This window comes from Mesorhizobium sp. P160187 (genome assembly GCF_057766425.1).
Genome location: NZ_JBYMDX010000003.1, coordinates 2,228,626 through 2,284,561 on the forward strand (window position 1 = coordinate 2,228,626; position 55,936 = coordinate 2,284,561).

The 55,936-nt window shown below is 64.3% G+C and carries 52 protein-coding genes and 1 tRNA gene (2 of these 53 running past the window's edge); 33 read left to right on the forward strand and 20 right to left on the reverse strand.

Annotation, left to right across the window (positions count from 1 at the left end; genetic code table 11):
* The 5 genes from AC3CCE_RS14310 to speB form a co-directional block, all read right to left on the reverse strand.
* Positions 1 to 449 carry the 5' end (the start) of an ABC transporter substrate-binding protein gene (locus AC3CCE_RS14310; protein ID WP_023671275.1) on the reverse strand. Its footprint begins 640 nt before the window's first position, so the window shows 449 of its 1,089 coding nt (coding positions 1–449); the start codon lies at positions 447 to 449; its stop codon lies off the left edge, out of view.
* 68 nt (positions 450 to 517) lie between these two features.
* Entirely contained in the window at positions 518 to 1,165 is a 648-nt protein-coding gene (locus AC3CCE_RS14315; protein WP_352626423.1) for an amino acid ABC transporter permease, read from the reverse strand.
* Entirely contained in the window at positions 1,162 to 1,818 is a 657-nt protein-coding gene (locus AC3CCE_RS14320) for an amino acid ABC transporter permease (RefSeq protein ID WP_023683571.1), read from the reverse strand. Before AC3CCE_RS14320 ends, AC3CCE_RS14315 begins: the two co-directional genes overlap by 4 nt.
* 6 nt (positions 1,819 to 1,824) lie before the next feature.
* Positions 1,825 to 2,619 (reverse strand): transporter substrate-binding domain-containing protein, encoded by a 795-nt coding sequence (locus tag AC3CCE_RS14325; RefSeq protein WP_023703697.1) that lies wholly within the window; start codon positions 2,617 to 2,619, stop codon positions 1,825 to 1,827.
* Positions 2,620 to 2,702: 83 nt separating this feature from the next.
* Positions 2,703 to 3,764, reverse strand: a complete 1,062-nt coding sequence (speB, locus tag AC3CCE_RS14330) for an agmatinase (protein ID WP_352626421.1) — start codon at positions 3,762 to 3,764, stop codon at positions 2,703 to 2,705.
* Positions 3,765 to 3,976: 212 nt separating this feature from the next.
* Here speB and gcvA point away from each other — a divergent pair, with 212 nt between their 5' ends.
* The 8 genes from gcvA (at position 3,977) to AC3CCE_RS14370 (ending at position 12,966) form a co-directional block, all read left to right on the forward strand.
* Positions 3,977 to 4,945, forward strand: coding sequence for a transcriptional regulator GcvA (gcvA, locus tag AC3CCE_RS14335; protein WP_023671280.1), 969 nt, complete (start codon positions 3,977 to 3,979; stop codon positions 4,943 to 4,945).
* A gap of 169 nt (positions 4,946 to 5,114) precedes the next feature.
* On the forward strand, positions 5,115 to 6,419 hold the full coding sequence (gene pncB, locus AC3CCE_RS14340; protein ID WP_352626419.1) for a nicotinate phosphoribosyltransferase: 1,305 nt from the start codon (positions 5,115 to 5,117) through the stop codon (positions 6,417 to 6,419).
* Positions 6,420 to 6,610: 191 nt separating this feature from the next.
* Positions 6,611 to 8,053: a hypothetical protein gene (locus AC3CCE_RS14345; RefSeq protein WP_352626417.1), complete on the forward strand. Its 1,443-nt coding sequence runs from the start codon at positions 6,611 to 6,613 to the stop codon at positions 8,051 to 8,053.
* 152 nt (positions 8,054 to 8,205) lie between these two features.
* On the forward strand, positions 8,206 to 9,510 hold the full coding sequence (locus AC3CCE_RS14350) for an ABC transporter substrate-binding protein (RefSeq protein WP_023671283.1): 1,305 nt from the start codon (positions 8,206 to 8,208) through the stop codon (positions 9,508 to 9,510).
* Between the two features lie 159 nt (positions 9,511 to 9,669).
* The gene (locus AC3CCE_RS14355) at positions 9,670 to 10,551 is read left to right on the forward strand and encodes a branched-chain amino acid ABC transporter permease (protein WP_023671284.1); all 882 of its coding nucleotides are present in this window, start codon (positions 9,670 to 9,672) and stop codon (positions 10,549 to 10,551) included.
* Positions 10,548 to 11,510, forward strand: coding sequence for a branched-chain amino acid ABC transporter permease (locus AC3CCE_RS14360; RefSeq protein ID WP_023689192.1), 963 nt, complete (start codon positions 10,548 to 10,550; stop codon positions 11,508 to 11,510). Before AC3CCE_RS14355 ends, AC3CCE_RS14360 begins: the two co-directional genes overlap by 4 nt.
* Entirely contained in the window at positions 11,507 to 12,232 is a 726-nt protein-coding gene (locus tag AC3CCE_RS14365; RefSeq protein WP_352626414.1) for an ABC transporter ATP-binding protein, read from the forward strand. Before AC3CCE_RS14360 ends, AC3CCE_RS14365 begins: the two co-directional genes overlap by 4 nt.
* Positions 12,229 to 12,966, forward strand: coding sequence for an ABC transporter ATP-binding protein (locus tag AC3CCE_RS14370; protein WP_023683562.1), 738 nt, complete (start codon positions 12,229 to 12,231; stop codon positions 12,964 to 12,966). The genes AC3CCE_RS14365 and AC3CCE_RS14370 overlap by 4 nt, the downstream gene beginning before the upstream one ends.
* Here AC3CCE_RS14370 and AC3CCE_RS14375 read toward each other — a convergent pair whose 3' ends face one another.
* Complete coding sequence (locus AC3CCE_RS14375) at positions 12,967 to 14,334, reverse strand: sodium:proton antiporter (protein WP_352626412.1); 1,368 nt, start codon at positions 14,332 to 14,334, stop codon at positions 12,967 to 12,969.
* An 85-nt stretch (positions 14,335 to 14,419) separates the two neighbouring features.
* On the reverse strand, positions 14,420 to 15,034 hold the full coding sequence (gene pncA / locus AC3CCE_RS14380) for a bifunctional nicotinamidase/pyrazinamidase (protein ID WP_023683560.1): 615 nt from the start codon (positions 15,032 to 15,034) through the stop codon (positions 14,420 to 14,422).
* Between the two features lie 283 nt (positions 15,035 to 15,317).
* Between pncA and AC3CCE_RS14385 the strand changes: the two genes are divergently transcribed.
* The 6 genes from AC3CCE_RS14385 to AC3CCE_RS14410 are packed head-to-tail and all read left to right on the forward strand — an operon-like array spanning position 15,318 to position 22,613.
* Positions 15,318 to 16,181: an FAD binding domain-containing protein gene (locus AC3CCE_RS14385; RefSeq protein ID WP_352626409.1), complete on the forward strand. Its 864-nt coding sequence runs from the start codon at positions 15,318 to 15,320 to the stop codon at positions 16,179 to 16,181.
* 11 nt (positions 16,182 to 16,192) lie between these two features.
* On the forward strand, positions 16,193 to 19,156 hold the full coding sequence (locus AC3CCE_RS14390; protein ID WP_488377164.1) for a molybdopterin-dependent oxidoreductase: 2,964 nt from the start codon (positions 16,193 to 16,195) through the stop codon (positions 19,154 to 19,156).
* Positions 19,153 to 20,694, forward strand: a complete 1,542-nt coding sequence (locus tag AC3CCE_RS14395; RefSeq protein ID WP_023711350.1) for a hypothetical protein — start codon at positions 19,153 to 19,155, stop codon at positions 20,692 to 20,694. Before AC3CCE_RS14390 ends, AC3CCE_RS14395 begins: the two co-directional genes overlap by 4 nt.
* Positions 20,694 to 21,578 (forward strand): UPF0280 family protein, encoded by an 885-nt coding sequence (locus AC3CCE_RS14400; RefSeq protein ID WP_352626405.1) that lies wholly within the window; start codon positions 20,694 to 20,696, stop codon positions 21,576 to 21,578. The genes AC3CCE_RS14395 and AC3CCE_RS14400 overlap by 1 nt, the downstream gene beginning before the upstream one ends.
* Entirely contained in the window at positions 21,571 to 22,155 is a 585-nt protein-coding gene (locus tag AC3CCE_RS14405; protein WP_352626403.1) for an amino acid synthesis family protein, read from the forward strand. The genes AC3CCE_RS14400 and AC3CCE_RS14405 overlap by 8 nt, the downstream gene beginning before the upstream one ends.
* Positions 22,152 to 22,613: a MarR family winged helix-turn-helix transcriptional regulator gene (locus AC3CCE_RS14410; protein ID WP_023700432.1), complete on the forward strand. Its 462-nt coding sequence runs from the start codon at positions 22,152 to 22,154 to the stop codon at positions 22,611 to 22,613. The genes AC3CCE_RS14405 and AC3CCE_RS14410 overlap by 4 nt, the downstream gene beginning before the upstream one ends.
* A 4-nt stretch (positions 22,614 to 22,617) precedes the next feature.
* Here the strand turns inward: AC3CCE_RS14410 and AC3CCE_RS14415 are convergent, their stop codons facing one another.
* Positions 22,618 to 23,733 (reverse strand): aminomethyl transferase family protein, encoded by a 1,116-nt coding sequence (locus AC3CCE_RS14415; RefSeq protein WP_352626401.1) that lies wholly within the window; start codon positions 23,731 to 23,733, stop codon positions 22,618 to 22,620.
* Positions 23,734 to 23,803: 70 nt separating this feature from the next.
* On the reverse strand, positions 23,804 to 24,574 hold the full coding sequence (locus AC3CCE_RS14420; protein ID WP_023700430.1) for an ABC transporter substrate-binding protein: 771 nt from the start codon (positions 24,572 to 24,574) through the stop codon (positions 23,804 to 23,806).
* 254 nt (positions 24,575 to 24,828) lie between these two features.
* Between AC3CCE_RS14420 and AC3CCE_RS14425 the strand changes: the two genes are divergently transcribed.
* Positions 24,829 to 25,719: an SGNH/GDSL hydrolase family protein gene (locus AC3CCE_RS14425; RefSeq protein WP_023689203.1), complete on the forward strand. Its 891-nt coding sequence runs from the start codon at positions 24,829 to 24,831 to the stop codon at positions 25,717 to 25,719.
* Between the two features lie 22 nt (positions 25,720 to 25,741).
* Here AC3CCE_RS14425 and AC3CCE_RS14430 read toward each other — a convergent pair whose 3' ends face one another.
* Entirely contained in the window at positions 25,742 to 27,424 is a 1,683-nt protein-coding gene (locus AC3CCE_RS14430; RefSeq protein ID WP_023700429.1) for a hydantoinase B/oxoprolinase family protein, read from the reverse strand.
* Position 27,425: 1 nt separating this feature from the next.
* Positions 27,426 to 29,510: a hydantoinase/oxoprolinase family protein gene (locus AC3CCE_RS14435; RefSeq protein WP_352626398.1), complete on the reverse strand. Its 2,085-nt coding sequence runs from the start codon at positions 29,508 to 29,510 to the stop codon at positions 27,426 to 27,428.
* A gap of 219 nt (positions 29,511 to 29,729) precedes the next feature.
* On the opposite strand from AC3CCE_RS14435, the gene AC3CCE_RS14440 reads away from it, so the two are divergent.
* The 5 genes from AC3CCE_RS14440 (at position 29,730) to AC3CCE_RS14460 (ending at position 36,440) form a co-directional block, all read left to right on the forward strand.
* A complete protein-coding gene (locus AC3CCE_RS14440) occupies positions 29,730 to 30,557 on the forward strand; it encodes a ferredoxin--NADP reductase (RefSeq protein WP_023700427.1) in 828 nt (275 codons plus the stop codon).
* A 218-nt stretch (positions 30,558 to 30,775) separates the two neighbouring features.
* Entirely contained in the window at positions 30,776 to 31,825 is a 1,050-nt protein-coding gene (gene deoC, locus AC3CCE_RS14445) for a deoxyribose-phosphate aldolase (protein ID WP_023703681.1), read from the forward strand.
* Between the two features lie 226 nt (positions 31,826 to 32,051).
* A complete protein-coding gene (locus tag AC3CCE_RS14450) occupies positions 32,052 to 34,424 on the forward strand; it encodes an aldehyde dehydrogenase family protein (RefSeq protein ID WP_023742296.1) in 2,373 nt (790 codons plus the stop codon).
* 292 nt (positions 34,425 to 34,716) lie between these two features.
* Complete coding sequence (locus AC3CCE_RS14455; RefSeq protein WP_023693125.1) at positions 34,717 to 35,448, forward strand: SDR family oxidoreductase; 732 nt, start codon at positions 34,717 to 34,719, stop codon at positions 35,446 to 35,448.
* Positions 35,449 to 35,594: 146 nt separating this feature from the next.
* Positions 35,595 to 36,440: a fumarylacetoacetate hydrolase family protein gene (locus AC3CCE_RS14460; protein WP_023693126.1), complete on the forward strand. Its 846-nt coding sequence runs from the start codon at positions 35,595 to 35,597 to the stop codon at positions 36,438 to 36,440.
* An 81-nt stretch (positions 36,441 to 36,521) separates the two neighbouring features.
* Here the strand turns inward: AC3CCE_RS14460 and AC3CCE_RS14465 are convergent, their stop codons facing one another.
* Positions 36,522 to 37,541 (reverse strand): LLM class flavin-dependent oxidoreductase, encoded by a 1,020-nt coding sequence (locus tag AC3CCE_RS14465; RefSeq protein ID WP_023683546.1) that lies wholly within the window; start codon positions 37,539 to 37,541, stop codon positions 36,522 to 36,524.
* Positions 37,542 to 37,623: 82 nt separating this feature from the next.
* Positions 37,624 to 37,821, reverse strand: a complete 198-nt coding sequence (locus AC3CCE_RS14470; protein WP_155929689.1) for a hypothetical protein — start codon at positions 37,819 to 37,821, stop codon at positions 37,624 to 37,626.
* Between the two features lie 60 nt (positions 37,822 to 37,881).
* Here AC3CCE_RS14470 and msuE point away from each other — a divergent pair, with 60 nt between their 5' ends.
* The 5 genes from msuE to AC3CCE_RS14495 are packed head-to-tail and all read left to right on the forward strand — an operon-like array spanning position 37,882 to position 42,578.
* Positions 37,882 to 38,439, forward strand: a complete 558-nt coding sequence (msuE, locus tag AC3CCE_RS14475; RefSeq protein WP_023671307.1) for an FMN reductase — start codon at positions 37,882 to 37,884, stop codon at positions 38,437 to 38,439.
* Positions 38,440 to 38,497: 58 nt separating this feature from the next.
* Positions 38,498 to 39,874, forward strand: a complete 1,377-nt coding sequence (locus AC3CCE_RS14480) for an LLM class flavin-dependent oxidoreductase (protein WP_023806228.1) — start codon at positions 38,498 to 38,500, stop codon at positions 39,872 to 39,874.
* 25 nt (positions 39,875 to 39,899) lie between these two features.
* Positions 39,900 to 40,748 carry an ABC transporter permease gene (locus AC3CCE_RS14485; protein ID WP_023806227.1) on the forward strand — a complete coding sequence of 283 codons (849 nt, stop codon included), beginning with the start codon at positions 39,900 to 39,902 and terminating at the stop codon, positions 40,746 to 40,748.
* Positions 40,749 to 40,790: 42 nt separating this feature from the next.
* Entirely contained in the window at positions 40,791 to 41,789 is a 999-nt protein-coding gene (locus AC3CCE_RS14490) for an ABC transporter substrate-binding protein (RefSeq protein WP_352626394.1), read from the forward strand.
* 24 nt (positions 41,790 to 41,813) lie between these two features.
* Complete coding sequence (locus AC3CCE_RS14495) at positions 41,814 to 42,578, forward strand: ABC transporter ATP-binding protein (protein WP_352626392.1); 765 nt, start codon at positions 41,814 to 41,816, stop codon at positions 42,576 to 42,578.
* Positions 42,579 to 42,620: 42 nt separating this feature from the next.
* Here AC3CCE_RS14495 and AC3CCE_RS14500 read toward each other — a convergent pair whose 3' ends face one another.
* The 3 genes from AC3CCE_RS14500 to AC3CCE_RS14510 form a co-directional block, all read right to left on the reverse strand.
* Complete coding sequence (locus AC3CCE_RS14500) at positions 42,621 to 42,956, reverse strand: hypothetical protein (RefSeq protein WP_245260320.1); 336 nt, start codon at positions 42,954 to 42,956, stop codon at positions 42,621 to 42,623.
* Positions 42,957 to 43,112: 156 nt separating this feature from the next.
* Positions 43,113 to 43,188, reverse strand: a tRNA-Ala gene (locus AC3CCE_RS14505).
* A gap of 173 nt (positions 43,189 to 43,361) precedes the next feature.
* Positions 43,362 to 43,754, reverse strand: a complete 393-nt coding sequence (locus tag AC3CCE_RS14510) for a TIGR02300 family protein (protein WP_023683538.1) — start codon at positions 43,752 to 43,754, stop codon at positions 43,362 to 43,364.
* 206 nt (positions 43,755 to 43,960) lie between these two features.
* Between AC3CCE_RS14510 and aroA the strand changes: the two genes are divergently transcribed.
* The 4 genes from aroA (at position 43,961) to AC3CCE_RS14530 (ending at position 49,177) form a co-directional block, all read left to right on the forward strand.
* A complete protein-coding gene (gene aroA / locus AC3CCE_RS14515; protein ID WP_352626389.1) occupies positions 43,961 to 45,319 on the forward strand; it encodes a 3-phosphoshikimate 1-carboxyvinyltransferase in 1,359 nt (452 codons plus the stop codon).
* Positions 45,320 to 45,559: 240 nt separating this feature from the next.
* Positions 45,560 to 46,204: a (d)CMP kinase gene (cmk, locus tag AC3CCE_RS14520; RefSeq protein WP_352626387.1), complete on the forward strand. Its 645-nt coding sequence runs from the start codon at positions 45,560 to 45,562 to the stop codon at positions 46,202 to 46,204.
* A 205-nt stretch (positions 46,205 to 46,409) separates the two neighbouring features.
* Positions 46,410 to 48,107 carry a 30S ribosomal protein S1 gene (rpsA, locus tag AC3CCE_RS14525; RefSeq protein WP_023703671.1) on the forward strand — a complete coding sequence of 566 codons (1,698 nt, stop codon included), beginning with the start codon at positions 46,410 to 46,412 and terminating at the stop codon, positions 48,105 to 48,107.
* Positions 48,108 to 48,355: 248 nt separating this feature from the next.
* Complete coding sequence (locus AC3CCE_RS14530; protein ID WP_352626385.1) at positions 48,356 to 49,177, forward strand: MOSC domain-containing protein; 822 nt, start codon at positions 48,356 to 48,358, stop codon at positions 49,175 to 49,177.
* A 135-nt stretch (positions 49,178 to 49,312) separates the two neighbouring features.
* Here the strand turns inward: AC3CCE_RS14530 and AC3CCE_RS14535 are convergent, their stop codons facing one another.
* From AC3CCE_RS14535 to AC3CCE_RS14550, 4 genes are all read right to left on the reverse strand, one after another.
* Positions 49,313 to 50,020: an SDR family NAD(P)-dependent oxidoreductase gene (locus tag AC3CCE_RS14535; protein WP_352535866.1), complete on the reverse strand. Its 708-nt coding sequence runs from the start codon at positions 50,018 to 50,020 to the stop codon at positions 49,313 to 49,315.
* A gap of 186 nt (positions 50,021 to 50,206) precedes the next feature.
* Complete coding sequence (locus tag AC3CCE_RS14540; RefSeq protein WP_023739671.1) at positions 50,207 to 51,787, reverse strand: 5-guanidino-2-oxopentanoate decarboxylase; 1,581 nt, start codon at positions 51,785 to 51,787, stop codon at positions 50,207 to 50,209.
* Entirely contained in the window at positions 51,784 to 52,452 is a 669-nt protein-coding gene (locus AC3CCE_RS14545) for a TetR family transcriptional regulator C-terminal domain-containing protein (protein WP_352626383.1), read from the reverse strand. The genes AC3CCE_RS14540 and AC3CCE_RS14545 overlap by 4 nt, the downstream gene beginning before the upstream one ends.
* Positions 52,422 to 53,294, reverse strand: a complete 873-nt coding sequence (locus tag AC3CCE_RS14550; RefSeq protein WP_352626382.1) for a dimethylarginine dimethylaminohydrolase family protein — start codon at positions 53,292 to 53,294, stop codon at positions 52,422 to 52,424. Before AC3CCE_RS14550 ends, AC3CCE_RS14545 begins: the two co-directional genes overlap by 31 nt.
* On the opposite strand from AC3CCE_RS14550, the gene AC3CCE_RS14555 reads away from it, so the two are divergent.
* From AC3CCE_RS14555 to AC3CCE_RS14570, 4 genes are all read left to right on the forward strand, one after another.
* On the forward strand, positions 53,221 to 53,376 hold the full coding sequence (locus AC3CCE_RS14555; protein WP_196813766.1) for a hypothetical protein: 156 nt from the start codon (positions 53,221 to 53,223) through the stop codon (positions 53,374 to 53,376). The two genes, AC3CCE_RS14550 and AC3CCE_RS14555, sit on opposite strands and share 74 nt — an antisense overlap.
* Before the next feature lie 144 nt (positions 53,377 to 53,520).
* Entirely contained in the window at positions 53,521 to 54,336 is an 816-nt protein-coding gene (locus AC3CCE_RS14560) for an ABC transporter ATP-binding protein (protein ID WP_023736885.1), read from the forward strand.
* A 54-nt stretch (positions 54,337 to 54,390) separates the two neighbouring features.
* Complete coding sequence (locus tag AC3CCE_RS14565) at positions 54,391 to 55,191, forward strand: transporter substrate-binding domain-containing protein (RefSeq protein WP_023671323.1); 801 nt, start codon at positions 54,391 to 54,393, stop codon at positions 55,189 to 55,191.
* A gap of 208 nt (positions 55,192 to 55,399) precedes the next feature.
* Positions 55,400 to 55,936, forward strand: the 5' portion of a protein-coding gene (locus AC3CCE_RS14570; RefSeq protein WP_031253443.1) for an ABC transporter permease. It continues 129 nt past the right edge of the window; the window shows 537 of its 666 coding nt (coding positions 1–537); it begins with the start codon at positions 55,400 to 55,402; the stop codon falls past the right edge of the window.

Below are 55,936 nucleotides of genomic sequence, written 5' to 3' on the forward strand. Positions count from 1 at the left end.
GTGATCCACCAGGCGACGGCGCCGATGCCGGCGACCCGGCCATCCGGATATTTGTTGACGAAGCGCGGCAAGAGGTCGTTGTAGTGCTTGAACTTCGACGTATCGAGCGGCGTCCATAATTCGGTCGACTGGCCCTTCAGCGTCGAGGTCTGCGACATCATCGAAAGGTCGGCCGGCGCCTGGCCTGCCTTGGACGCCTGTTCGAGCTGCACCAGCCAGGCTTCGCCGGTCGGCTCGGCGACCGATTCCACTGCAATGCCGGTGGCCTTGGTGAAATCTGGGAAGACGTGCTCGTCAAAGGATTTCTTGAAATAGCCGCCATAGACGCCGACCTTCAGCGACTTGTCCTGCGCGCGCAGGATCGACGGCATGGCGAGCACGCCGGCTGTAGCGAGGCCCGCACCAAGCACGCCGCGCCGTGTCAGGGATTTTCCGATCAGTCTGTTCATCTGGTTTCTCCTCAGTTGATGCCGTTCTATTCCGGCAGGTTCCCTTCACGCACTGTCGCCGCCTGGCGTCAGTGGGCCGCCGCTCGTTGTTCGAGCGTACGGGCGTATTGCGTCAGTGGAAAGCACATGACGAAGAAGATCAGCGCCACCAGCCCGTAGACCTTGAACGGTTCGAAGGTGGCGTTGTTGATGGCGTTGGAGGTTCTGACCAGCTCCTCGAAGCCGATGATCGAGGTCAGCGCCGTCGATTTGATCAACTGCACCAGGAAGCCGACGATCGGCGCCCTAGTGATCGAGAACGCCTGCGGCAGGATGATCAGCCTGAGCTCCTGCAGACGGTGCAGGCCTAGGCTGGCGCCGGCGTCCCACTGCCCGCGCGGCAGCGCATCGACGCCGCTGCGCCAGATCTCGGCCAGATAGGCGCTGGCGAAGAAGGTCAGGCCGAGCACCGCTGCCGTCCATGGTTCGATGCGCAGGCCGAGCACCGGCAGGCCGAAGAACATCAGGAACAGCTGCATCAACAGCGGCGTTCCCTGGAACAGGGCGATGTAGCCGGAAGCGATGCGCCGGCTCCATTTATTCTCTGCGATGCGGAAGAACAGCACGATCAGCCCTACCACCGCCCCGCCGACAAAGGCCGCCAGCGACAACAGCACCGTCCAGCGGGCGGCGAGCAGCAGATTGCGAACGATGTCCCAGAAGGTGAATTCGATCATGTGACACCTGCCCCCAACACGCGGCGCCCGCCTGTGACCAGCAGCCGGCGCAAGGCCATGGACAGGACGAGGTAGACCAGGGTCACGACGAAATAGGTTTCGAAGGACCGGAAGGTGCGGGCTTGCAGCATGTCGGCCTCATAGGTCAGCTCGCGCACGGCGATCTGCGACACCACGGCCGATTCCAGCATCATGATGACGATCTGGCTGGTCAGCGCCGGGTAGATCACCTTGAGCGCCTGCGGCAGCACGATCTTCACAAACACCTGGCGTGGCCGAAGCCCGAGTGCCAAGGCGGCTTCCGTCTGTCCGCCGGGCACGGCATCGAGGCCGGCGCCGACGATTTCAATCGTGTAGGCCGCCATGTTGAGCGTCATTGCCAGCATGGCGGCCAGGATCGGATCGAGCCTTATGCCGAGGCTGGGCAGGCCGAAGAAGATGAAGAACAGCTGCACCAGGAACGGCGTGTTGCGCATCACCTCGACATAGACCGCGATGGCGCGCTTCACGAATACCGGGCCGTTGCGCCGGCCGGCAGCGCCCAGGATGCTGAGCAGCGTGCCAACGAGCGTGGTCACGACGATCAACAGGATCGTCGTGGCCGCGCCGCGCGCGATGTCGCCCACAGCACCTGGGAGCCAGGCAAAGGCCACGAGAACTCAATCCTTGAGGTTGTCGGGATTGAGCGGCGTCTTCAGCCAGGCCTTCGAGCTCTCGTCGAGCTTGCCGTCGGCCAGCATCTTGGCAACCGCGTCGTTGACCGCCGTCTTCAGCCGGTCCTCTTTCTTGTTGAGGCCGATATGCGAAGGCGAGGTCAAGAGCTGGAACTTCTGCTCCGGCTTCAGCGCGTCCTGCTTGGCCAGCACCTGGGCGCCGACATCATTGCCGACCACCATCAGCTGGGTCTGGCCGGAGATGAAGGCCTGGATGACGGAATTGTAGTTGTCGAAGCGCTTGATGTCGGCCGATGCCGGCGCCGCTTCGGTCAGCGACGTATCCTCCAGCGTGCCGCGATTGACGGCGATCGACTTGTCGGCGAGATCTTCCTTGCCTTTGATCGAAAGCGCTGCCGGACCGATGACGGCGATGTAATAGGGCGCATAGGCGGCGGCGAAATCGATGACCTCCTCGCGCTCCTTGGAATAGCCGACGCTCATCAGGATATCGACGCGCTTGTCGGTGAGATACGGGATGCGGTTCTGGCCGGTGACGCTGACCAGATTGAGCTTCACCTTAAGTGAATCGGCGATCGCCTGCGCGACGTCGACGTCGTAACCCTTGATGCTCATATCGGCGCTGGCCGAGGAGAAGGGCGGAAAGTCGGAGAAGATGCCGACATTGATGGCGCCGGCCTTGGTGATGTCGTCGACGGCGTCGGCATTGGCCTGGGAGGCGAACCCGAGGCCGGCGAGCATCAGCGCAGCGGCGATGGTTGATTTCATATGGATTGTCATTGGTATTCCCCTTCTGGAAGCTTGTTTGTTTTGGAAACGGCCGCCGGCTCCAGCGCGGCGGCCGCCTTTGCATGTGAAATCCGTCAGGCCCCCTTGCCGGTGATCGCCGGGCTGAACACCATCAGGCTCAGGATCTCGAACAGGACCTGGGCGCCGACATGGGCGGTGTTGGTGGTCGCGTCATATTGCGGCGCCACCTCGACGACATCGCCGCCGACAATGTTGAGACCTTTCAAGCCGCGCAGCAGTTCGAGCATCTCGCGCGTCGTCAGGCCGCCTATTTCCGGCGTGCCGGTACCCGGCGCGAAGGCCGGATCGACACTGTCGACGTCGAAGGAAATGTAGGTCGGGCCGTCGCCGACTATTCTGCGCGCCTTCTCGATGATGGCCGGGATGCCGAGACCCGTCACCTCTTCGGCATGCACGACCGTCATGCCGGATTCATAGGTGAACTCCCACAGATACTCCGCCGAGCCGCGGATGCCGATCTGGATGGTGCGGGTGGGGTCGAGCACGCCGTCCAGCACCGCGTTGCGGAACGGTCCGCCATGATGGAACTTGGTCATGTCGAACAGCCCGCTTGTGTCGCAATGAGCGTCGATATGGATCATGCCGACCGGCGCCTTTTTGCCGACCGCCTTCAGGATCGGATGGCTGATCGAGTGGTCGCCTCCGACCGAGAGCGGCAGCACGCCGGCATCGACGATCTGGTTGGTGCGGCGCTCGATATCTTCGTGGCTGACCTCCAGCCGGTAGCGGCTGCGGAACGGCGTATCGCCGATGTCGGCGACGCGCAGCTCATGCGTCGGCGCGCATTCCAGCACATGATTGTAAGGGCCGATGCGCTCGATGGCGCGCAGCGCCCTTGGCCCGAAGCGCGAGCCGGGCCGGTTGGTGACGCCGAGATCCATCGGCACGCCGATGATCGCCACCTGCAAATCGCCGAAATCCGGATTGTCGGCAGCGATTTCACGGTAGGGCGCGGCGAGGAAGGTGGGGATGCCGGCATAGGGCGCCAGCCTTGTGCCGCTCTTGGAGAAGATCTTGTCCGCGACCTTGCGGAACTTCGGGTCGAACATCTCGCCGCCATGGCTCTCGCCATACTTGCGGCGCAAGGCTTCCAGCTTGCCTCTGTCATAACCCATGTCGGTCTCCTCCTGCGGGCTGATGCATGCGGCCGTGGCGACATCTGCGAACTGACCATCATCCGGCCGGGTCGCTGTCCCGCTGGCTGCCTGTAGATTTCACGTCATTGATGCTGTTGACCTGCCAAAGTGTCCGGCAGCCGCATTGAAAAATCAATTGATATTGTTACGGTGCTGATTGTGAGAAAATCTCACAGAGTATCCGGTTGCTCATGGCCAAGCGTCTGCCCCCCTTGAATCCCTTGCGCGCCTTCGAGGCGACGGCGCGGCATGCCTCGCTGACCAAGGCGGCGAGTGAGCTCAACGTCACCCACGGCGCAATCAGCCACCAGATCAAGGCGCTCGAGCAATCACTCGGCGTAAAACTGTTCGAACGCACCGGACAGCGGGTAAAGCTCACCCCGCACGGCGCCGAATTGCTGCCGGCGGTCTCGACCGCCTTCGACGGCATCGCCGCCGCCACCCAGCGCATGACCAGGCCAGCCAGCGCCGGTACGCTGTCGGTCTCCTGCGTGCCGGCGCTGCTGCTTCTGTGGATGACGCCGCGGCTCGGCAGCTTCATGGCGCAATATCCTGATATCAGGTTGACGCTGATCCCGTCCAACGACCCCAAGGACATCCGCGCCCCACAGGTCGATGTCTGCGTGCTCTATGGCGACGGCAGCTGGACCGATTGCTGGATGCGCAAATGGTCGGGCCTCGAACTGTTCCCGGTGGTCAGCCCGACGCTGATCAACAACCGGCCGCTCCGCATCTGCCGGGATCTTGCTGGCCATGTCATCCTGCATGGCGATGATGGCCGCGAATGGCACACCTGGCTGGCCGCCGCCGATGGGCTCGACCTCGAACGTGGCCGCCGCCACCATCTCGGCGACGCCCGTACGGCGATCGAAGCCGCGGTGCACGGACATGGCGTGGCTCTCGGCGATTCCGTCACCGCCAGCATGCTGCTCGCCAGGGGCCTGCTGGTGGCGCCGTTCAGCCTGTCGGTGCCGGCGGTCGATGATTTCTACGTCGTCTGCCGCAACGAGATGCGTTCGGCGCCTATCGTGCAATTGTTCGTCGACTGGCTGTTTGCCGAAAAGGAACAGGCCGACAGCCGGGCCGACGCGCCGGTGGCCGGCCGCATCGGCAGCCGCAGGAAGCGTCCGGCGCTGCGGGTGGTGGGCGCCAAGAGTTGAGGCTGGACCTGAGCGGCTGCTTTTTGTCGGGCCAGCCCGGAAAGCGGGAGGCGCTTTCAAAAATTCAATGCTAATAAGCTCTTGCCCGGCAATTCCAGGAAAACTGTGCGGCGGTTTCCCGTCCGGAATTGCGTAAGAAAGACGTGAGCAGCGAAGGCGACGGCAGGACATGGCAAGAACCGATATAGCGCGGCGCGTCTACAACCACACCTGGAAGCTGGACCCGATCGTCCGCAGCCTGCTCGACACCGATTTCTACAAGCTTCTGATGCTGCAGATGATCTGGGGCATGTACCCCAAGGTCGACGCCACCTTTTCGCTGATCAACCGCACCACCTCGGTGCGGCTTGCCGACGACATCGACGAAGGCGAATTGCGCGACCAGCTCGACCATGCCCGCACGCTGCGCTTCTCCAAAAAGGAGATGATCTGGCTTGGCGGTAACAATTTCTATGGCCGCAAGCAGATCTTCGAGCCGGAATTCCTCGCCTGGCTGGAAGGTTTTCGGCTGCCCGACTACGAGCTGTCCAAGCGCGACGGTCAGTACGAGCTCTCCTTCAGCGGTCCCTGGATGTACACTACGCTGTGGGAAATCCCGGCGCTGGCGATCATCAATGAGCTTCGTTCCCGCGCCGCCATGCGCGCCTTCGGTCCCTTCGCGCTTGACGTGCTCTATGCACGCGCCAAGGGGAAGATGTGGGCCAAGACCGAACGCTTGAAGGCGCTGCCCGGCATCCGCATCTCCGATTTCGGCACCCGCCGCCGCCATTCCTTCCTGTGGCAGCGCTGGTGCGTCGAGGCGCTCAAAGAAGGTATTGGCGAAGCCTTCACCGGCACCTCCAACGTGCTGCTGGCCATGGACAACGACCTCGAAGCGCTCGGCACCAACGCGCATGAACTGCCGATGGTTTTTGCCGCCCTTGCCAAGCCGGAAAAGGAATTGAAGGAATCGCCCTACAAGGTGCTGCAGGACTGGCAGCGTTATTATGGCGGCAACCTGCTGATCGTGCTGCCCGACGCTTTCGGCACCGCATCCTTCCTGCGCGACGCCCCGGACTGGGTCGCCGACTGGACCGGCTTCCGCCCCGACAGCGCGCCGCCGATCGAAGGCGGCGAAAAAATCATCGACTGGTGGCGCGAGAAGGGCAAGGACCCCAGGCAGAAGCTGCTGATCTTCTCCGACGGTCTCGAGGTCGAAACCATCGAGGAGACCTACAGGCACTTCAAGGGCAAGGTGCGCATGTCCTTCGGCTGGGGCACCAACCTCACCAACGATTTCGAAGGCTGCGCGCCGACCGAAACCAACAGCCTGGATGCGATATCGCTGGTCTGCAAGGTAACGGAGGCCAATGGCCGGCCGGCGGTGAAGCTGTCGGACAATCCGGCGAAAGCGACGGGCGACAAGAAGGAGATCGAGCGCTATCTCCGGATTTTTGGCGCGAAGGACCGCGTGGAGCAGCTGGTCAAGGTTTGAGGGTCGGCGGGTGCCTTGCTGGACGAAATGGAAATCGCGATAGCGTGAGTTCCCGCCCACCCCCCTCTGTCCTGCCAGACATCTCCCCCGCAAGGGGGGAGATTGGCAGCGTCGAGTACCGCGCCTCTTTCTTTACCCTTGAAAGTTGGCGAAAGCCCCGGCGACATCCAATCTCCCCCCTTGCGGGGGAGATGGCCGGCAGGCCAGAGGGGGGTGTGAAGGATCGCGTCAGGCTGACATATGTCGCCTGCTCCACCACCCTCACACTCCTCCCCACCCCCGCCCTCGCGCACGCCTCCGACCGCGGTCACGTCCTCCTCCTGCCGACCGGCTACTACATCGCCGGCGGCGCGCTTGCCGTCGCGGTAAGCTTCCTCGTTCTCGCCCTGCTGCCACCCGCAACCCTCCACCGCTTCTGGCGCCGCCGCCTGCCGCTCTTCCCATTCGCCGACACCCCTCGCACAATCATCAGCCTCATCTCCTTTGCCGGCTTCGCAAACCTCATCGCCGCCGGCCTGTTCGGCAGCCGCGATCCGCTCTCCAATCCGCTGCCGCTAACCATCTGGACGCTGCTCTGGGTCGGCCTTGCCATCGCGCAAGGCCTGTTCGGCGATCTCTGGTCGTGGCTGAACCCATGGTATGGCCCGTGGCGGATCGTAAGCCGCCTGTTCAAGCTTCGTGGCGGTGAGGGACAGGAATCGCGTTTGCCTTCATGGCTCGGCTGCTGGCCGGCCGTTATCCTGTTCTTCGCCTTCGCCTGGTTCGAGCTGATCGACCCGGCGCCCGACGATCCGGCGCGGCTGGCCTATGCCGCCGGCCTCTACTGGTTGCTTACCATCATCGCCATGCTCGCCTTCGGCTACCGCGATTGGAGCCGGCGCGGCGAATTCCTGACGATCTTTTTCGCCATGGTGGCTCGTTTCGCCATCGTCGAGCGCGATGAACACGGCCGCCTCGCTCTCTGCTGGCCCGGCGCAAAACTGCTCGGCGCAGCGCCCCTGCCGGCAAGCGGTATCGCCTTCCTGCTGCTCAGCCTGTCATCGGTGTCCTTCGACGGCCTGTCGAAAACCTTCTTCTGGCTCGGCCTGTTCGGCAGCAACCCGCTGGAATATCCCGGCCGCACCGCGCTCATCGGCATAAGCAGCTTTGGCCTCGTGCTGACCTTCGTCTTGCTCGCGGCGGCATTCCTGCTGGCCGTCATACTCGGCCAGCGCCTTGCCGGCAGCCGACATTCCCACGGCGAGGCCGCCGGGCTGCTGGTCTGGTCGATCGTACCGATCGCGCTCGCCTATCATGTCGCGCACTATCTGACGGCGCTGCTGGTCGACGGCCAGTATGCGATCGCCGCTTTGTCCGACCCGTTCGCGCTGGGATGGAACCTGTTCGGCGCCGCCGACATGCAGATCGAGGCCGGCATCATCGCCGGGGCCGACTCCGCCTGGTGGCTGTGGAACCTGCAGGCCGGCATCATCATCGCCGGGCACATGCTGGCGGTGCTCGTTGCCCATGGACTGGCCTGGCGACTGCACCAGGCGCCATCGCGCGCCGCCCTCAGCCAGTTGCCGCTCACCATGGTGATGATTGCCTACACGATCTTCGGCCTGTGGTTGCTTGCCACGCCGACGGCCGGATGAGACAAGCTGATCCACATGCCTTTGCGGAAAGCCCGCTTGCAAGCTCTGTGCTTTGGTGATTTAGTTTGTACACATGCAATTTCTGCCCCTCCTGCAAGGGAGTGGCCTTGCCTCGTTACAGACAGTCAAAACTCAAAAACAGGGGAACTGCCGTGACTGACAAGAATGGGTTTTTCGATCTCTCCAAATCCACCCTTAGCCGCCGCACCGCGCTGAAAGGTCTCGCCGCCGGCGCCGGGCTGACGCTCGCGCCCGGCTTCGTCCGCTACAGCCAGGCGCAGAGTTCGGCGCCAATCAAGATCGGCTTCCAGTCGCACCGCACCGGCATCGGCGCCGCCTATGGCCGCTGGTATGAAAAGACCAGTGCCGCCGCGGTCAAGGCGATCAACGACGCCGGCGGCATCAATGGCCGACCTGTCGAACTGGTGATCGAGGATGACGGCACCGATCCCGGCCGTGGCGCCGAGGTGGTCGGCAAGTTCGCCACCCAGCACAAGACCGACATCGTCTTCGGCACGCTGTTCTCGCATGTGGTGATCGGCTCGGCGCCGGCCGCCGGCGAAAACAAGATCCCGTATTTCGTCGTCAGCGAAGGCCACCACGTCGCTTCGACCAAGCTCAACCGCTACGTCTTCCAGCCTGGCATCACCGATGTGAAGAGCCAGATCCAGTCGATGGCGCCATGGATCGCGGCCAATGCCGGCAAGAAGGTGACGCAGATCTTCCCCGATTTCGCCTTCGGCTACGACCATCGCGACTACCTGCCGCCGGCGCTGAAGGCGCAAGGCGCCGAGGTCATCGCCCAGATCGCCATCCCGCCGACAGAGTCATCTTTCACGAAATACTTCCCGCAGATCCCGGCCGAGACCGAAGTCATCTACCACGTGATGGTCGGCCCGGCCGTGCTCACCTTCGTCAAGGAACTCGGCGAGTTCTACGGCTCCAACCGGCCGCAACTGTTCGGCTTCATCGATTCGCTCGAAGCCACCGACATCAACAGCCCCGGCCTCGAATTTTTGGACGGCAGCCATTTCTGGGAAGGTTCGCCGCGCTATGCGCAGGCCAATGACTCGGCCGCCCAGAAAGCCTACCGCGCCGCTGTCGGCATCGACGACAATGGGGCTGCCGTCGGCGACCCCAAGGACGTCTCCACCGCCGCCCACATGTTCGGCTGCTGGGAGACGCTCTATGTCGTTAAGAAGGCGATGGAAGATGCCGGCTACAAGGGCCCGGAAGACCGCGCCAAGCTGGTCGAGGCGACCGAGGCTCTGACCGAATTCGCCGAAGGCCCGGAGCATCCGCAAGGCCCCAAGACCTTCAACGGCAAGATCCACCAGTGTTTTGGCATCCAGAACATCTCCAAGGTCGAAGGCGGCAAGATGAAGGTCGTCCACAAGACCAAGATCGAGGACGGGCTTTACGAGGCCGAAGGGGATTATACGACGCAGGCGCTGTGAGGCGCCTTACCCTCCCCCTTGTGGGGAGGGTCGGCACGCAAGCTTCGCACTTTTGCGAAGCTTGCGAGACGGGGTGGGGGTCGCGACGGCCCGTGCCCAACCCCCACCCGACCGCTGCGCGGTCACCCTCCCCACAAGGGGAGGGTAAGGGCGCCCTGAATGCATTTCGGACCCCACCTCCTCCTCGCCGCCCTCGAAGGCCTTGTCACCTCAGCCGTGTTGGCGCTGACGGCGCTTGGGCTGTCGCTGGTGTTCGGCGTCATGCGCGTCGTCAACGTCGCCCATGGCGAGTTCTTCATGCTGGGCGCGGTGCTGGCCTGGGCGATCTCGACGGCGATACCCGGCCATCCCACGCTCGGCTTCCTGGCGGCGCTGGTGATTGCGCCGCTGATTGTCGGCGCCATTGCGCTGGTAGCCGAGCGGCTTGTGCTGCGGCGGCTCAATTACAATCCGGAAGCCACCATCGTCGCCACGATCGGCATGCTCTACATCATCCAGCAGCTGGCGTTGAGCTTCTATGGCCCGGAAGCCCGCCCGGTGGAGCCGCCCTTCAGCTACCGCATCCTTTTGCCCTGGTTCGGCTATTCCGGCTACAAGCTGTCGATCATTGCCGCTTCGGCCCTTCTGCTCATCGCCACCTGGCTGGTGCTGACGCGCACCAAGATCGGCCTCATCATGCGCGCCACCCAATATGACAGCGAGACGGCGCAGGCCTTCGGCATTCCGGTCGACCGCGTCTATGCCGGCGTCTTCGGGCTCGGCGCCATGCTGGCGGCCATCGCCGCCGTGCTGATCGTGCCGATCAGTCAGGCGCACTACCTGATGGGGCAGGACCCGCTGCTGTTGTCCTTCATCGTCGTCATCATCGGCGGCCTCGGCTCGCTGCGCGGCACCGTCGTCGCCGCCGTGCTGATCGGCCTGTCCGACGGCATCATCTCGGTGTTCTTTTCGCCGACTTTGGCCAAGATCATCGCCACGCTGCTGGTGGCCATGGTGCTGGTATTCCGGCCGCAGGGCCTGTTCGGGCAGGCGTCGCGATGAGCGAAGCTTCGCCGGCAAAAGCCTATGCATTGCATCTCGGCGTCATCGCGCTGCTGTTTGCGCTGAGCTTCGTCCTGCCCGACTACCATCATGGCCTGCTGGCCCGCATCATGGTGCTGGCGGTGTTCGCCATGGGCTACAACATGCTGTTCGGCTATGTCGGCCTGCTCAGCCTCGGCCACGCCATGTTCTTCGCCGCCGGGCTCTATGGCGCTGGTCTCGCGGTCATCCATCTCGGCTGGAGCGTGCCTTTGGCTTTCCTCGCCGGCATCGCCTGCGGCGCGCTGCTGGCACTGGTGATCGGCCTGCTGGCGCTGCGCACCACCGGCGTCGCCTTCATGATCGTCACCATGATGTTCGCGCAGGTGTTTTACCTCGTCATCCTCTATTTCGCCGCCTGGACCGGCGGCGACCAGGGTCTGGTCGTGCCGCAGCCGGCGCGGGTTCTGGCCTTCGGCGCGACATCGCTCGACCTAACCAACCCGACCGTGCGCTACATGAGCGCGCTGGCGCTGTTCTCGGTCGTGCTGCTGATCACCCTCGCCATCGTCCGCTCCCGCTATGGCCGCGTGCTGGTCGCGGTGCGCGAGAACGAGGAGCGCACGAAAATGCTGGGCTACGACACCTTCTCCAACAAGCTCATTGCGGTCGTCGTCTCCGGCACCATCTGCGCCGCCTCGGGTGCGGCCTATGCGCTGCTGTTCGGCTATGTCGGCTCGAGCTTTGCCTCGGTGCAGTATTCCATCCTGCCGCTGCTCTGGGTGCTGCTCGGCGGCGCCGCCACGACGCTGGGCGCGCTGCTCGGCACGGTGTTCATGTACTATGTCATCGACACCGCCAGCGGTTACACCTCCGCCTATCTCCTGATCGTCGGTATTGCGCTCATCCTTCTGGTGCTGTTTTTCCCCAAAGGCATTCTGGGCACCATCCGCCAGCGCTGGCTCGGGTGGCTGCCATGATGCCGTTGCTGACCACCAAAGGCCTGGCGCTCAGTTTCGGCGGCCTGCGCGCCGTCGACGGTGTCGATTTTCAGCTGATGCCGGGCGAGATCCGCGCCGTCATCGGTCCCAATGGCGCTGGCAAAACCACCTTCGTCAGCCTGGTCAGCGGCCGCATTCAGCCATCGTCCGGCATGATCGTCTTCGACGGCGCCGACATCACCAGCCAGCCGGCCTATCTCAGGGTGCGCCGGGGCATCGCCTACACCTTCCAGATCACCAGCGTCTTCGCCAACCTCTCTGCCTACGATAATGTCGCGCTGCCGGTGCAGCGCACGCTGACCGATGCCCGCTCGAAAGGTGCGGTGCGCACCGGCGTCATGGCCGCGCTGGAACGCACCGGACTGGCCGGCCGCGCCCATATGCCGGCCGGCCAGCTTTCCTACGGCCATCAGCGCCTGCTGGAAGTGGCAATGGGCCTGGCGCTGAAGCCGCGGCTTTTGATCCTCGACGAGCCTACGCAAGGGCTGGCCGACAGCGAGATCGACAATTTCATCGAACTGGTGCGCGAGATCGCCAAGAGCGCCACCGTGCTTTTGATCGAGCACAACATGCCTGTCGTCATGCAGCTGGCCGACCGCATCACGGTCTTCAACGCCGGCAGGATCCTGGCCGAAGGCACGCCCGAACAGGTTCGCGCCAACACACAGGTGCAGGAAGCCTATCTGGGGACGGCGCCATGAGCGAAGCCCCCAAGACTGAAGCCCACGAGACTGAAGCGCTGACTATCTCCAGGCTCGACTGCTTCTATGGCGAGGTTCAGGTGCTCTATGGGCTCGACCTAGTGCTCAACAAGGGCGAGGTGCTGTGCCTGTTCGGTCGCAACGGCGCCGGCAAGACGACGACGCTGAAAGCGATCATGGGGCTGGTTCGGTCGAGCGCCGGTTCGATCCGGCTCGCCGGCAAGGAGTTGACCGGCCTGGCGGCGCATGAGGTGCCCAAGGCCGGCGTCGCCTATGTGCCCCAGGGCAGGCGGCTGTTCGCCGAGATGACGGTGGCGGAAAACATCGAGATCGGCCTGATGGCGCGCGGCAAGGGAAGAGCGACGCGCGAGAGCGTGCTCGACCTCTTCCCGCTGCTGCGCCAGCGGCTGCGGCAGCGCTCCGGCACTTTGTCCGGTGGCGAACAGCAGATGCTGGCCATGGCCCGCGCGCTTTGTCTGGAGCCGCAGGTGCTGTTGCTAGACGAGCCGACCGAAGGGCTGATGCCGTCGATGATCGCCAAGATCCGCGAGACGGTGGTGAAGCTGCGTGAGCTAGGTGTCTCCACCATTCTGGTCGAACAGCGCGTCGACGCCGTGCTGTCGGTCGCCGACCGCGTCTGCTTCATCGAAAACGGCCGCAACCGCGAGACCGTCGATGTCGAGCAATTGCGCGCCGACCCATCGGCAGTCAGGCGCTATGTCGGCGTCGGCTGATCAGCCGAAAAACAGGAACCCGGCGATCAAAAAGGTCGGGATCAGCACCAGCCCTGACCATGCCATGTAGCCGAAGAAGCCCGGCATCTTCACACCGCGGTGTCGGGCGATGGCGTAGACCATGAAGTTGGGTGCATTGCCGATATAGGTGTTGGCCCCCATGAACACCGCGCCGGCCGAGATCGCGGCCAGCGTCGAGGCCGCCTCCGTCATCAGGTGCCGCGCGTCGCCGCCTGCGAGTTCGAAGAACACCAGATAGGTCGGCGCATTGTCGAGGAAGGACGACAGCCCGCCGGTCAGCCAGAAATAGGCGAGATCATTGGGCTGCCCGGTGGGTGACGTCACCAGCGCGACCAGCGGCGCCAGCGCGCCGTCAGGGCCGGCGCGAAGGATGGCAATGACCGGCACGATGCAGATGAAGATGCCAGCAAACAGTTTCGCCACCTCCGCGATCGGGCCCCAGGTGAAGCCGTTGGCCTCGCGATGGCTCTTGAGTGACACGACAAGCGACAGTCCGGCGAGCCCCAGGATAATGGCGTCGCGCGCCAGGTTCTGCAGTTCGAGGCTCACGCCCAGCACTGAAAAGCTCACGCCTGGCTTCCACGCTGCCGACAGCAGGATCGCGGCAATGACGCCGGCCAGCAGCGGCAGATTGGCCAGGCCGCGAAGGCGCACCTTCGTATCCGGCGTCGGATCCTTGATCTTCGGCGCGCCGCCTTCACGGCGATGCAGCATGATGTCGATGGCCAGGAAGACAAGCAGCACCAGGCCGCCGGTAAACAGCGTCTCGCGCCAGAGGTTCGCCGACGTCCAGAAGAAGTCGACGCCGCGCAGGAAGCCGACGAACAATGGCGGGTCGCCCAAGGGCGTCAACGAGCCGCCGATGTTAGACACCAGGAAGATGAAGAAGATGACGACATGGGCGTTGAACTGCCGGTTGTCGTTGGCGCGCAGCATCGGCCGGATCAGGATCATCGAGGCGCCGGTGGTGCCGATCACCGAGGCTAGCATCGCCCCGACGAGCAGCAGCCCGGCATTGACCAGCGGCGTGCCATGGATGTTGCCGGCGACAAGGATGCCGCCCGAAATGGTGTAGAGCGCGAACAGCAGGATAATGAACGACATGTATTCGGTGAGCAGCGTGTGCAGCACGGCTTCACCGGCTACCGGAACGCCGAATGCAACCATCAGCGGGATGACAGCCAGCGCTGCCCAGCCGGCGGCGATCTTGCCGTAATGATGCTCCCAGACATGGTGGAACAGCAGCGGTCCGGTGGCGATCGAGAGCAGCAGGCCGGCGAAAGGCAGCGCCCACCACAGCGACATGGCAGCATCGGGCAGGCCGCGGGCCTCGGCCGCGAAGGCCATTTGCGGAGACACAGCGGAAGCGAGTACACCTGCCGCGAAAGCCTTCCCCAACTGTGTGCAGCCCCCTCGATGCGTCACGATCCAGTCACTCCGAGATCGGGTCTTCGAGCTTCACCCCGGCATCGCGCATCCTCTTCAGCATCGCCTCGACCGAACCGTTTAGATCGATGCCGCGGCACGCGTCGAGCCGCACCGTCGTCTTGAAGCCTTGCTTGACCGCGTCGAGGGCCGAAAAGGCAACGCAGAAGTCGGTCGCCAGGCCAACCAGGGTCACACTGTCGATGCTGCGCTCCTTGAGGTAGCCGGCGAGCCCTGTCGGCGTCTTGTGGTCGTTCTCGAAGAAGGCGGAGTAGCTGTCGATATCGGGGCGAAATCCCTTGCGGATCACCAGCTCGGCCTTGGTCCAGGCGAGCCCCGAGTGAAAATCCGAGCCGAGGCTGCCCTGGATGCAATGGTCCGGCCACAGCGTCTGCGGCCCATAGGGCATCTCGATCGCGCTGAAGGGCTGCGCCCCCGGGTGGCTGGAGGCAAAGCTCGAATGTCCGGCCGGGTGCCAGTCCTGTGTCAGCACGACATGCTCGGCATGCCGGATCAGATCGTTGACCAGCGGCACGATTTCGTCGCCGCCGGCAACCGCCAGTGCGCCGCCGGGGCAGAAGTCGTTTTGCAGGTCAATGACAACAAGCGCTTCGTCGGCCATGGCGCCTCTCCTCTTCTACGTCTCGAACGGGGGATCGAGTGAAATACGCCGCTGATGCGACCGGATGCAGAAACTTGACCGGATGGCCGCCTGCGTCAACCTCTGCAAGCGTAACAAATGCATGGCGGCCGGGTTCCCTTAAACTCCGGCTTTGACAATTTCCGCCAGCTTGATATCATTTGCATACGAATGAATTTGGCCTGATCAGACACTGGCGGGGTTCGGGAAAACCCCACCTTCTGAAGGCCCCAATGGGAAGGCCGATTTTTTTGGAAGGCAAAGCGTGATCCGTTACGCGAAACCCACCACGCTCGACGAGGCGCTCGCTCTGCTGGGCGAGGGCGCCTGGCGCGTGCTTGCCGGCGGCACCGATTTCTATCCGGCGCAGGGCGCCAAACCGTTCCGCGACAATGTTCTCGATATTAACGGCCTGGCCTCGCTGCGCGGCATTGCCGAGACCGAAACCCATTGGGTTTTGGGCGCCCGCACCACCTGGACCGACCTTGTCCGCCATCCATTGCCGGCGGCTTTCGATGCGCTGAAGCAGGCCGCGCGCGAAGTGGGCTCGCTGCAGATCCAGAATGTCGCCTCGATCGCCGGCAATCTCTGCAATGCTTCGCCTGCTGCCGATGGCGTGCCTAGCCTGCTGGTGCTGGACGCCGAGGTCGAGCTGCGCTCTGCAGCCGCGACGCGTCATCTGCCGCTGCAGGAGTTCATTCTCGGCAACCGCCGCACCGCGCTGCTACCGGGCGAGCTGGTTGCCGCCATCCGGGTGCCGAAGCCCAGGGCCACCGGCACGTCGGCCTTCGTCAAGCTCGGTGCGCGGCGCTACCTCGTCATCTCCATCGCCATGGTGGCGGCGCGCCTCGTTGCCGAGAATGGCATGGTCATGGAAGCCGCTGTCGCGGTCGGGTCCTGCTCGGCCGTCGCCAGGCGGCTCGCCGCTGTCGAAGCGGTGCTGGTGGGCAAGCCTGTCGGCCCGGCACTCGCCGATGCGCTCCTGTCCGCGCCGATGGCCGAGCTCTCGCCGATTGCCGACGTGCGCGGCAGCGCCGAATACCGGCTCGACGCAGCGCGCGAGCTTGTCGCCCGCGCCGTGCTGAGGGCTTGCGGGCTGACGAACGACAACAGCATGGTGGCGGCATGAGCCACTCCGAGATGATTGAAGCCCTGCCCGACCTCGTGCCGGGCCTCGGCATCGAGCGCGCCGAGATCGCCTTCGCCGTCAATGGCGCCGCCGTCTCGGTCAATGTGCCGCCGCTGCGCCGGCTGTCGCAGGTTTTGCGCGACGAATTGCAGCTGACCGGCACCAAGGTTGGCTGCGATGCCGGCGATTGCGGCGCCTGCACGGTGCTGGTCGACGGCGACGCCGTCTGCGCCTGCCTGATGCCGGCGGCCTCCGCAGCCGGGACGTCCGTAACGACCGTCGAAGGCCTCGCCAATGGCCGGCTCTCGGCTCTGCAGGCGTCCTTCCTGGCGCATGGCGCCGCGCAATGCGGCATCTGCACGCCGGCGCTGCTGGTCGCGGCAACGGCGCTGCTGGATGGCACGCCGAATCCGACCGAGACCGAGGTGCAGGATGCGCTGGGCGGCATCCTCTGCCGTTGCACCGGCTACAGAAAGATCATCGCGGCAGTGATGGATGCGGGACGGTTCGAGACGTCGACCGACGGCGCTGCCCCTCATCCGCCTGCCGGCACCCTCACCCCGTATAGTGACGGGGAGAAGGGAAGTGCTCCAGCGCCGACGCTCCCCGCTCCCCGTTCTTCACGGGGAGAGGGTAAGGGTGAGGGGCAGCGCCAACGTCATTCGTTGGAATTCAACTTTGAACGTAGAATGCCAACCACAGGGAATGCTGTAGGCGCCTCCCCGGTCCGGCTCGACGGCGTGCCAAAAGTCACCGGCGCTGAAAAATTCGGCGGCGATGCCTTTCCCGCCGATGCGCTGGCTGTGCTGGTGGTCCGCTCGCCGCATTATCATGCCGGCTTCGCCTTCGGCGACCTGGAGGGCTGGGTGAAGTCGCATCCCGGCATCGCCGGCGTCTTCACCGCCGCCGACATCCCGGGAAAAAACTGTTTCGGCGTCATCGGTCCGTTTGCCGACCAGCCGGCGCTGGCCGAAGGCTTTGCGCGGCTGCGCGGCGAGGCAGTGGCGCTGGTCGCCGGCGAGCGCGAGGCCATGCTCGATCTCGACCTCCAGGATTTCCCGGTCCGCTGGACCGAGCTGCCGCATTTTCTGCAGCCCGGCGACGCGCAGGCAGAAGGGGCTGCGCTCATCCACGCGAACCGCCCGGCCAATTTGTTGACCAAGGGCTTTGTCGAGCGCGGCGACCCCGAGACGGCGCTTGGCGAGGCTGCTTACACGGTGTCCGGTGCCATCGACACCTCCTATGTCGAGCACGCCTATATCGAGCCGGAAGCCGGCCATGCCTACATGGACGGCGACACGCTGGTCGTCGTCGCCTGCACCCAGGCCCCCTATATGGACCGTGACGAAACGGCAAAGGTGCTCGGTCTTGCCGTCGACAAGGTGCGCATCGTGCCGACCGCGACCGGCGGCGGCTTCGGCTCGAAGCTCGACGTGTCGCTGCAGCCGCTCATCGGCCTTGTGGCACTGAAAACCGGCCGGCCGGCGGCGCTTGCCTACACCCGCACCGAATCGATGATGTCGACCACCAAGCGCCACCCCGCCGAGATGAAGGCGACCATCGGCACTGACGCCGAAGGCCATGTCACCGGCATGATCTTTTCCGGCGATTTCAACACCGGCGCCTATGCCAGTTGGGGGCCGACTGTCGCCAACCGCGTGCCGGTGCATGCCTCCGGTCCCTATGCGACGCCGAATTACCGCGCCGAAGGCCGCGCCATCCACACCCACGGGCCGATTTCCGGCGCCTTCCGTGGCTTCGGCGTGCCGCAGGCGACGATCATGCAGGAGACGCTCTATGATGAGCTTGCCGGCAAGCTCGGCATGGACCGGCTCGATTTTCGCCTGAGAAACTGCCTTCGGAACGGATCCGAAACGGTTACCGGACAGCGACTGGAGTCGGGAGTCGGTATCTTCGAGTGCCTCGACTCCTTGCGGCCGCATTGGGCTCGCGCGAAGGTCGACGCAGATACATTCAACAATGCCAATACGAGCAAAAGGCGCGGCGTCGGCATCGCGTCCTGCTGGTATGGCTGCGGCAACACCTCGCTGCCCAATCCGTCGACCATAAGGGTCGGTATCTCGCCAGACGGCGACGTCATCCTGCACCAGGGCGCCGTCGATATCGGCCAGGGCTCCAACACCGTCATCGCCCAGATCTGCGCCGACGCACTCGGCCTGCCGCTGGAAAAATTCAAGCTGAGAAGCGCCGACACCGCGATCAGCCCGGACGCCGGCAAAACATCGGCCTCGCGCCAGACTTTTGTCACCGGCAAGGCGGCCGAAAAAGCCGGCCGCGCCTTGCGCGAAAAGATCCTGCGTTTTGCCAATGTCTCGGAGAAAGCTGCCCTGCAATTGGACGGTCCGGCGATCGTCATTCGCGAGGGCGAAGCCACTCGGCGCATCGATCTCCCCGCCCTCGATGTCGATGCGGGCGGTTTCGTCTTCCGCGCCGAGGAGACCTACGATCCGCCGACGCTGCCGCTCGATGCCAAGGGCCAGGGCAAGCCTTACGCCGTCTACGGCTATGGCGCGCAGATCGCCGAACTGGAGGTCGACCTCAAGCTCGGCACGGTGAAGCTCTTGAAAATCACCGCCGCGCACGATGTCGGCAAGGCTATCAACCCGCTGCTGGTCGAAGGCCAGATCGAAGGCGGCATCGCGCAAGGCATCGGCATGGCGCTGATGGAGGAATACATCCCCGGTCGCACCGAGAATTTGCACGACTATCTCATCCCGACCATCGGCGATGTGCCTGAGATCGAGCACATATTGATCGAGGTTCCCGATCCGGAGGGACCGTTCGGCGCCAAGGGCCTGGGCGAGCATGTGCTGATCCCGACCGCACCCGCCATCCTCAACGCCATACGCCACGCCACCGGCGTTCTCATCACCAAGGTTCCGGCGACGCCGGCGCGCATCCGCGCCGCCATCCGCGAAAAAGATGGCATCCGCGACAAGGAGGCACGCCGATGAGCGAGCTTGCCGAACGCTTCGAAACCCACGATCCGGGCGAAAAGCTGGTGGCGGAAAAGATCCGCTGCGATGCCTGTCCGGTGATGTGCTACATCGCCGATGGCCGCACCGGCGCCTGCGACCGCTACGGCAATGTCGGTGGCCGCATCGTGCGTATGGACCCGCTGACCATCCTCGACCATGCGGCAGAGAGCGGCGCCGCGGTCGTGCCTTTCACTGCCGAGGGCGAGCAATGGGACGGCGAACTGGTCAACACCGGCCGCCGCTTCGTCACTGCAATCGGCGCCGGCACCACATATCCCGACTACAAGCCGGCCCCCTTCATCGTCAGCCAGGAGGTCGAGGGGGTCGATCTGGTGACCGTGGTCACCGAAGGCATTTTTTCGTACTGCGGCGTCAAGGTGAAGATCGATACCGACCGCCATCTCGGTCCCGAAACGGCAATCGTGCGCGCGCAAGGCGAGCCGATCGGCCACGTCACGACAGGCGAATACGGTTCGCAGATGCTGTCGCTGGGCGGCGTGCATCATCTGACCGGCGGCTCCAAGGCGGAAGGCCGCGCAACCTGTGACGCGATGCTCAATCTGTGCAACCGCAAGCCTGTCGAACTGACCATCGACGGTGGCGCCACCATCATCGTCGAAGCCGGCAAACCACCTGTCATCGACGGCAAGCAGGAACACCGCATGCGGGTCGGCTGCGGCTCGGCCACCATCGGCATGTTCGCCACGCAATGGCGCGGCCTTGTCGACGAGGTGGTGGTGGTCGACGACCATATCACCGGCGTCGTCTCCGAGCATCAGGCCGGCAAGGTGCTGGGCTGGCAGGATACCGGCATCAAGATCATCGGCCGCCGTTCGACGCCGGGCCGCTATTTCAAGGTTTCCGAGCCCGGCCTCGGCTGGGGCGGCACCTCGATTTCCGACCCGCTGTCGATCCTCGGCGAATGGAACGCCAAGAAGGGCGCCCGCCCCGGCCTGTCGCTGCTGATGGTGTCGACCACCGGCGAGCAGTTCGCCTATTACGAGCTCGACGACGAGTTGAAGCCGGTGGAAAAACCGTTCCCCGAGCGGCTGCAGAAATCGGTCGGCCTGATCGAGGACAATTGCGAGCCGGCGCTCTGCACCGTGCTGTTCATCGGCGGCGCCGGCGGTTCGCTGCGCGCCGGCGTCACCGAAAACCCGGTCAATCTCACCCGCTCGGTGCAGGGCTTGAATACCTATGTTACCGTTGGCGGCGCGCCGGTCTATGTCTGGCCGGGCGGCGGCATCACGCTGATGGTCGACGTCATGCGCGTGCCGGAAGGCGCCTTCGGCTATGTGCCGACGCCGGCGCTGGTGGCGCCGATCGAATTCACGCTACGCCGCGACGACTATGTCCGGCTGGGCGGCTACGAGGCCGAGATACGCAGCGTCGAGGATATCGTTGCCAAAGGCGGCGAATATCTCAACCCGCGCCGCGGCTCAGGCGCCGAGGCCCACAATCCATGGCCGCCGCTGGCGCAGTTGCGCCGCGTCGGCTCGAACGGGGCCTCTTGATGCAAGGCCCGCAAGTCCACTGGCTGCAGGACGGCAAGCGGCTGCATCTCAACCACGGGCCGATCGACCTGATCGTCCAGGCCTTTGGCGAGGCGGATGAGTGTCGTGCCGCCTACGCCCAGTCGATCGAGCGCTTCCAGACGATCCTGGTCGAGTTGGTCAAGGAGCTTCCGGAACTGCGCCTCCCGGCATTTTTCCTGGCGCCACGCACCTTTGCCGGTCCGACGGCCCGCCGCATGGAAGCAGCCGTCATGCCCTTGGCGGAATGCTTCATCACGCCGATGGCCGCCGTCGCCGGATCGGTAGCCGACGAAATGCTCTCGGCATTGCTTGCAGGCCGCAGACTCGACCGCGCCTATGTCAACAATGGCGGCGACAGCGCACTCCACATCGGCAAGGGCCAGTCGATGAACCTGGCGATCGCCGGCACCGGCAACGGCATGGCCGACCGTCTCACCATTCGCTCGGCGGACGGCGTGCGCGGCGTCGCCACGAGCGGCTGGCGCGGCCGTTCGTTCTCGCTTGGCATTGCCGACGCCGTCACCGTGCTCGCGCGCACCGGCGCCGAGGCCGATGCGGCCGCGACACTCATTGCCAACGCCGTCGACCTGCCCGGCAATCCCGCCATCAAGCGCATTCCCGCGCAGGACTTGGCGCCCGACAGCGATCTCGGTGCACGGCTGGTGACACAAGCCGTCGGCATGCTCGCGCGTGGCGATGTGGAGCGGGCGCTGAACAATGGCCTTGCCGTCGCCGAAGATTTTCGCCGGCGCGGCCTGATTGCCGCATCGGCGCTGTTTCTAGGCGGGGAAGCCCGCATCAGTGGTTCCATGGCGCTTGCCGCGCCCAACAAAAGTCCAGGGAAGGAAGTTGCGCATGCCTGAGTTTCCGATCCGCAAGATCGCGGTTCTTACCGAAGAGATCTTTCACGATGGCGGGCCGGCCCCGGCCGCGCCGCGCCGCCGTGCTGCCGCCGTGGCGCTGGTCAAGAACCCGTTCGCCGGTCGTTACGTGGAAGAGCTGCAGAGCGCCATGGACGATCTGAAGCCGCTTGGCCTGCTGCTCACCGACAAGCTCATTGCCGCATTGGGCGGCGACATCAAGCAGATCGACGCCTACGGCAAGGGCACCATCGTCGGTTCGTCAGGGGAGCTGGAGCACGGCGCGCTGTGGCATGTGCCGGGCGGTTACGCCATGCGCGAGCGGCTGGGCGACGCCAAGGCGATCGTGCCGTCGGCAACCAAGGTCGGCGCCTTCGGCTCGCGGCTCGACGTGCCGCTCGGCCACACCAACGCCGCCTATGTCCGCAGCCATTTCGACGCCATGGAGGTCGGTCTCAGCGACGGGCCGCGCGCCGACGAAATCCTGTTCTGCCTCGCCATGAGCTGCGGCCCCCGCGTGCACGACCGCATGGGCGGCCTGGCTTCAGGCGACATCAAGGTCTGGGATGGCTTGCGATGAGCGGCGGGGACAATCTGCTGAAACTGGTCGAGGCCGAAGAGCCCGACGAACATGATTACCGCCTGCAGGAGCAGGTCGGCTTCATCCTGCGCAAGGCGCATCAGCGCCATGTCTCGATCTTTGCCGCCCAGATCAGCGACCTGACGCCGCCGCAATTTGCTGCACTTGCCAAGCTGCACGATGTCGGCGAGACCTCGCAGAACCAGTTGGGCACGCTGATCGCCATGGACGCGGCGACGGTCAAGGGCGTCATCGACCGGCTGAAGGCGCGAGGCCTGGTAGACCTGACCAAGCACGAGGTCGACAAGAGGCGGCTGCTGGTCAGTCTCACGCCCCGGGGACGCGAGGCGATCGAACGGCTGATCCCGTTGGCCCGCGCCATCACCCAGGAAACGCTGGCGCCGCTGACCGCCAAGGAAGCGGCCACCTTTATGCGGCTGCTGGCAAAGTTGGCCTGAGCAATCAGGCGCGCAGCCTCGCGCCTTCGGGATCGAAGAACGGCATCGGCGCCACCACCGCCTGTGTCGGCTTGCCGTCGATGTCGATGCTGAGCTCGGTTCCGATGGCGGTGAACGGCAGCCGCAAATGCGCCGTCGCCAGAACTTTGCCTAAGGAATAGCCGTGATCGCTGTAGGTGACGACGCCGGCATCCTCGCCGTCGGCGAAAACCCTGGCATCCGTCGCGGCCGGCTTGTCACCGTCGAGAATCAGCCCGGTCCAGCGTTCGTGGAGCCCCTTGCCGCGAATTGTGAGCAATGCCTCGCGGCCGATGAACTCGCCCTTGTCGAACTTGATCCAGCGATCGAGCCCGACATGGAAGGGCGTACGGCTCTCGTCCATGTCGATGCCATGCGCCGGATAGGCCTTTTCCAGCCCGAGCGTGAACATGGCCAGCACGCCGTATGGCTTCAGGCCGAAATCGCTACCGGTCCGCATCAGCGCGTCCCAGACGGAAGTGGCCTCGTCCGCCGGCACGAACAGTTCGAAGCCGAGCTCGCCGGTCACCCCGGTGCGTGAGATCAGGACTTTGGTCTCGCCGACGCGCCCTGAAGTGAACGCCCAGCGTTTCAACTCATCGAGATCGGCATCCGAAACCAGTGCTTTCAGCAGCTCGCGGGAACGCGGCCCCTGTATCGTCGGAAAGGCGACGGCCGCCGTGATGTCGGTGACATAGGCCTTTCGCGCTTCAGCATGATGTTGCAGCCAGGGCAGCATCTTCAGCCGGTTGACCGAGCCGGTCACCAGCATGAAATGCTCAGGCGCCAGCCGGAACACGGTGAGGTCGTCCATGATACCGCCATCGTCGCGGCAGACGGTGGAATAGCGCACCTGGCCGGGGCTCATCGCGGCCGCATCGTTGACGATGATGTGGTTGACCAGCGCCTCGGCTTCCGCCCCCTTGATGTCCATCTTGCCCATGGTGCTGAGATCCTGCACGCCGACATTCTTGCGCGTGTTCAGATGCTCGTCGGCGATGCCGGAATAAGTTTTGGCCGAGACGAAGTCGCCGCCGACCCGGCCCATCGTGGCGCCGAGGCCAACGATGCTGGTGTAGAAAGGGGAGCGCCGCTCAACCAAGAAACTTCTCCGTCATCTCATGAAAACGGCAGCGCCTGATGGCGCTGCCGAGGTAGGAGCGGTGAAGGGGTTAACTTCCGTAGACGTCGAACAAGAAGTATTTGTCGTTGATTTCCTTGTACTTGCCGTTGGCACGCAGGGCGTCGATGGCGGCATTGAACTTGTCGGCCAGTTCCTTGTTGCCCTTTTGCAGGGCGATGCCGACGCCGGGTCCATGAATGGCCGGATCGGCGGCCAGCGTGCCGAGCAATTTGCAGCAGGCGCCATCGGGCTTCTTCAGCCATTCGGTCAGGATGATCGAGCCGTCCATCATCGCGTCCAGCCGGCCATTGGCCATGTCGGTGCGGGCGTCGTCGCCGGTCGGATAGGCCTTGACGGTCGAGCCGGAGTATTTCTTCTCGGCGAAATTCTGGTGGATGGTGGCGCTCTGCACGCCCAGCACCTTGCCCTTCAGATCGTCAGGCGACGTGCCTGCAATGGTCGAATCCTTCGGCACGGCGATGGCCGGTGGCGTCTGGTAATATTTGTGGGTGAACTCGACCTTCTCGGCCCGTTCCGGCGTGATGGTGATGTTGATGATGGCGTCGAACTTGCCGGCCTGCAGCGCCGGAATGGAACCATCGAAATCCTGTACGGAGAATTCGCACTCGGCCTTCATCTCGGCACACAGCGCCTTGCCGAGGTCGATGTCGAAGCCGCCCAGCGTGCCGTCCGAATTGGCATAGTTGAAGGGCGGATAGGCGCCCTCGGTCCCGATCCTGAGTTTCTCGGCGGAGGCAGCACCGGTCCCAAGCAGCAGGGCGGCGGAAGCGGCAAGCACGAAACGACCGAAAAGACGCATGTTCCTGATCTCCGTTGACTAAGCAATTCCAGGGAAGGTGTTGGCGGTTTCCCGTCCGGAATTGCGCGAAAACAAGGATAGAAGTCTATGGTCTTTTGCAGGCCCCACGGAGACGGAAACGACATGCTCTGCGGCGATCACGGCGTGGCAAGCCGTCCTTCCCCAGGAATCTTACTGTGATCTAAATTACAGACCGATCATGGACATGGGCGCATGCTCAGCTGGAAGTAGACGGTCGTGGGAGGGACCTGGGGATGGACCAGCAGGAATTCGTGCAGGAAGCCGCGCAGCGGCGCATAGACGACGACATCGCCAAGCGCATCAGGGTTCACCAGGCCAACATCGAGCGGCTCGAAACCGCAAGGGAAAGTGCCGGCAATCTCGAGGCGGCCGTCGCCAACCGGCCGCTGGTGATGCTGGCGCAGGGCGATTCCTGGTTCGACTATCCGCTCACCGGGAACGGATTTCCGTTCGTCGACACCGATGTGATCGCGCAGCTGCGCCGCATCGGCTCGATGCCGCCGACCATCCTCAACCTTGCCCATCATGGCGATGCGGCGACCGACGAGATGTCGCTGCCCAAGCAGCAGCGCATGATCGCCGCCCTGCGCAACAAGGCCAACTGGCTGGACGGCAAGCCCGATGCCATCCTGTTCTCTGCCGGTGGCAACGACATTGCCGGCGACCAGTTCTGCATCTTCCTCGACTTCAATGACGGCCACGCCCCCGGGCTGAACAAGAACCGCTTCACCAAGGCGCTCGGCATGGTCGAGGCCTGCTATCTCGATTTGTTCGCGCTGCGCGACCGCGTCGCGCCAGGCGTGCCGATCTTTGGCCATTGCTATGATTTTCCGATCCCGAACGGAGCGCATCCGTCCTGTGTCGGCCCGTGGCTGAAACCGTCGCTCGATTTCTGCAACTGGACGGTCGCCAAGGGCACGGTCATCGTTCACGACGCGCTGGCGGCGTTCCGCGATGTGGTGAAGCGCCTGGCCGACGATCCCAACAACAATTTCCATCTGGTCGACACGCAGGGAACGTTGAAGGTGGCCGACTGGGCCAACGAACTGCATCCCGATCCCGCCGGCTTCAAGAAGATCGCGCAAAAATTCGCCGATGCGCTGAAGGCCAAGCTGCAGACCTGACGCGGCTCGGGCCTGTCGGCTGTCAGGTTCCGAACAGCTCTTTGGCTTGTTCAACGGTGTAGTAACCAAGCCTGATGTCTTCGGCGACCAGTTTCGGGTCGCGCTCACGCGGATCGCCATAGCCGCCGCCCCCGGGCGTGCCGACCCTCACGCGGTCGCCGGCCTTGAGCGCGATGTCCTGTTCCTTGGACAGATGCGGCGGCACATGTGCCTCGCCGTCGCGGAACACGGTCACCGTGTTCACCGCGCCGTCCTTGCCGCCGAGCGCGCCTTGCGGGCCGAAACGGCCATGGTCCATGACGAAGGACGCGCGCGCCTCTCCTCGCAATATCTCGACCTCATAGGCGAGGCCGAAGCCGCCGCGCTGCTTGCCGGCGCCGCCCGAGCCTTCGCGCAAGGCATAGTGGCGGTAGAGAACCGGAAAGGCCTGCTCCATGATCTCGACCGGCGGCGATTTCGAAATGCCGATGGTCGAGCAGCCATTGGTCAGGCCGTCATGGCCGGAATTGCCGCCATAGCCGCCGCCGGAGATCTGATACATCACATAGTCGCGGCCGCGCGCCGGATCGTTGCCGCCCAGCGCGAAATTGCCGCTGGAGCCGGCGGGCGCGGCCGTCACCTTTTCCGGCAGCGCCTGCACCATCGCCGCGAACACCGCCTCGGCGATGCGCTGCGAGACTTCAGCCGCACAGCCGGAGACGGGACGCGGGTATTTGGCGTCGAGGAACGTGCCTTCCGGCCGCTTGACGATCAGCGGCTCGAAAGCGCCGGCGCTGATCGGCACATCAGGGAAAATATGGCGCATGGCGAGATAGACCGACGACAATGTCGTCGCCAGCACGCTGTTCATCGGCCCGGCACAGGGTTTTGACGAACCTGTGAAATCGAAGGTCAGCGTATCGCCCTTCTTCTCCACCGCGAGCGCGATGGTCAGCGGCTCGTTGACCACGCCGTCCGAGTCGACAAAGGCCTTCGAGCTGTAGGTGCCGTCGGGAATGGCGGAGATGTTGGCGCGCATCTGCTCGGCGGCGCGGCGACGCAGTTCGGCGATCGCCCCGACGACGGTTTCGTCCCCGTAACGATCGAGGATTCCATTGAGCCGGTCCTGACCGATCAACAGTGCCGCGGCTTGCGCCCTTATATCGCCGATGCGCTGGTCGGCGACGCGGATGTTGGAGCAGATGATGGCGTAGATTTCGGTGTCGAGCACGCCCTTCTTGAACAGCTTGACCGGCGGCAGCCGCAGGCCTTCCTGCTCGACGGCTGTGGCGGAGGCGGAGAAGCCGCCCGGCACCGAGCCACCGATATCGGGCCAGTGGCCGGTATTCGATAGCCAGCAAAATATCTTGCCGTCGCGGTAGACTGGCATGGCGAAGCGCACGTCCATGAGATGCGTGCCGCCGAGATAGGGATCGTTGACGATGTAGATGTCGCCCGGCTCAGGCGGCAGGCAACGGCCGTCGGCGATCATCTCGATCACCGTTTTGGTCGAATACTGCATGACGCCGACGAACACCGGCAGGCCCTGGCTGCCTTGTGCGATCAACGAACCATCGACGGCCGAGTAGATGCCGTCGGAGCGGTCATTGGCCTCGGCGATGACAGGCGAGAAGGCAGCGCGGGAGAAAGTGAGATCCATCTCGTCGCAGACCTGCTGCAAGGCTGCCTGCAGGACCGAAAGCGTGATGGCGTCGAGCTTTTGCATCTCAGGCCTCGCCAATGTCGATGATGATGTTGCCGTCGGCGTCCGATCTTGCGCGGTCGCCGGGTTCGAGCACGGTGGTGGCGTCCATCTGTTCGAGGATCGCCGGCCCTTGGATAACGGCATCGAGCGGCAATTTTTCGCGTGCGTATATCGGCGTATCGTGCCAGCGTCCGGCATACCAGACCGGCCTTGTCTCGCGCAGCGCCTCGTCTAGCGTCTTTGTACGTCCGGCCGGGTCGATCAGCCGTGACAGGTCGATTGCCGGCCGCACGCCCGTCACCGACGTGTTGAGGTTGACCAGATTGGCGCGGATCTCCGGCAACTCGACCTTGAAGCGGGCGAAATAGGCTTTTTCGAACAGCGCCTGCAACTCCTGCCTTGTCACCGATGAAGACGGCAGCGCCACGTTGATGATGTGGGTCTGGCCGACGAACTGCATGTCGGCAGAGTGCGTAACGCGGATCGTTTCCGGCTTCACCGCTTCCTTGCCGATCAGTTCCTCGCCTTCCCCGCGGTGACGTTCCAGCACCTCGCGAAGCCGGGCTTCATCAAGCACGGCGACCGGCTGGTTGATGGTGTTGACGAAGTCATGGCGCAGATCGGCCACGACGCAGCCGAGCGCGTTGGTGATGCCCGGACGGGCCGGCACCAGCACGCGGGGCAGGCCGAGTTCGCGCGCCAGCGCGGTTGCATGCAGCGGCCCGGCGCCGCCGAAGGCGAACAGCGCGAAATCACGCGGATCATGGCCGCGCGACACCGAGACCATGCGGATGGCGCCGGCCATTTTCATGTTGCCGAGCCGCAGGATTGCACCCGCCGCCTCGACGCCGGAGAGGCCGGTGGCCTTGCCTATTCTGTCTTCGAAGATGCCGGTGACGCGCTCGACGGTGACCGGATTTTCGACCGCCAGCAGTTTTTTCGGCGCCAGCCGTCCCAGCACCAGATTGGCATCGGTGATGGTCGGCTCCAAGCCGCCGCGGCCGTAGCAGATCGGACCGGGATTGGCGCCGGCACTTTCCGGGCCGATCTGGATCAGGCCGGCCGCATCAACGCGCGCGATCGAGCCGCCGCCGGCGCCGACCGTATGCACCGCCACCATCGGCACATGGATCGGCATCGCATATTCGATCTCGATCTCGTTGGAGACCGCCGGCTCGGCGTTGCGGATCAGCGCCACATCGGTCGAGGTGCCGCCCATGTCGTAGGTGACGAGGTTTTCAAAGCCGGCGCGCTTGCCCGTATAGGCGGCCGCGATGACACCCGAAGCCGGGCCTGACATCACGGTCTTGGCCGACTCGCGCGTGACGAAGCGGGCCGAGATCATGCCGCCATTGCCGTTCATGATCAGGAAGTCGCGGGCATAGCCCTTGGCAGCCAATTCCTTGCGCAGCCGCTCGACATAACGCTCGAGGATCGGCTGCACCGAGGCGTTCACCGCGGCGGTCACGCCGCGCTCGAATTCGCGGGCTTCCGACAGCAGCGCATGGCCAGTCGTGATGTAGCCGTTCGGCCAAAGCTCGGCGGCGATTTCGGCCGCGCGCCGCTCATGTCCAGGGTTGGCGTAGGAATGCAGGAAATGGATGACCAGGGACTCGCAGCCGGCCCCGATCAGCGTCTTCACGGCGTCGCGCATCTCGGCCTCGTCGAGCGGCGTGCGCACCGCGCCCGACGCCTCGACGCGCTCCGACACTTCGAGCCGGAGATCGCGCGGGATGATCGGAACGAAGCTTCCGGTCATGCCGTAGGGCTGCGGCCGTGTGCGGCGGCCAAGCTCGATCACGTCGCGAAAACCGCGCGTGGTGATCATGCCGGTTTTCGCCAGCCTGCGTTCCAGCACCGCATTGGTGGTGGTGGTCGTGCCATGCACGATGAGGTCGATGCCGTCTATGGCAAAGCCTGTGGCGCCCAGCGCTGAAACCACGCCGAACGCCTGGTTGTCGACCGTCGTCGGCGTCTTGGCGATATGCACCTTTCCGCCGTCATTTCCGTCGATCAAAATGAGGTCGGTGAAGGTTCCGCCAACATCGATGCCGGCAACGACGTCGCCTGCGGAATCCGGCTGCTTCACCGAAAAATTCTCTTTCATTGTCGAAATCCGAAATGGCGGAACTACGAATATGCCGCAGTTTGGAAAGCTGTTTTAGCGTGGTATCTTGACACAAATATCGTTTGTATACTAATAAATTTGGGACACAAGAGCTCACTGCTTTGGAGTGTGTGAACGGCTCGCCGGGACCTGAATGGTCTGGGCGCGCAGGAAACGGTTTGGCGCCCGCACAGGCGTGGGCAAGACAGAGTTGGATTGATGAACACCACATCCGCACTCAACACAGCCGGCGCCCGTCCGCTGCAGTTTCCGATTCCGGCCAATGTCTATGCCGAAACCGTCGTCTCGGTGAAGCATTACACCGACCGCCTGTTCTCGTTCCGCATCACCCGTCCGCAGTCGCTGCGCTTCCGCTCCGGCGAGTTCGTCATGATCGGGCTGCCCAATGCCGAAAAGCCGGTGTACCGCGCCTATTCGGTCGCCAGCCCGGCCTGGGACGAAGAGCTGGAATTCTTCTCGATCAAGGTGCCGGATGGTCCGCTGACCTCCGAACTGCAGAAGATCCAGGTCGGCGACACCGTCATCATGCGCCAGAAGTCGACCGGCACGCTGGTTGTCGACGCGCTGACCCCGGCAAAGCGCCTGTTCATGATCTCGACCGGCACCGGCATCGCGCCCTTCGCCAGCCTTCTGCGCGACCCCGATACCTACGAAAAATTCGATCAGGTCATCCTGACCCACACCTGCCGCGACAATGCCGAACTGACCTATGGCCAGGAACTGGTGGCCGCGCTCGAGAACGATCCCCTGATCGGCGAACTGACCGGCGGCCGCGTCACCCTCTACAATTCGACGACCCGCGAAGAATCGGCGCGCATGGGCCGCATCACGGCGCTGATCGGCTCGGGCAAGTTCTACGCCGACCTCGGCATCGAGAAGCTCAATCCGGAGACGGACCGCATCATGATCTGCGGCTCGATGCATATGCTGAAGGACGTCAAGGAAATGGCCGAAGGCCTCGGCTTCCATGAGGGCTCGCTCAGCCATCCCTCGACCTTCGTCGTCGAGCGCGCTTTCGTCGGCTGACATCAGCAGGCGCCTCGGCGCCTGCTTCTCGATTGGAATTTTGACCATGCGGTCAAAATTCAGCTGCTTTCGCCGCCTTTTTCCGCTATGACCGCTTGAAGGACTCGTGAAGCGATGCTTCACGGGCTATCTTCGGTGTGCGTCGCCTAAAGCCGCCGTGCGGTCCGGGAGCAACGACACGCACCACGACGTAAAATCGTCGAGCGAAAGGGCAGGAGATGAGCAGCACAATCCGCGAAGCCGATCTCGGCGCGTCCAAGGTCACGCCGCTGCCGGCGCGTGCCGCAGCCAACACGCCCGTTCCGCAATCGCATGGCATCGCCCGCAACACCGGCATGCGGCTCGATCTCGGCTTCATGGAATCGGTGCGCTCGGTCAATCGCTCGGCGCTGGAGCGCCGCGTCGCCAGCCTGACCAAGCGTCGTTCGATCAAGGCCGACAACCAGGCGGCATGGCTGCTGCGCGCCGTCTCCTGCATGGATTTGACGACGCTGAATTCCAACGACACCGAAGAGCGCGTGCGCCGCCTGTGCGCCAAGGCGATCAACCCGTTCCGCCGCGACATCGTCGAGGGGCTTGGCATCGAGGGCGAAAAAATCCGCCCGGCGGCGGTCTGCGTCTATCATCCATTCGTCGCGACGGCTGTTGATGCCGTGCGCGGCACCGGCATCCATGTCGCCGCCGTCTCCACCGCTTTCCCGCACGGCCTTGCGCCGCTGTCGACCCGCCTGCAGGAGATCGAGGCATCGGTGCGCGACGGCGCGGACGAGATCGACGTCGTCATCCCGCGCGGCCTGGTCTTCGGCGCCAAGTGGCAGGAGCTCTACAACGAGATCGTCTCGATGCGCGAAGCCTGCGGCGATGCGCATCTCAAGGTCATTCTCGGCACCGGCGACCTCGCCACGCTGCGAAATGTCATGCTAGCCTCGATGGTGGCGATGATGGCCGGCGCCGATTTCATCAAGACCTCGACCGGCAAGGAAAGCGTCAACGCCACGCTGCCCGTCGGCCTTGCCATGGTGCGCGCCATCCGAGCCTATTTCGAGGAGACCGGCTTTCTCATCGGCTTCAAGCCGGCCGGCGGCATCTCTACCGCCAAGGCCTCGCTCGACTGGCTGGTGCTGATGAAGGAGGAGCTCGGCCGGCCCTGGCTGGAGCCAGACCTGTTCCGCTTCGGCGCCTCGAGCCTCCTCACCGATATCGAGCGCCAGCTCGAGCATCATCTGACCGGGCATTATTCGGCCAATCACCGCCACGCAATGGCGTGAGGCGGATGAAGGCCTTGAACGTCGTGTTCCTTCGCGCCTCCCTCTGTCCTGCCGGACATCTCCCCCACTTGGGGGGAGATTGGCTAACGTCGGCGATTTCGCCAATTGTCGACGTTTCAGAGCCGACAGGCGCGAAGGCTAATCTCCCTCCTTGTGGGGGAGATGTCCGGCAGGACAGAGGGGGGCGCCACAGAGCGCCTGCCAAGACGATTATCTGGAGCGCGTCATGAACATTCTCGAACGCTATCACGCCATGGAATACGGCCCGGCGCCGGAAGCCCGCACCGAGGCCGATGCCTGGCTTGCCGGACGCGATTTCGGCAAGGCGCTGTTCATCGACGGCGGCTGGAAGGCAGCAGGCGGCGGCAAGACCTTCGAGACCAGCGAACCCTCATCCGGCAAGCTGCTGGCCAAGATCTCCGATGCCGGCGCCGCCGATATCGACGCAGCCGTCGCCGCAGCCACCAGGGCGTTGCCGAAATGGTCGGCATCCTCGGGCTACCAGCGCGCAAAAGTGCTTTACGCCATTGGCCGCGCGATGCAGCGTCATCAGCGCCTGTTCGCAGTGCTTGAGTCAATCGACAACGGCAAGCCGATCCGCGAAAGCCGCGACATCGACGTGCCGCTGGCCATCCGCCATTTCATCCATCATGCCGGCTGGGCGCAGGCGCTGGACAAGGATTTCCCAGGCCACAAGGGTGTCGGCGTCGTCGGCCAGATCATCCCATGGAATTTCCCGCTGCTGATGCTGGCCTGGAAGATTGCGCCGGCGCTCGCCGCCGGCTGCACGGTGGTGCTGAAGCCGGCCGAGTTCACGCCGCTCACCGCCATCCTGTTTGCCGAGATCTGCGAGCGTGCCGGCGTGCCCAAGGGCGTCGTCAACATCGTCCAGGGCGGGCCGGAAGCGGGCGTCGCCATCGTCAACCATCCCGGCATCCAGAAGATCGCCTTCACCGGCTCTTCGGAGGTCGGCAAGATCATCAGGAAAGCCACGGCTGGATCGGGCAAGAAGCTGTCATTGGAGCTTGGCGGCAAATCGGCCTTCATCGTCTTCGAGGACGCCGATCTCGACAGCGCCGTCGAAGGACTGGTCGACGGCATCTGGTTCAACCAGGGCCAGGTCTGCTGCGCAGGCTCGCGGCTTCTGGTGCAGGAAGGCATTGCCGACGCGTTGATCGCAAAGGTCAAGGTCAGGATGAGCCGGCTTCGCGTCGGCAGCCCGCTCGACAAGAACACCGATATCGGACCGCTGGTCGACGCCACACAGCTCGACCGCGTCAAGGGCCTGGTCGCAGAAGGCGCCAGACAGGGCGCCGTCTGCTGGCAGCCCGACGCGGTGCTGCCGTCTTCCGGCTACTACCACCTGCCGACGCTCGCCACCGGTGTTTCGCCGGCAAATATATTGGCGCAGGAAGAGGTGTTCGGCCCGGTTCTGGCCACCATGACCTTCCGCAACACCGAGGAAGCGGTCGAACTCGCCAACAACACGCGCTATGGGCTGGCCGCCTCGGTGTGGAGCGAAAACATCAACCTCACGCTGCATGTCGCGCCGCAGCTGAAGGCCGGCGTCGTCTGGGTCAACGGCACCAACATGTTCGACGCCGCCTGCGGCTTCGGCGGCTATCGCGAAAGCGGCTTTGGCCGCGAGGGCGGGCGCGAGGGCATGTTCGAGTATCTCTCGGCAAAGCTGCCGCTCGGCCCGGTGATCAAGCCGACGGCGGCTTCGGCGCAGCCGGTCGAGCAATCGGATGGCGGCGCCATCGATCGTACCGCAAAGCTGTTCATCGGCGGCAAGCAGGTGCGGCCCGACGGCAATTATTCGCTGGCGATAGCCACTGCCAAGGGCAAGCTCGCCGGCGAAGTCGGTCTCGGCAGCCGCAAGGACATCCGCGACGCCGTTGCCGCCGCCCGCGCCTGCAAGGCCTGGCCGGAGGCGACCGCCTACAATCGCTCCCAGGTGCTATATTATCTCGCCGAAAATCTGTCCGGCCGTGCCGGCGAGTTTACCGCACGCTTGACCGAACTGACCGGCGCCAACGCCAAGGCCGCGCGGGAGGAAGTGGAACAATCGATCGAGCGCCTGTTCCTCTATGCCGGCCTTGCCGACAAGTATGAGGGCAGGGTGCATCAGCCACCGGCCCGCGCCGTCACGCTCGCTTTGCACGAGCCGGTCGGCGTCGTCGGCATCGTCGCCCCGGACAGCGCGCCGCTGCTCGGCTTGATCTCCCTGATCGCACCTGCGCTTGCCATGGGCAACACGGTGGTGGCCGTGCCGTCGGAAAAATACCCGCTGCTCGCCACCGATCTCTACCAGGTGATCGAATATTCCGACGTTCCGGCAGGCGCCATCAACATCGTCACCGGCCGCACGGCGGAGCTTGCCGGCGTGCTGGCCAAGCATGACGATGTCGACGGGTTGTGGCTGTTCGCCGATGCCGACACCTGCGCCAGGGCGGAGGCCGATTCCATCGGCAATCTCAAGCGCGTCTGGACCGGAAACGGCCGCAGCCTCGACTGGGCCTCCGACGAGGCCGCCGGCGATGCCCTGTTGCGGCGGGCCATCGAAGTGAAGAACGTCTGGGTGCCATACGGCGACTAATGCCGCCTGAAACGCGCTGTGCTTGAGCGAACCATGGCAGCGTCACTCGTTGCCCGGTTGTCATACATGTTGTTGCATCAGAGCAAGCGATGTGCATTACATCGGCCGTCGTGAAGGTGATCGCGTTCGGGCTTGACGCCCGGACGTGTGTTCTTTAACCAGAAAAAACATTTGTTATTTTGGACTGATGGATTGTGCAGGCCGCATAGTCTCGCCTGTCTGGCACAGGACGCCCCGGTCAGCCGGCATTAAATCGGGCCGAGAAGTGGCCAAAGAGGGCGAGGAGAAACGCATGGCGGATCTGGCAGGCAAGGTCGTTGTCGTCACGGCGGCGGCGCAAGGCATCGGCAGGGCGAGCGCATTGGCCTTCGCCAAGGCAGGCGCCGTCGTGCACGCCACCGACATCAACGAGGCGCTGCTGGCCGAACTCGCCAAGACCTCCGGCATCAAGACCCGCAAGCTCGACGTCCTCAACGATGATGCCGTCACATCGGGCTTCGCTGAAATCGGCCGCGTCGACGTGCTGTTCAACTGCGCTGGCTTCGTTCATTCCGGCTCGATCCTCGAGATGAAGGATGCCGATCTCGACTTCGCCTTCAACCTCAATGTCCGCGCCATGATCCGAACCATTCGGGCCGTACTGCCCGGCATGCTGGAACGCGGCGATGGTTCGATCATCAACATGTCGTCCGTCGCCGGCGCCGGCAAGGGCGTGCCCAACCGCTTCGCCTATGGCGTCTCCAAGGCGGCCGTGATCGGTCTCACCAAGGCGGTTGCCGCGGACTATGTCGCCAAGGGCATTCGCTGCAACGCCATCTGCCCCGGCACCGTCGAGAGCCCGTCGCTGCAGGACCGCATGCATGCGCAGGGCGATTACGAGGCGGCCCGCGCGGCCTTCATTGCCCGCCAGCCGATGGGCCGTCTCGGCACGCCCGAGGAAATCGCCGACCTTGCCGTCTACCTCGCCGGCGCCACGTACACCTCAGGCCAGGCCTATAATATCGACGGCGGCTGGTCGATCTGAGCAATAGCCTCGATCCGCAGGTCCAGGCTCGAACAGTTCTAAAGTCCGGCTTGCCCCAGGTCGGGTCCGATAGCCAGAGTCCGCCCAGTCATCGCTTGGCGGAGCGAGTTTTGAAAACGGCCTTGGGCCGCAATTTGGAGAGCAAGATGAAACTGCTGCGCTATGGCGAGATAGGGAGCGAACGCCCCGGCCTGCTCGATGCGGATGGAACGATCCGCGATCTTTCGGGTCATGTCACCGACATTGCTGGCAAGGCGCTCGATCCGGCGTCGCTCGAGACATTGTCGAAGCTCGATCCGAACTCGCTGCCGGCGGTTTCCGGCAAGCCGCGCCTCGGCGCCTGCGTCGCCGGCACGGGCAAGTTCATCTGCATCGGCCTGAATTATTCCGACCATGCCGCCGAAACCGGCGCCACCGTGCCGCCGGAGCCGATCATCTTCATGAAGGCGAGCTCGGCCATTGTCGGCCCCGACGATGATGTGCTGATCCCGCGCGGCTCGGAAAAGACCGACTGGGAGGTTGAACTCGCCGTGGTCATCGGCAGAAAAGCCAAATATGTCAGCGAGGCCGATGCGCTGGATTATGTCGCCGGCTATGCCGTTGCCCATGACGTGTCCGAGCGCGCCTTCCAGGCCGAGCGCCAGGGCCAGTGGACCAAGGGCAAGAGCTGCGACACGTTTGGTCCGACCGGGCCGTGGCTTGTCACCAAGGACGAGGTTGCCGATCCGCAGAACCTCAAAATGTGGCTGACGGTCAACGGCAAGACGATGCAGAACGGCTCGACCAGGACCATGGTCTACGGCGTCGCCTATCTCGTTTCCTATCTCAGCCAGTTCATGTCGCTCCACCCCGGCGACATCATCTCCACCGGCACGCCACCCGGCGTTGGGCTGGGCATGAAGCCGCCGGTGTTCTTGAAGGCTGGCGATGTGGTGGAACTGGGCATCGAGGGGCTCGGCCAGCAGAAGCAGACCTTCAAGGCGGATGCCTAGCCGCCTCTTCCCTTAGAGCGTTTCACCGTTTGCCGGCGAAACGGTCTATCTCTTTGTTTGCCCGGCGGCTGGCGCCTCTTGTCAGCGCCAGCCGAGAGCTGGCGCGACGTGCTTCAGGATCGCCTCGATGACGTGGGCGTTGTACTCGACGCCGAGCTGGTTGGGGACGGTCAGAAGCAGCGTGTCGGCCTCGGCGATCGCTTCATCCTCTTTCAGCTGCTTGACCAGCACATCGGGCTCGGCGGCATAGGAGCGGCCGAAGACGGCAAGCTTCTCAGGCTCGATATAGCCGAAATGATCTTCGCTGCTGCCGCCGCCGAAATAAGCGCGGTCGCGGTCGTTCACCAGCGCAAAGATGCTGCGGCTGACCGACACGCGCGGCTCGCGTGTATGGCCGGCTTCCTTCCACGCCGCACGATAAGCGCGGATCTGTTCGGCCTGCTGGATGTGGAGCGGCTGGCCGCCCTCATCGAACTTCAGCGTCGAACTTTGCAGGTTCATGCCGAGCTTGCCCGCCCATTCGGCGGTGGCGTTGGTAGCGGCGCCCCACCAGATCCGGTCGCGTAGGCCGGCCGAGAACGGCTCGAGCCGCAGCATTCCCGGAGGATTGGGGAACATCGGCCGCGGATTGGGTTGCGCGAAACCTTCGCCGCGCAGCACGTCCAGAAACACCTCGGCATGGTTGCGCGCCATGTCGGCATCGCTTTTGCCGTCCTGCGGCACGTAGCCGAAGTAGCGCCAGCCGTCGATCACCTGCTCCGGCGAACCGCGGCTGATGCCAAGCTGCAGCCGGCCACCGGCGATCAGGTCGGCAGCACCCGCATCCTCGGCCATATACAGCGGATTCTCATAGCGCATGTCGATGACGGCGGTGCCGATCTCGATGCGGCTGGTGCGGGCGCCGACCGCGGCCAGAAGCGGAAACGGCGAAGCGAGCTGGCGGGCAAAATGATGGACGCGGAAATAGGCGCCGTCCGCGCCCAGCTCCTCGGCGGCGACGGCCAGGTCGATCGACTGCAGCAGCGCGTCGGACGCCGAGCGCGTCTGCGATTGCGACGAGGGCGACCAATGGCCGAAGGAAAGAAAGCCGATCTTTTTCATGCGCGCATCCTGTTCTTTGATTGCAGTTGCCTACTTCATCGCCCACGCGATCGGGTTCAATCGACACTCACACAACGCAGTGTCAATGCCGCCGGCCCTTGACGGTTTCGCGACGATACCCATCAGTGCGCAAAGGACCAAGGCCATGGTCCCCGGCGATGCCTTTCGCGACCGCGTCAGCATCTGCCGCGGCGCTTTTGGGGCCAAATGAACCAACCAAAGGCGATGTACCGCAAACTCCATTCGCTTCAGAGCCCGGTTTTGAAATCTTCTCGCTCATTTAATTCTACAAAATCGGTAGGCTTAATGCGGATAGTGCGTTTGCGAGAAGGAGCCTCGGATGTCAAAAAAGCTGGTGGTGGGGTGGTCCGGCAACCTGACCCGTCCGTCCAAGACGAAGGCATTCGTCAGCCACATCGCCGGTGAGGTGGCGAGCCGGGCCGGCTCGGCTTTGAGCGTTTTCGACATCGAGGATCTCGGCCCGTCCTTTGCGCCTGCAAGACAGCTTGGCGATCTCGATCCGGCGGCGCGCGGTATTATCGAGCAGCTGCTCGGCGCCGACGTGCTGGTGGTCGGCTCCCCGACCTTCAAGGGCAGCTACACCGGGCTGTTCAAGCACTTCTTCGACCTGCTCGACCCGTCGTCGCTGCGCGGCAAGCCGATCATCCTGGCGGCAACAGGCGGCGGCGAGCGTCATTCGCTTGTCGTCGAACACCAGTTGCGGCCGTTGTTCGGCTTCTTCGAGGCGCAGACCCTGCCGACCGCGATCTACGCCTCGGACAAGGACTTTGCAGATGGCGTGCTGGTGTCAGAGGCAGTCAAGGCGCGAGCCCGGCAGGCGGTCGCTGAGGCATGCCGGGTGGCCGGCGTGCCCTACAGCGTCGTCCTTGCCGCCTGAAAACCAACGATCCGCGACGCAATATTCCATCCCGCATAGACCAGAAGGACGCCTGCAAATGACTCGAGCCAGCAAGTCCGATAGCAAACCGCGGCAGATCAAGCTCGGCGCCTTCCTGCCCGGCGGCGGACAGCATATTGCCGCCTGGCGTCATCCCGATGCGCCGGCCGACGGCGCCACCAATTTCGAGTTCCACAAGCAACTGGCGCTGACCGCCGAGCGCGGCCTGTTCGACGCCTATTTCCTGGCCGACAACCTGACCGTCGGCCTCGGCGCCCGCGAGGGCGGCAACGCCAAGATCGCCGGCTTCGAGCCGGTGACGCTGTTTGCGGCGCTGGCGCCGCTGACGACGCATATCGGTTTCATCGCCACGGCCTCCACCACCTATGAGGAGCCCTACACGCTGGCGCGCAAATTTGCTTCGCTCGACCTGTTGTCGAACGGCCGCGCCGGCTGGAACGTGGTGACCTCGGCCGGCGACGAAACGGCGCGCAATTTCAACCGCGACGTCCAGCCCAGCCATGCCGAGCGCTATGCCAGGGCGCATGAGCATGTCGAGACGGTCAAGGCGCTGTGGGACAGCTGGGAGGATGACGCCTTCATCCGCGACAAGCAGTCGGGCCGTTTCTACGACAAGGACAGATTGCACGACATCGACCACAAGGGCGAGCATTTCAGCGTCAAGGGTCCGCTCAACGTGCCGCGCCCGGTGCAAGGACATCCGGTTGTCGTACAAGCGGGGCAGTCGGAAGACGGCCGTGGGCTTGCCGCGCACTCGGCCGAGGTCATCTTCACCGCCCATCAGAAGCTCGAGACGGCGCAGGAATTCTACCGCGACATCAAGGCGCGCGTGGCTGAAGTCGGCCGCGATCCCGATCAGGTGCTGATCATGCCGGGCGTCGCGCCCTTCGTCGGCCGCACCGAGGACGAGGCCCGTGCCAAATACCAACAGCTTAACGACCTTATCCTGCCCGAGGACGGTGTCGCCCTGCTCAACGGGCTCGCCGGCCAGACGCTCGACATCAGGGGCTATCCGCTCGACGGCCCGTTGCCGCCGAGCAAGGAAACCGAGGGCATGAAGAGCCGCCAGGCGCTGATCCGGCAGATCGCCGACGAGCACAACTTCACCATACGCCAGCTTTACCAATGGGTAGCGACGGCGCGCGGCCACTACACCATCGTCGGCAGCGTCACGCAGGTCGCCGATCAGCTGGAGGAATGGTTCACCAGCGAGGCGGCCGACGGCTTCAACATCCTGCCGCCCTGGCTGCCCGGCGCGCTCGACGATTTCGTCGACCTGGTCATTCCCGAGCTGCAGCGGCGCGGCCTGTTCCGCACGGCCTACGAAGGCCGCACGCTGCGCGAGAATCTCGGCCTCAGGCGCCCGGAAAATCCATGGACCGTCGCCCGCTCGACCGTCCTTGCCGCCGAATGACCTTGGCAATCGAAGGGGTGAAGCAATGACGCTGCAGCACATCGATCGGCAGATCACGGTTCGCCGCAGTGGTGGCGAAACTGGGCTCGGCACCGACTTCCTGAACCTCGGTAGCAAGGCGGCTGTTCGCTTCCTGAAGCGCTACGGCGTGCTTGCCGGCTTCCTGGCGCTCTGGCAGGTGGCGAGCAGCGTCGGCTGGGTCAACGCGGCGGTGCTGCCGCCGATCGACATGATCGTCGTCGCACTCTGGAAGGGGCTTGCCGGCGGCAGCCTGCTCGGCGACATCGCCATCAGCCTGCAACGCGCCGGCATCGCCTTTGCGGCGGCTGTCGCCGTTGCCATTCCGCTTGGCCTGTTCATGGGCCAGGTGCGCCCGGTCGAAACCGCGCTCGATCCGATCCTGCAGGTGTTCCGGCAGACGTCGGCGCTGGCGCTCTATCCGGTGTTCATCCTGCTCTTGGGACTTGGCGAGACCTCGAAGATCTTCGTCATCTTCTGGGCGACGCTGTTTCCGCTGCTGCTCAACACCATCAGCGGCGTCAAGGAAGTCGATCCCAAGCTGCTTGAAATGGCGCGCGTCTATGGTGCGAGCCGGCTCACCGTGTTTCGCCGCGTCGTACTGCCGGGCGCCGTGCCGTCGATCTTCGTCGGCTTGCGGCTGAGCGCCACCACGGCGCTGCTGCTGCTGATCGCGTCCGAGATGATCGGTGCCAACAAGGGCATCGGCTTCCAGGTGATGAACGCGCAGTACAATTTCCAGATCCCGCTGATGTTTGCGGCAATCGTCATCCTCGCCGGGCTTGGCCTGATCGCCAACCAGGCATTGGTCACCCTGCAGCGGCGGCTCTGTCGCTGGAGCAATCCTGTCAACTGAGCAGTCCGCCCCTCACCGTTTACCTCCAGGAAGGACCCGATCATGAAAATCACCCGCCGTTCGCTGCTTGCCGGCGCGCCGCTTGCCGCCGGCCTCATCGCCGCCGGCCTGCCGCGCATGGCCTTTGCGCAAGCCGCAGCCGTCAAGTTCCGCTACCTCGCCAGCCGTGGCAGCATCTCCCCGCACGAGCTGGCCGACGAGCTTGGCTACTTCAAAGGGCTCGGCGTCGAGCTGGAGAATGTCGGCTATTCCTCGGGCGGACCGGAATCGCTGTTTGCGCTGTCTTCCGGCAGCGTCGACATCGGCTCGGCCGCCACCGCGGCGGTGATCAACTCAATCTCCGGCGGCAACGACTTCGTCGCGGCGTATCCGAGCAACGGCATCAACAAGGATGTGAAGAGCGTCTTCTACGTGCTGGAAGACAGCCCGATCAAATCGATCGCCGACATTGCCGGCAAGACCATCTCGGTCAACACGCTCGGCGCTCATCTCGACTATACGGTGCGTGAGGCCCTGCACAGCGTCGGCCTGCCGCCGACCGCCGCCAACCTCATTGTCGTGCCCGGCCCGCAGCTTGAGCAGACGCTGCGCTCGCGCCAGGTCGACATTGCCGGCCTCGGCTACTGGCAGGCGACCTTTGCCGGCGCGCTGGTCGCCAACGGCGGCGTGCGCGGCGTGTTCGACGACACCCAGGTGCTCGGCGAACTCGCCGGCGGCTTCGTCGTACTCAGGCGCGACTTCATTGCCGCCAACCCGGATGCGGCGCGCAACTTCGTCGAACAGTCGGCGCGCGCCTCGGACTGGTCGCGCCAGAACCCGGACGAAGCCCGCAAGGTGCTGGCCACTATCCTCGACAAGCGCGGCGAAAACGGCGATCTCGCCCGCTACTGGACCGGCTTTGGTCTGCGCGAAGGTGCGCAGGCGACCGATCGCGACATCGACTTCTGGGCCGCCGTGCTGGAGCGCGACGGCCGTCTGGCCAAGGGCAAGCTGAAAGCCGCCGACATCCTGTACCGGCCCGGCGAAACCAAGATCAACTGAGCTCTGAAATAGCTGAGAGACAAGATGACCGGTTCCAACCGCGGCGGGGAGGTCTCGATCCGCGACCTGTCCAAATCCTTCAGCCTCGGCGGGCGCCAGCTTGCCGTGCTGCGGACGCTCAACCTCGACATTCGTTCGGGGGAATGCCTGGTCATTGTCGGCGCCAGCGGCTCCGGCAAGACCACGTTGCTGCGTATTCTGGCCGGGCTGGAGGCGGCCGACAGCGGCGGTGTCGCGATCGACGGCCAGCCGGTGCATGGCGTCGGCGCCGAGCGTGCCGTGATTTTCCAGGAACCGCGGCTGCTGCCCTGGCTGAGCGTGCTCGGCAATGTCGCCTTCGGCCTCGAAGTGCGCGGTGTTCCCAAGAGGCAGGCCGAGGAACGCGCCCGCTTCTACGTCGCCCTGGTCGGCCTTGCCGAATTTGCCGATGCTTTTCTGAGCCAGCTTTCCGGCGGCATGGCGCAGCGCGTCGGCATCGCCCGGGCGCTCACCGTGCAGCCCGAGATCCTTCTGCTCGACGAGCCGCTGGGGGCGCTGGACGCCATGACCAAGATCGGCATGCAGGAGGAACTGGCGCGCATCTGGAGCGAGGAGAACGTCACCATGGTGATGGTCACCCACGATCTGGAGGAGGCGATCTATCTTGCCGACCGGGTGCTGATCCTGCCCAAGGAGAAAGGCGGCGCGGCGCGGTTGATCGACATCGACCTGCCACGCCCGCGCGAGCGCAGCGAGAGCCGCTTCGTGCGCTATCGTGAAGAATTGCTGCGCGAATTCGGATTGCACTGATCGGGGCAGGCGCCAGCCGTAGGCTGACACTGGCTCTCGCGATTACTGCTTGGTGAACGTGCCCGTATAGGTGCGATCGGCAAGCCCATAGGTGACGGCCAGCGTTCCGTCCGCTTGAATGACCGCGCTGACGTCCGCGCCATTGGGAAGGCGCCGCAGTTTCAGCGTGTTGCCGAAAATCTTGCCTTCGCCGTCGGCCACGCCCGGTTTGTTGTCGCCGACATCGCCCCAGGCATAGGTGGCGGTGACATTGCCGCCGCGCGTAATCGTCAGCACGGCGAGCTTGCCGTCATACATCCCGTCCAACTGTCCGCCCCATATGCCGGAAAACGCGACATATTTGGCCGGGACGCCTTCGCCGGGCGGCATAACCCGCACGGATGGATCGAGGACCGCCGCACCATCAGGAGCAGAGATCGCGGCAGGCGCCATGGGCTGAGGTGCGGGCGCTGGCGGCGGCGATGATGGTTCAGGCGCCGACTGGCAGGCGACAAGCACGAATGCCGCGAAACCGAGCGTCGGAAAAAGACTGTTTGGTGGAGCCAATCGGGATCGAACCGACGACCTCTTGAATGCCATTCAAGCGCTCTCCCAACTGAGCTATGGCCCCACTCCGGCAGTCAGCCGTCGCCGTTGCCGGCGAGAGGTCCGGCGCGGGTTTCAGGACCGCGCCGTTTAGTGCAGGCGGCTTCTAACCCCGCCTTCCCTGAAGATCAAGCCTTCGAGGGCCGCTTTTTCGTCATAGCCCGTGAACGCCGCTAAATGCATGCGTTCGAAGCGTTCCTAGACTTCGTCGTCGTCGTCGCCGACGCCGATCATGTCGGCGACGTCGTCGTCTTCTTCCTCTTCGTCGGCAAGGAAAGTATCGTCCTCATCGTCGCCTAGATCGACATCGTCCTCGTCGTCGCCCAGATCGGGAAGCTCGTCGCCGGCCTTGACGTCTTCGTCGGCCTCTTCAAGCGAGACGACTTCAACGCCTTCTTCTTCCTCGGCGTCCACTTCCTTCTCGGCCACTTCCTCTTCCTCTTCGAGGGCGGCGATCTTGCCGTCCTCGAAATAGGAACGCGGATAGGTCTTGCCCGTATAGGGCGAGACGATAGGGTCCTTGTTCAGGTCGTAGAATTTTCGGCCCGTTTCAGGGTCGACACGCTTTGTGCCAAGTTCGTTTTTTGCCACGTCAAGCCTCGTCAGTAAAAGAGTGGTCCCCTTAACCACAGTTTACCGCGCTGTCAAAGCGAAAAGCCGGCGTCACAAAACCAAGCACTGAAAGGCCTCGCGCCAAGCGACGACCATGGGGATGACCATTCGTGCCCGCCGTGATACGAGACCGCCGCAACAAATGAAAAGCGCCGGTGCGCCGGCATTCCGTCCAGGGAAATTCCATGTCTCACGCCGCCGCTGCCAAGCCGGCCACCGCCCGCAAATCATCCGCCCTTTCCGGCACCGCTCGGGTGCCGGGCGACAAGTCGATTTCGCACCGTTCCATGATGTTCGGCGGCCTTGCCTCCGGCGAAACCCGCGTCACCGGCCTGCTCGAAGGCGAGGATGTGATGCGCACGGCGGCCGCCATGAAGGCGATGGGCGCGCATATCGAGAAGCGCGGCGCCGAGTGGGTGATCCGCGGCACCGGAAATGGCGCGCTGCTGCAGCCGGAAGGCCCGCTTGATTTCGGCAATGCCGGTACCGGCTCCCGCCTCACAATGGGCCTCGTCGGCACTTACGACATGGAAACGACCTTCATCGGCGACGCATCGCTGTCGGGACGGCCGATGGGCCGCGTGCTCGAACCCTTGCGCCAGATGGGCGTGCAGGTGCTGAAGGCGACGCCGGGCGACCGCATGCCGATCACGCTGCATGGGCCGAAACACGCCGCGCCCATCACCTACCGCGTGCCGATGGCCTCGGCGCAGGTGAAGTCGGCCGTGCTGCTGGCAGGCCTCAACACGCCCGGCATCACCACCGTGATCGAGCCGGTGATGACGCGCGATCATACCGAAAAGATGCTTAGGGGATTTGGCGCCAATCTCTCGGTCGAGACCGACGAGCGCGGCGTGCGCCACATCTTCATCGAGGGCCAGGGCAAATTGACGGGGCAGACCATCGCCGTGCCCGGCGACCCCTCCTCGGCCGGCTTCCCGCTGGTCGCGGCACTGATCGTGCCGGGTTCGGACATCGTCATCGAGAACGTGCTGATGAACCCCACCCGCACCGGCCTGCTTCTAACGCTGCAGGAAATGGGCGCCCAGATCGACATCTTGAACCCGCGCAATGCCGGCGGCGAGGATGTCGCCGATCTGCGCGTGCGCTACTCCGAGCTCAAGGGCGTCTCCGTGCCGCCCGAGCGGGCGCCGTCTATGATCGACGAATACCCGGTGCTGGCTGTTGCCGCGAGCTTCGCCGAGGGCGAGACGCTTATGCAGGGGCTGGAAGAGTTGCGGGTGAAGGAATCCGACCGACTGGCAGCGGTTGCCAATGGGCTGAAGCTCAACGGCGTCGACTGCACCGAAGGCGAGGCTTCGCTCGCGGTGCGCGGAAAGCCCGGCGGCAAAGGGCTCGGCGGCCATCCCAATGGCCAGGACACGACGGTGCAGACGCATCTCGACCATCGTATCGCCATGAGCTTCCTGGTGATGGGGCTGGCAACGGAAAAGCCGGTGACCATCGACGACGCCGCCATGATCGCGACGAGTTTCCCGGAGTTCATGGGGCTGATGACGGGGCTCGGTGCGGAGATCGGGTAGGTTGATGTCAAGCGCAAAGCAAGCAGAGATGTCGGCGGGACAGCACCCCCCTCTGTCCTGCCGGACATCTCCCCCGCAAGGGGGGAGATCGGCCGTCACAGCGGCTTTCGCCAGTTTTCGAAATTGCAGGAAAGAGTGGGGCGCAGAAGCTTCTGATCTCCCCCCTGGAGGGGGAGATGTCCGGCAGGACAGAGGGGGGCGCGAAGGATCGCGGCGTCTGTCTTTCGTGTTGGCCCGCCAATGACCTTCACCATCGCCATCGACGGTCCCGCCGGCGCCGGCAAAGGCACGCTTGCCCGGCGGCTCGCCGACCACTACCGCCTCAATCTGCTCGACACCGGCCTGACCTACCGCGCCGTCGCCTATGCGCTGCTTCAGTATGCGCTGCCGCTCGACAATGTCTCGGCGGCCGAAACCGCCGCACGCCAGGTTGATCTGGCAAAGCTCGACCGTGCGGTGCTGTCGGCGCATGCTGTCGGCGAAGCGGCTTCGAAGGTAGCGGTTTACCCTACCGTTCGGCGCATCCTGGTCGAAAAGCAGCGCGATTTCGCCAAAACGCCGCCGGGCGCGGTGCTCGACGGGCGCGACATCGGCACGGTCGTGTCCCCTGACGCCGACATAAAACTCTATGTGACGGCGAGTGCGCAGGTCCGGGCGCAGCGCCGGCTGGCGGAAATCGAGAGCATCGGCGGCACTGCCAATTTCGCCGAAATCCTTGCCGATATCATGCGCCGCGACGAGCGCGACATGGGCAGGGCCGACTCGCCGCTGAAGCCGGCGGCGGACGCGCACTTGCTTGATACCTCCGAAATGGCTATAGAGGCCGCGTTTCTGGCGGCCAAAGCGATCATCGACGACGCCTTGGCCAAGAGAGATAAAGCCTGATCCAGGGTTTTCCCGCTGCCACCGATTGCCGGAAGCGAAGAAAATACCCATATCGGGCACGAACCAGCCTGCCAGCATTCTTCATGCGCCGGAATTGCCGCTTAGGCGGCCCAGGGCTTTTGTAGCCCGGAACGCCGGCAGGCCAACGCAACGCTAACCCACGGCGCCCGTCCCGCAAGAGATGCGGGGCACTCCAGGAGAAAATATGTCAGCTGCAAATCCCACTCGCGACGATTTCGCGAGCCTGCTCGAAGAATCATTTACCGCCGGCCACTCCGGCGAAGGTCAGGTCGTCAAGGGCACGATCCTGGCGATCGAAAAAGACATGGCCATCATCGATGTCGGCCTCAAGGTCGAAGGCCGCGTGCCGCTGAAGGAATTCGGCGTCAAGGGCAAGGACTCGACGCTCAAGGTCGGCGACACGGTCGAGGTCATGGTCGAGCGCATCGAAAACGCGCTGGGCGAAGCCGTCCTGTCGCGCGACAAAGCCCGCCGCGAAGAGAGCTGGGTCAAGCTCGAAGAGAAGTTCACCAAGGGTGAGCGCGTCGAAGGCGTCATCTTCAACCAGGTCAAGGGCGGCTTCACTGTCGACCTCGACGGCGCCGTGGCCTTTCTGCCGCGCAGCCAGGTCGATATCCGCCCGATCCGCGATGTCTCCCCGCTGATGCACAACCCGCAGCCCTTCGAGATCCTCAAGATGGATCGCCGCCGCGGCAACATCGTTGTGTCGCGCCGCACCGTGCTCGAGGAAAGCCGCGCCGAACAGCGTTCGGAAATCGTGCAGAACCTCGAAGAGGGCCAGGTTGTCGAAGGCGTCGTCAAGAACATCACCGACTACGGTGCGTTCGTCGACCTCGGCGGCATCGATGGCCTGCTGCATGTCACCGACATGGCGTGGCGCCGCGTCAACCATCCGACCGAAATCCTCAACATCGGTCAGACGGTCAAGGTGCAGATCATCCGCATCAACCAGGAAACCCACCGCATCTCGCTCGGCATGAAGCAGCTCGAGAGCGATCCGTGGTCCGAGATCGGCACCAAGTTCCCGATCGGCAAGAAGATCAAGGGTACCGTCACCAACATCACCGACTACGGCGCGTTCGTCGAGCTGGAGCCGGGCATCGAAGGCCTCATCCACGTTTCGGAAATGTCGTGGACCAAGAAGAACGTGCACCCCGGCAAGATCCTGTCGACGACGCAGGAAGTCGACGTGGTCGTGCTCGAGGTCGATCCGGCCAAGCGCCGCATCTCGCTCGGCCTCAAGCAGACGCTCGAGAATCCGTGGCAGGCTTTTGCCGCGAGCCATCCGGTCGGCAGCCAGGTCGAGGGCGAGGTCAAGAACAAGACCGAGTTCGGCCTGTTCATCGGCCTTGAAGGCGACGTGGACGGCATGGTGCACCTCTCGGACCTCGACTGGACCCGTCCGGGCGAGCAGGTCATCGAAGAGTACAATCGCGGCGACATGGTCAAGGCGCAGGTGCTCGACGTCGACATCGACAAGGAGCGCATCTCGCTCGGCATCAAGCAGCTGGCCAAGGATACGGTCGGCGAAGCGGCGACTTCAGGCGAACTGCGCAAGAACGCGGTCGTCACCTGCGAAGTCACCGGCATCAAGGATGGCGGCCTGGAAGTGCGGCTGGTCGACAGCGGCATCGAAACCTTCATCAAGCGCAACGACCTCAGCCGTGACCGTGACGAGCAGCGCCCCGAGCGCTTCTCGGTCGGCCAGAAGCTGGACGCCCGCGTGATCGCCTTCGACAAGAAGACCCGCAAGCTGCAGGTCTCGATCAAGGCGCTGGAAATCGCCGAAGAGAAGGAAGCCGTCGCACAGTACGGCTCTACCGACTCCGGCGCTTCGCTGGGCGACATCCTTGGCGCCGCGCTGAAGAAGCAGGGCAGCTAAGCCGCTTCGCGCGCAGCGCGTAAGTCGCTTCGCGCAAGCGTAAACCTCGGCTGCGCCTCACGCGCGGCTTGAACAAGAAGACCCGCGGGCCGCAAGGCTCGCGGGTTTTTTCATGCTCGGCGACGCGGTTGGCACAAGACAAAGACGGCGGAACCCCTTCAATTCCGCATGCGCGGCTGTAGGCTCGGCTGTCGTTGCAGACGTAAACACGGAAGTCCGGCCCTTCGGGCAACGGAGAAGCATGCGCGATGAAGGTCGTCGAACTCTATCGCTATCCGGTCAAGAGCCTGCGCGGCCATGCCGTGCCGAGCGCCGACATCGAGACAATGGGCATGGAAGGCGACCGCCGTTGGATGGTCGTCGACAAGGATGGGCAGTTCCTCACCATTCGCCAGATACCTGATATGACGACGATCGACGTCGAGCATCGCCAAACGGGCATCCTGTTGAAGCATGACAGGCATGGCTCGCACTTCGTCGAGGCACCGGCTCCCGGCACCGCGCTCCGGCAAGTCAAGATCTGGAAGGATATGGTTGCCGCGCGGCCGGGCGATCCGGCCGCCGGTGCATATCTCTCGGCTATTCTTGGCCGGCCCGTCGACCTCGTCTATTTCGACGATCCGCGAAACCGGCCGGTCGATGCGGAATTCGGCCAACCCGGCGATTTCGTCGGCTTTGCCGACGGTTTTCCGCTGCTGATCGCCACGACAGGCTCGCTGAACCATCTGAACAGCCATCTTGCCACGCCCATCGAGATGGCGCGGTTCCGGCCAAACATCGTCGTCGACGCAGACGGCGCATGGCTCGAAGACAGCTGGAAGACGATCCGCATCGGCGCTGTCGAGTTTCGCATCGCAAAGCCCTGCTCGCGCTGCGTCATCACCACCCGAGATCCGTTGAGCGGCGAGCAGCCGGACCCGCGCGAGCCGTTGCAGACGCTTGGCAAACTCCACCGCTCCGCCAAGGGCGGCATCATCTTCGGCCAGAATGCGATTCCCAACAACGCCGGCGCGATCGCCATCGGCGACGCAGTCGAGGTCGTGGAAGCGGGCGTCTCGAACCTGACGTAGTCGCAGGCCTTCTAATGCCGTGGAGGCGTCGGCGGTCGCCATGATTGAATGGCCAACCTCCGCTGTAGATCAGGCGAGGTCGGCAAAGACCGCCATCGGAAGCCAAACCAAATGAGTCGCCTGCGCGGCGGAACTTCAGGCGCGGCCGTAAAGTGGCGCCAGCGTCCCGCTCATCGCCAGATTGGCCGGTGATGCCAGATAGGCGATTGCCTCGGCGGCGGCTTCGAGGCTGACCCATTTGCCGAAATCGGAATCCGGCATGTCGGCGCGGTTGGCCGGCGTATCGAGCGTCGAGGGCGCTACCGCGTTGACCAGTATGCCTTTGTGCTTCAGCTCTTCCGCCATCGCCACGGTCATCGCCGCCACCGCCGCTTTGCTCGCGGTATAGGCGACCATGCCCGCGCCTCTGCGCGGGTCGAGCCCGGCGCGTGCCGTGACATTGACGATGCGGCCCGCTGTGTTCGAGCCCAGCATGGAGCGCACTGCCGCGCGGCAGCACAGAAAGGCGGTGCGGGCGTTGGTGTCCATCATTTCGGCAAAGGATGCGGATTCGATTTTCTCGACGGGGGCCATGGCAAAGCCGCCGGCCAGATGGATGGAGGCCCACAATTCGGGAACGCTGTCATAGAAGGCATCGACCTTGGCAGGATCGGCGAGATCGACATTATGCGCCAGCCGGACGCGATCATGGGCCGCGAAGGGGAAATGCGAGGGGGCCGACGCGTGGGCATTGGGCACATGGCAGATCGCGCCGTCCGCCAGCAATTTGCCGACGACCGCGGCACCCAGCGCCCCGGTGCCACCGGTCACCACGATATGCTTGCCCTGAACTGTTTCCGTCATCCTGGACGCTCCTGTCGTTTCTTATATTATGTCGCTTGTCGTGCCGCGCCGACGCAGAGCGTCGCGCCTTTTGCACGATCACTCAACCGACATCTCGACATGGCAGTTGTTGCGTCTTTGCATCGCTCGAAGCCGCCGACCGCCCCTTCCGACCCCCGCGCATGGACGTACGGGCGCGGCCAGGCGTCAGTCGATGGTGATTTCGATGACGTGCGGCAGTCTGGTTGCGCGTGCGCGCTTGAGCGCATCGGCGAGACCGGCAGTACCGGCAAGCCGTTCGGCTGATATGCCGTAGGCCTCGGCCAGCTTGCAGAAATCCGGCGGCGCCGGCGACACGCCGACCGGCTCGACGCCGACATCGAGCATCGACGTTTCGATCTCGCGATAGCCTCTGTTGTTCCAGACGACGAAGATGACCGGTGCGGGTGCATCGAGCGCCGCGCCCAGCTCCGGCAAGGTGAACTGGAAGCCGCCGTCGCCGGTGAGGCAGACCACCGGCACGCCGGGCATGGCAAGGGCTGCGCCGATCGCCGCCGGTGGTCCGTAGCCGAGCGCGCCGAAACCGGTGGCGGCGTTGAACCAGCCGCCTGGCCGGTCATGGTCGTAGTAAAGGTTGGCGGCGTAGATCGGCTGGGTGGAATCGCCGACGATGATGGCGCCCGGCAGCGCGTCGCGAATGGTTTCCACCGCACGCACCTGCGCGGCATAAGCCGGGCTGAGCTCGGCAAAGGCCGCCTTCCTCGACGCGGCTGCGCGGCTCTCGCCGTCCTTCGCCGCGGCATGATCAGGGTGGAGCGCGCCAAGCAGTGCGCCAAGCGCCTCCGCGCAATCGGCCTGGATGCCGACGCTCACCGGGCGGCGGGCGAGCTGGTCGGCGCCGATATCGATGCGGATCAGGTTGGCGGGCAGCACGAAGCCGCCGTCGCTGTAACCGTCATAGTCGGTCGGGCCGAATTCGGTGCCGGCAGCGATGACCAGATCGGCGTCTGCCATCAGCGCACGCACCGCCTTCAGGCTGGGGCTGGCCGGCACGCAAAGCGGATGCGCGTGCAGCAGACCGCGCGCATTGGCGGTCTGGACGACAGGTGCGCCGAGCCGCTCGGCCAGGCGCTGCAGTGGCTGTTCGGCGCGCTTGGCGCCGCCACCGGCAAGGATCAGCGGCCGGCGCGCGGCTGCGATCAGTTTGGCTGCCTCGGCAATGGCCGCGCCATCCGGCGCCGGCGGCGCTGCATTGGTGAGCGAAGCAGCGATGCCGTCGGCCGGTTTGACCATGACGTCGGTCGGGATCTCGATATGGACGGGGCCTGGCCGCGACGACGAAAACAGCGCAAAGGCCCGCGCCAAAGCGCCCGGCAATTCGCTGGCCTCGGTGACACGCTGCGAAAACAGCGCCACCTTCTCCATCATGCCGCGCTGGTCCGGCAGTTCGTGCAGGAAGCCCAGCCCCTTGCCCAGCGTCGGCATCGCGTTGACGCCCGAAATCACCAGCATCGGCACCGAATCGGCGCGCGCCTGGCCCATTGCGGTGATGGTGTTGGTCAGCCCCGGTCCGGTGATGACAAAGGCAACGCCCGGCCGGCCGCTGGCACGGGCATAGCCGTCGGCCATGAAGCCGGCGCCCTGTTCGTGACGCGGCGTGACATGGCGTATCTTTGAACGCGCCAGCCCGCGGTAAAGCTCGACAGTGTGGACGCCAGGAATGCCGAAAACGGTGTCGACGCCATGCGCTTCGAGCAGCGTGATCAGCGCTTCGCCGATGGTGGTCATAGGTTCTCTCCCTTTTGCGGCGCGAGGCCGAGCTCGGCCTCTATGGCTTTGACGCCGATCGCCGCCAATTCGCCAGGCGAGAACATCTCTGCGGCCAGACAGCCTTCGATCCAGAGCCCGTCGATGATCGCGTTGATGGCAATGGCATGGCGGCGCAGTTCATTTGCGTTTGGCCTGCGCTGCTCGGCGCCGAGCACTTCGGCAACGACTGCTTCCACCTCGTTGCGAAAGCCAAGATAGCCTTCGCGGTGGGCGCGAGCCAGGCTCGGATCCGCGCCGGCGCGGCCGATGAAGGTTGCCCAGAGCGAAAACACGCGTGCATCGATGATCGGGGCGTTGAGGTTGGCGGTAACGAAGGCCGCAAGGCGCTGGCGCGGCGCGGCGTCTTCCATGAGCAATGCCGCCTTCGCCTGCTCGGTCATACGGCCCATCAGCGCCGCGTACGCTTCCTGCAGCAAGTCTTCCTTGCCGGGGAAATAGTGCCGGATCAGCCCCGCGGTGACGCCGGCGCGCAGTGCGATGGTGCGCAGGCTGGCGCCCTCCAGCCCATGTTCGGCCACGCTGTCCAGGGTCGCGTCGATCAGATCCTGCCGCCGCCGCTCCTCGCCCTCGCGGCGGAACTTGCGGCGCTCATTCATTGCCGCAGGATGGGCCGCGTCAGGCATGTCGGCCCACCTTCGCAGGCGATGCAGAGGGCATCCGCCTCGAAGATTTGAACCGTGCAGCCGGCGGCTTCCATCGCGGCCCTGGTCTTGGGAAAGCCGGCGACGGCAATGACTTTATGCGGGCTGGTCGGCAGCACGTTCAGGCTGAGGCCGTTGGACGCGGCAAACTCTTCGGCGTCGCCTTCCACCAGCCGGATGCCGCGCGCCTTCAGCAACTGGTAGAACGGCGCCGGCAAAAGCGGTGAATAGACCAGGGCCAGGTCGTCGGCCAGCGGGCTGATCACCGACATCAGATGCAGGCACGCCTCCTCGCCCTGCCACAGCGGCAGATCGAAGCCGTAGACGGAAATGCCGAGCGGCGTCAGCAGGTTGGAAACCTGCTGTATGCCTTCCTGGTTGGAGCGCACCCCGCGCCCGATTACCAGCGTGTTTTTATCCAGCCATACGCAATCGCCGCCTTCGACCTGGCCGGGAGCCTCGACGCGGCCGAGGATAGGAATACCCAGGCGTGTGTAGGTTTCCTCATGCAGCGATGGCTCCCGGGCGCGCAATGGCTTGCCCATGGACAGGATCAGCGCGCCGCGGTCGGTCATCAGCGACGGGTCGTGGGTGAATACGGAATCCGACAGCCCGTCGGCATTGTCATCGATCCATTCGATTTCGGCGCCGGACGCCGTCACCAGCTCAGCGAGAGCCGCGTGCTGCGCCGCCGCTTTCGCCGGGTCGAAACCCGGGCCATATTGCCAGATAGCCCGGTCGGCACCGCGCATGGCATTGGCCGCCGACCGCATCAGCACGCGCCGCAACGGCGCCGCCATGGACTGTGATCCGAAAGCGCTCATCGGTGCCCTTTTCAATGCCGTGTTCAGGGTGAAAAAAATGGAAGAAATTTCATCGGAGGCTATTTATACACTTGCACAATAAGGCCGCAAGTGCCGTAATGAGCGGGATTGACGGGCTCGCGCTGTTGGGTCCATGCTGAAGTCTGGAGTGGGCATTACAGCGTATGTTGATTAGCCGGATAGACGTTCGACGATCTGCCGTGGACCCTGTGGCAGAGGTTCCCCGGTGAGCGCGGCGGGAACCGCCAGAGTCCAATCCGGCAAGGCGCAGGACGGCGCTGCCGAGGCCATCCATGTCGAGAACCTGCACAAGAAATTCGGCCATCTGCATGTGCTGAAAGGCGTTTCGCTGTCGGCGCGCGACGGCGAGGTGATCGCCATTATCGGCGGCTCGGGTTCCGGCAAGTCGACGCTGCTGCGCTGCATCAACTGCCTGGAAAACCCGACCAGCGGCATCATCCGCGTCAATGGCGAGGAGATCAAACTCAAGGCCGACAGCCACGGCCACACCGTGCCCGCCGACCGCCGGCAGATCGAACGCATCCGCGCCAAGCTCGGCATGGTGTTCCAGAACTTCAACCTGTGGAGCCACATGACGCTGATCGAGAACGTCATCGAGGTTCCGGTGCATGTTCTGGGCGTCAGGCGCGACGTGGCGATCAGGGAAGCCGAAAAGCTTTTGGCGCGCGTCGGCCTCGCCGAAAAGCGCGACGTCTATCCGGCCTATCTCTCGGGCGGCCAGCAGCAGCGCGCGGCGATCGCCCGCGCCCTGGCCATCAACCCGCGCGTCATGCTGTTCGACGAGCCGACCTCGGCGCTGGACCCGGAGCTGGTCGGCGAGGTGCTGAAGGTGATCGGCGACCTGGCGCGCGAGGGCCGCACCATGGTGCTGGTCACGCATGAAATGAAGTTCGCCCGCGAGGTCGCGACCCATGTCGTCTACCTCTGCAACGGGCTGGTCGAGGAAGAGGGGCCGCCGGAGCAGATATTCGGCGCACCGAAATCCGAAAGGCTGAAGCAGTTCATCCGCAACATCGGCTAGGACAAGCCGGGACGGAAGAAAACCGGGAACCAACAACAAACTGGGAGTCGTGACATGAAGACTGTTCTGAAAACATTCGCCGCAGCGCTGCTGCTCGGCGTCGCCGCCATGGGCGTGGCCAAGGCCGATCCGGTCAAGATCGGCGTCGCCGCCGAGCCCTATCCGCCCTTCACCTCGCCGGACGCTTCCGGCAAATGGGTTGGCTGGGAAATCGAGTTCATCGACGCCGTCTGCGCCGAGGAGAAGCTCGACTGCGTCATCACGCCTGTCGCCTGGGACGGCATCATCCCGGCGCTGACGACCAAGAAGATCGACGTCATCGCCAGTTCGATGTCGATCACCGCCGAACGCGAGAAGACCATCGACTTCTCGGACAAGTACTACAACACGCCGACCGCCATCATCGGACCGAAGGACCAGAAATTCGGCGCCACGCCGGACGATCTCAAGGGCAAAGTGCTCGGCGTGCAGGTGTCGACCACCCATTCGGCCTATGCGAAGAAGCATTTCGGGCCCACGGCTGCCGAGATCAAGGAATACCAGACGCAGGACGAAGCCAACAACGATCTGGCCGCAGGCCGCCTCGACGCCGTCCAGGCGGATTCGATCGCGCTCGACGCATTTCTGAAGTCGGACCAGGGCAAGGCCTGCTGCGATCTGAAGGGCATGGTGGCTCCGGACGATGAAGTGCTCGGACCGGGCGTGGGCGCCGGCGTGCGCAAGGAAGACACCGACCTTAAGGCCAAGATCAACGCCGGCATCAAGGCGATCCGCTCGAACGGCAAATATGACGAGATATCGAAGAAATACTTCGATTTCGACATTTACGGTGGTGGCGGCGCGCAGTCGAACTGACGATCCTCGCATGAGCTGAGGGGCATGGCGCCAACGCCATGCCCCTCCTGCCCGACCTTTCCCAGACATGCTGCCACCGACGCTGCCGTCGGCGGTGGTTGAAGCCAGCAATCCGGGGGCGACGCTGATCGACGCACTTCTTTCGGCCTCGGCGGCCGGCATCATAGAACTTCTCTCGCCCAATCCGCCGGGCTGGGGCGGCACGCTGTTGCTTGGGCTGCTCCATTCGATCGAGATCGCGCTCGGCGCCACGGTCCTTGGTCTCCTGATCGGCACCGGTGGCGCCTTTGGCAAACTTTACGGCGGGCCGGTCGTACGCGACTTGCTGGCGGTTTACACCACCATCGTGCGCGCCGTGCCCGAACTGGTGCTGATCCTGCTGCTCTATTATGCCGGAACAGACCTGATCAACCAGGCGCTGACGGCAATGGGCTACCAGCGCGTCGACATCAGCGGCCTTGCCGCGGGCATCGCCGTGCTCGGCTTTGTCCAGGGTGCCTATTCGACCGAAGTGATCCGCGGCGCCATCCTGGCCATACCGCAGGGCCAGATCGAAGCCGCCCGCGCCTATGGCATGTCACCCGGGCTCATGCTGCGGCGCATCACCTTGCCGGCGATGCTGCCCTTCGCCATACCCGGGCTCGCCAATCTGTGGCTGATCGCCACCAAGGACACAGCCCTTCTGGCGGTCGTCGGCTTTTACGAGCTGGCGCTGGCGACGCGGCAGGCTGCGGGGGTCACCAAA

Excerpts from the sequence above, each read along its gene's own strand:
- AC3CCE_RS14405 (WP_352626403.1), top strand. The coding sequence starts at position 21,571 with ATGCCTGAGTTTCCGATCCGCAAGATCGCGGTTCTTACCGAAGAGATC.
- gcvA (WP_023671280.1), top strand. The coding sequence starts at position 3,977 with ATGGCCAAGCGTCTGCCCCCCTTGAATCCCTTGCGCGCCTTCGAGGCG.
- deoC (WP_023703681.1), top strand. The coding sequence starts at position 30,776 with ATGAGCAGCACAATCCGCGAAGCCGATCTCGGCGCGTCCAAGGTCACG.
- AC3CCE_RS14545 (WP_352626383.1), bottom strand. The coding sequence starts at position 52,452 with ATGCCTGACGCGGCCCATCCTGCGGCAATGAATGAGCGCCGCAAGTTC.
- AC3CCE_RS14420 (WP_023700430.1), bottom strand. The coding sequence starts at position 24,574 with ATGCGTCTTTTCGGTCGTTTCGTGCTTGCCGCTTCCGCCGCCCTGCTG.
- AC3CCE_RS14485 (WP_023806227.1), top strand. The coding sequence starts at position 39,900 with ATGACGCTGCAGCACATCGATCGGCAGATCACGGTTCGCCGCAGTGGT.
- AC3CCE_RS14495 (WP_352626392.1), top strand. The coding sequence starts at position 41,814 with ATGACCGGTTCCAACCGCGGCGGGGAGGTCTCGATCCGCGACCTGTCC.
- msuE (WP_023671307.1), top strand. The coding sequence starts at position 37,882 with ATGTCAAAAAAGCTGGTGGTGGGGTGGTCCGGCAACCTGACCCGTCCG.
- AC3CCE_RS14355 (WP_023671284.1), top strand. The coding sequence starts at position 9,670 with ATGCATTTCGGACCCCACCTCCTCCTCGCCGCCCTCGAAGGCCTTGTC.
- speB (WP_352626421.1), bottom strand. The coding sequence starts at position 3,764 with ATGGGTTATGACAGAGGCAAGCTGGAAGCCTTGCGCCGCAAGTATGGC.
- AC3CCE_RS14455 (WP_023693125.1), top strand. The coding sequence starts at position 34,717 with ATGGCGGATCTGGCAGGCAAGGTCGTTGTCGTCACGGCGGCGGCGCAA.
- AC3CCE_RS14540 (WP_023739671.1), bottom strand. The coding sequence starts at position 51,787 with ATGACCACCATCGGCGAAGCGCTGATCACGCTGCTCGAAGCGCATGGC.
- AC3CCE_RS14490 (WP_352626394.1), top strand. The coding sequence starts at position 40,791 with ATGAAAATCACCCGCCGTTCGCTGCTTGCCGGCGCGCCGCTTGCCGCC.
- cmk (WP_352626387.1), top strand. The coding sequence starts at position 45,560 with ATGACCTTCACCATCGCCATCGACGGTCCCGCCGGCGCCGGCAAAGGC.
- aroA (WP_352626389.1), top strand. The coding sequence starts at position 43,961 with ATGTCTCACGCCGCCGCTGCCAAGCCGGCCACCGCCCGCAAATCATCC.
- AC3CCE_RS14390 (WP_488377164.1), top strand. The coding sequence starts at position 16,193 with ATGATTGAAGCCCTGCCCGACCTCGTGCCGGGCCTCGGCATCGAGCGC.
- AC3CCE_RS14370 (WP_023683562.1), top strand. The coding sequence starts at position 12,229 with ATGAGCGAAGCCCCCAAGACTGAAGCCCACGAGACTGAAGCGCTGACT.
- AC3CCE_RS14325 (WP_023703697.1), bottom strand. The coding sequence starts at position 2,619 with ATGACAATCCATATGAAATCAACCATCGCCGCTGCGCTGATGCTCGCC.
- pncA (WP_023683560.1), bottom strand. The coding sequence starts at position 15,034 with ATGGCCGACGAAGCGCTTGTTGTCATTGACCTGCAAAACGACTTCTGC.
- AC3CCE_RS14480 (WP_023806228.1), top strand. The coding sequence starts at position 38,498 with ATGACTCGAGCCAGCAAGTCCGATAGCAAACCGCGGCAGATCAAGCTC.
- AC3CCE_RS14470 (WP_155929689.1), bottom strand. The coding sequence starts at position 37,821 with ATGAGCGAGAAGATTTCAAAACCGGGCTCTGAAGCGAATGGAGTTTGC.
- AC3CCE_RS14440 (WP_023700427.1), top strand. The coding sequence starts at position 29,730 with ATGAACACCACATCCGCACTCAACACAGCCGGCGCCCGTCCGCTGCAG.
- AC3CCE_RS14450 (WP_023742296.1), top strand. The coding sequence starts at position 32,052 with ATGAACATTCTCGAACGCTATCACGCCATGGAATACGGCCCGGCGCCG.
- AC3CCE_RS14360 (WP_023689192.1), top strand. The coding sequence starts at position 10,548 with ATGAGCGAAGCTTCGCCGGCAAAAGCCTATGCATTGCATCTCGGCGTC.
- rpsA (WP_023703671.1), top strand. The coding sequence starts at position 46,410 with ATGTCAGCTGCAAATCCCACTCGCGACGATTTCGCGAGCCTGCTCGAA.
- AC3CCE_RS14395 (WP_023711350.1), top strand. The coding sequence starts at position 19,153 with ATGAGCGAGCTTGCCGAACGCTTCGAAACCCACGATCCGGGCGAAAAG.
- AC3CCE_RS14460 (WP_023693126.1), top strand. The coding sequence starts at position 35,595 with ATGAAACTGCTGCGCTATGGCGAGATAGGGAGCGAACGCCCCGGCCTG.
- AC3CCE_RS14365 (WP_352626414.1), top strand. The coding sequence starts at position 11,507 with ATGATGCCGTTGCTGACCACCAAAGGCCTGGCGCTCAGTTTCGGCGGC.
- AC3CCE_RS14345 (WP_352626417.1), top strand. The coding sequence starts at position 6,611 with ATGGCCGGCAGGCCAGAGGGGGGTGTGAAGGATCGCGTCAGGCTGACA.
- AC3CCE_RS14430 (WP_023700429.1), bottom strand. The coding sequence starts at position 27,424 with ATGCAAAAGCTCGACGCCATCACGCTTTCGGTCCTGCAGGCAGCCTTG.
- AC3CCE_RS14410 (WP_023700432.1), top strand. The coding sequence starts at position 22,152 with ATGAGCGGCGGGGACAATCTGCTGAAACTGGTCGAGGCCGAAGAGCCC.
- pncB (WP_352626419.1), top strand. The coding sequence starts at position 5,115 with ATGGCAAGAACCGATATAGCGCGGCGCGTCTACAACCACACCTGGAAG.
- AC3CCE_RS14550 (WP_352626382.1), bottom strand. The coding sequence starts at position 53,294 with ATGAGCGCTTTCGGATCACAGTCCATGGCGGCGCCGTTGCGGCGCGTG.
- AC3CCE_RS14565 (WP_023671323.1), top strand. The coding sequence starts at position 54,391 with ATGAAGACTGTTCTGAAAACATTCGCCGCAGCGCTGCTGCTCGGCGTC.
- AC3CCE_RS14375 (WP_352626412.1), bottom strand. The coding sequence starts at position 14,334 with ATGGCCTTCGCGGCCGAGGCCCGCGGCCTGCCCGATGCTGCCATGTCG.
- AC3CCE_RS14425 (WP_023689203.1), top strand. The coding sequence starts at position 24,829 with ATGGACCAGCAGGAATTCGTGCAGGAAGCCGCGCAGCGGCGCATAGAC.
- AC3CCE_RS14535 (WP_352535866.1), bottom strand. The coding sequence starts at position 50,020 with ATGACGGAAACAGTTCAGGGCAAGCATATCGTGGTGACCGGTGGCACC.
- AC3CCE_RS14315 (WP_352626423.1), bottom strand. The coding sequence starts at position 1,165 with ATGATCGAATTCACCTTCTGGGACATCGTTCGCAATCTGCTGCTCGCC.
- AC3CCE_RS14400 (WP_352626405.1), top strand. The coding sequence starts at position 20,694 with ATGCAAGGCCCGCAAGTCCACTGGCTGCAGGACGGCAAGCGGCTGCAT.
- AC3CCE_RS14530 (WP_352626385.1), top strand. The coding sequence starts at position 48,356 with ATGAAGGTCGTCGAACTCTATCGCTATCCGGTCAAGAGCCTGCGCGGC.
- AC3CCE_RS14465 (WP_023683546.1), bottom strand. The coding sequence starts at position 37,541 with ATGAAAAAGATCGGCTTTCTTTCCTTCGGCCATTGGTCGCCCTCGTCG.
- AC3CCE_RS14435 (WP_352626398.1), bottom strand. The coding sequence starts at position 29,510 with ATGAAAGAGAATTTTTCGGTGAAGCAGCCGGATTCCGCAGGCGACGTC.
- AC3CCE_RS14555 (WP_196813766.1), top strand. The coding sequence starts at position 53,221 with ATGGCATTGGCCGCCGACCGCATCAGCACGCGCCGCAACGGCGCCGCC.